Below are 57,671 nucleotides of genomic sequence, written 5' to 3' on the forward strand. Positions count from 1 at the left end.
AGTAAAGTGAGCATCAGCACAATCATTCCGGCTACAAAAACCATTTCCAAAGTCATGACTCCACCCCCCTCTCCGAAGTATAAAATGTTATGCATATTTTAGCATATAAATACGACAAGTTGCATTTTATTCAAAATGATCAGAATAAATTCCAATGTTTACTTCAGCCATGGATAGTTAATGTGTTATATATGTAAGTGATAATGGAATATCAAGCTTGATCTGTAATATTGACCACATAATCCATTTGTACTATAGTGTGTCGTATCGAATGAAAATCGAGTGATTTCCAAGGAGGAGTTATATTAGAAAAGGAGGCATTTAAATGATCATACAAGTGATTCAGCATGACCCGCTTTTACCGTTGGGTTATATAGAAGACTGGGCAAATGAAAATCATTATGAAGTCAACACTGCCAGAATTTATGAGGGTGACCCGCTGCCGGTGGATGAGCAATTTGATCTGCTTGTTGTACTGGGCGGCCGGCAGACGGCATATGAAACTGATAACTACCCTTTTGTGGTCGAAGAAGCAGAATGGTTAAGGAAGCTCGTGGAGGAGAAGAAGAGCATACTGGCAATTTGTCTGGGCTCGCAGATCCTGTCGATGGCACTCGGCGGAGAAGTCCGGAGAATGGCGCATATGGAAATCGGCTGGCATACCATATATGAGGTGGAAGAGGCCAGACAGCATCCATTGCTTCAGGGACTGCCGGGTGAAATACGTCTGTTCCAGCACCACCAGGATTTCTTTTCAATTCCGGAGCGGGCTGAAAAAGTGTATTACAATCAAAACTGCAACAACCAGGGTTATGTTGTGAACGACAATATCCTGGCGGTGCAGTTCCATCCGGAAATCACTCCGGTGGGCATTGAAGAGTTTTTGGCGAAAGACCAGATTTATGAACCTGAAGAAGAGGTGCTCGTCCAGACGGAGAAGCAGATCATCAATGATGAAAAATTTGCCGATGGACGCGAATACCTGTACAGACTGATGGATAACTACAAAGCTGTGATCAGGCAACCACATGAGGTTTAATATAAATGAAGAAAAGCTGAGCCCCTTTTGAGGCGCCCGGTTTTTTTTAATCCACCGATAATCAGGAAAGAAAATGTTCACAGAAACGAATGTTCATCTAAATGTTATAATATAAACTTTTTTATTGAAAAGCCCCTGATATAATTACGGTAAATGAAAATACGGGGAGTCATGTCATTATGAAGATATTATTAATGCCTCTGCTGCTTCTGGTCATGGTCACGGCCGGATGTTCAGATGATTCATCTGCTGAAAACAGTGCAGAGGATGTTAAAGCATATGTTTCAGAGCTGAGTGGTTCAAACGAGGCGGAAGCTGCTTCAATCGATCACGAAAAATTGTATGTGGAAGATGCGGGTGTTGAAACTTTTCATGAATTGCCGGAAGACGAGTTTTTTGTATCTTTCGCCCCCTACCTGACCACCACGCACCCATGTGAAGTGCATAGTCTGACCGGATGCCAGGGGGAGATGGTCGAGGAGGACATCGACGTTAAAATCGTTGACGGAGACGGGACAGTCCACCTGGATGAGACGATCACCACAATGGAAAACGGCTTTGTTGATCTTTGGCTGCCGAGGGATGAAAAGTATACCATGACGATTGATTATCAGGGCAAGTCTCTGGAGTCGGAATTCTCCACTTATGCGGGCGACAGCACTTGCCTGACTGAGTTGCAATTGAAATAATATTTCAAAAGACCGGATTTTAAACCGGTCTTTTTTTATTGTGAAAATCAGGATTTACTATAGTTTAAAATGATACTCATCTTCATTCATTGTTACCAAATACGTTGTTTTCTCCATGATATAAAATTACATCTATATGGTATAATTGCGGTAAAGGAAGAACGGCCTACATTTTAATAAAGGTGGGATTATTATCAACATTTTAAAGTGGGGAAACAATCACAGGGAACTCACCAATACGATCATCAGTGGTATTTTAATTGTCCTGGGTTTGATTTTCACGTGGAACAATATGGAGATCACCGCATCTTTAATATACATCGTGGCATTTCTGACCGGGGGTTACTACAGTGCGAAGTCCGGCCTGGTTGAACTTTTCCGTGATAAGCACCTGAATGTGGACGTTCTGATGATACTTGCTGCCGTCGGTGCTTCCCTGATCGGTTATTGGATGGAAGCTGCATTGCTGATCTTCATATTTTCCCTTGCCGGATCTATGGAGGTCATGGCACGTGAAAGGAGCCGCAATGCGATTTCCGAGCTGATGAACCTGACACCGGAAGAAGCCCGCAGGTATAAATCAAACGGTGAAATAGAAGTTATTCCGACCAGGAAACTGAAAATAGGGGATGTTCTGCAGGTGCCCCGCGGTGCGACGATACCTATAGACGGCACCCTGGCAACGGACTTCGGTGTGATCAACGAAGCGAGTGTGACCGGCGAGTCGGTCCCTGTCGAGAAAAATTCAGGTTCGGAAGTGATTGGCGGCACCATCAACGCCGGTGAACTGATCGACATCGAAGTGACAGTGGAGGATGAAGATACTTTATTTTCGAAGATCATTCGGCTTGTTGATGAAGCGCAGTCAAGGCCTTCGAAAACTGCAAGTTTCATAGAGGGGATAGAAGACACTTACGTAAAAGCCGTCTTGATCGGCGTCCCCCTCTTCATACTCGCCGTGTATTTCCTGCTTGGATGGTCGATGGAAGAATCATTCTACAGGGGGATGGTCCTGCTCACGGTCGCTTCACCATGTGCATTGGTCGCCAGTGCAACCCCCGCCACGCTTTCCGGCATCAGCAGGGCGGCAAAAAAGGGCATGGTCTTCAAAGGTGGTCAGGCGATAGATAATGTGAACCAGTTGAAAGCCATCATCTTCGACAAGACCGGAACGCTTACCGTAGGGAAGCCGGAAGTCGTGGATGCTGCGTATGCCAGTGAAGATGTGAAAGATGAAGTGGATGAAATGGTGAAAGCGGCCGAGTTCGGTTCCACCCACCCCATTGCGAGTGCGATTCTCAGGCACCTGCATGAAACGCCGAAAATAGAAGTGGGTAATATTGCCGATATAACGGGTAAAGGATTTGAAATCACCCATGAAGGTGACACATGGAAGATCGGTAAAAGAACTTACGCGACCGAAGGTGCGAGTCTCAACCAGGAAATTTCAAACAAGACAGAGCTACTTGAACAACAGGGCAACACGGTGATATTCGTCTCAAGGAATGACGAAGTCCTTGCTTACTACTCCCTGGAAGACCGGCTCAAGCCGGAAAGCCGGATGGCAATCGAGCGGCTGAACGGAATGGGGATACAGACCATCATGGTCAGCGGGGACAATCAGAGGACGGCCGAATATATTGCCGCCAAGGTGGGCATCAGGGAAGTTCATGCGAATCACATGCCTGACGAAAAAACGGAACGGCTGGAAGAGTTGCGTGAAAAATACGGCGCAATCGGTATGGTCGGGGACGGAATCAACGATGCCCCCGCCCTTGCACTTGCCGATGTCGGTTTTGCGATGGGAAGCGGTACGGATATAGCGATGGAAACCGCAGATGTCGTGCTGGTCCAGGATGATCTGAAGCAGATTCCATTTGCTCTCGGCTTGTCACGGAAGATGAAGAATATCATCATCTTCAACATCATCTTTGCCCTCACTGTCGTCGTCCTCCTGATTCTGGCGAACATCTTCCAGGTCATAAACCTGCCGATGGGTGTCCTCGGTCATGAGGGCTCCACGATACTTGTCATACTGAATGGACTGAGACTCCTGAATTATAAGGATCACCTCGGAAAGGAAAGTGTGGACGATCTCAGTGCCGCCGGACAATTAAAGACGGATTCATGACGGTCGGTACGGAGGAGAAGGTGAGCCGCGTGATGTGGATTCATCATTTAAGACTGAGCCCCGTGCTTGGTCTTTTTTTGTTGAAGTTCATCAAAAGCTGAATGTTTGGTAGGATTATATTAAGAATTCATTCAGAAAGAAGTCGATGGTATGTTTCAATTCAGAAAAATATTCGGCGAAAGAATCATAAAAACAGGAATTTCAACATTCATCACCGCGTTGCTCTGTATATGGCTGGGTCTGTCGCCGATATTTGCGGTGATCACTGCAATCGTCACCATTGAGCCTACAGCGAAAGCCTCTTTGAAAAAGGCGTACGTGCGTTTTCCGGCTTCAGTGATCGGTGCATTCATAGCAGTGGTGTCCCTGTACTTCTTCGGAGAGACTGCTCTGACATATTCACTGGCTGCCACGCTGACAATATTGATTACATACCGGCTCAAACTTCATGACGGCGTTTTGGTTGCAGCGATCACTGCTGTGGCAATGATACCTTCAGTCCAGGATGACTATCTCTATCATTTCCTCACAAGGCTGGCAACGACCACGATCGGCCTGACGACAAGTACGGTGATCAATTATCTGATCCTGCCGCCGAAGTATGTGGAGAGGATAAAAGAACTGGCCACGTTTTCAAAAAAGGAAATTCAGCAATTGTTCCAGAGACGTGTGAAAGAATTGATGGACGGGAAGCTGCAGTCCGCAAGGTCTGATAAAAGATATAAGGAGATTCAGAAGACGATGACGCAGGCCGAACAGCTGTTGGAATACCAGCAGGATGAATACAGCTATCATCGTTCCAAAGATGAAGGGTTAAGGCATCTGAATGAGATTCAAAAAGAGCTGCAGTTCATCAAAATTTATCTCACGTATGTCGGAAACCTCATATATATCCCCCGTGACTTGGAATTGGAATTCAATTCCAAGGAGCTGGGAATACTTGAGAAGGTTCTGCCTCTGATCAAAGAGGATATGTCAGGGCTCGATATCGAGCACCCTGTACTCGAAGAACTGAGCGAATGCATCCAGGAGCTGGATGAGGAGGAAGTGTACAAGTCCCATCTGCTCAATGAAATCATCATCCTTTTCAGGACCCTGATCAGTCACGACAGGACGACGGAAGTGACGAATGAAAAAGAAGATCGGGCATAGACTGTCCGGCTGTCATGGCCGGGCAGTTTTTTTATTGGAATCCGGGCATCTTGCTGGTTTCCCGCCTGGAATCTTCCCCGCTCCACCGATTTTTATTCTTAATTTTCACTGGTTGTGATAAATTTAAAATATAATAAGGAGTGATTTCAATGGTCATGGAATTTAGGGAGAAAGATCTGGATCTGCAGAATATCATATCGGACGAGGTCAACAAGTATTTGAAAAGGGATCTCGGCATGATGGCTGCAACGAAGCGGGCCCCGCAGCAGCTGATCGATAAATATGAAAAGATGGAAGTGCCGGAAAAGGGCCGGGACATATATGACATCATGAACGAGCTGGACAATGAAATCCTGGAATATATCCACCGCGGCAACCATCCACGCTCATTTTCATTCATCCCGGGCCCGGGTTCGAGGTTATCGTGGCTCGGTGACATCCTGACCACCGCAAATAACATCCATGCATCCAACTTCAAGAATGCGACACTGCCCATCAGCATCGAGCGGAATCTGGTCAATTATTTTGCCGGGAAGCTGGGCTTTGAAATAAAACCGGCAGGCGGGGTCTTCGTCTCCGGCGGATCAATGGCGAATCTCACGGCAGTCGTCACTGCGCGGGATGAAAAGATCGCTACTAAGGAAGTGTATCGAGCGGTCGTCTACATATCGGATCAGGTGCATCATTCATTAAGCAAGGCGTTCCATATGGCGGGCATCCCGAAGGAGAATGTGAGAAGGATATCGGTGGACGCGGAATTCAAGATGGATTTGAAAGCGTTGGCGGAGACCGTCAAAAAAGATACCGAAGCGGGCATGAAGCCGATTCTTGCGGTGGGTACGGCAGGGACGACGAACACCGGGGCGGTGGATGATATCAACGGCATGGCGGACATCTGTGAGGCGAACGATCTCTGGCTGCACATAGACGGGGCCTACGGGCTGTCCCATCTGCTTTCGACGAAGGGACGTGACCTCTTTCCCGGCATCGAGCGTGCCGACAGTGTCAGCTGGGATGCACATAAGTTGCTGTTCCAGACATACAGCTGTGCAATGGTCATCGTGAAGGAGAAGCAGCACCTGCTGAACAGTTTCAGTGAACAGGCGGAGTATCTGGATGACATTCAAAGTGACGATGATGTGATCGATCCCGAAATGATCGGTATGGAGCTCACCCGCCCTGCCCGGGCGGTGAAGCTCTGGATCACACTCCAGGTGCTGGGCGAAGAACAGTACAGGGCACGGATCGATTACGGTCAGCGTCTTGCCGAGTACACCGCTGAGATTGTGGAAGAGATGGAAAATTGGAAAATCATCTCCCGTCCGAGCCTTTCAATCCTCAGCTTCAAATATATCCATCCGAACTTGAGCGAAGCCGAAAACAATAAAGTGCTCTCCAATGCGGCACAGCGCATGGCGGCCTCCGGTTATGCCGTCACTTATACGACGGAGCTGAACCGCCAGAAAGTGATCCGTATGTGTACGATCAACCCGGAAACGACGAAGGAAGATATCATGGGGACTCTGAACCGTCTGGATGGATTTGTTAAGGATGAGATTGAAGGACTCTAGAAATCGGTGCCCCCTGTCACAATTGCCACAATTGGATGCATAAAATGACGTTTGTATGAATACTGTGCCAAAACGCTCTAAGGTTCTATATATTGTGTTATCTTCATAACCAAAGACTATATATAGTGCTTTAGGAGGATGGAAATGCAAACATTGGAAAAGAACTTGGACAGTCTCATCACATATGAACCCGAAGTTGTGAATGAAAATGCCAATAAGGACAGCCGCACATTCAATACTTTCAGGGACCTGACCGCGGGCATCGTGGCGAAAGCGTATGCCCTTAAAAAACTGCTGCCGAAACATATTGCCGATGCGCATCAAAGCGGTGACATCCATTTTCATGATCTGGATTACCACCCCTTCCAGGCGATGACGAACTGCTGTCTGATTGATATTGAAGGAATGCTTTCCGAAGGATTCCAGATGGGGAATGCGAAAGTCACATCACCTAAATCGGTCCAGACGGCAGCCGCCCAGATCGTCCAGATCATCGCTAACGTCTCAAGCAGCCAGTATGGCGGGGTCACTGTGGACCGTTTCGACGAGACGCTGGGTAAATATGCCCGCCTGAATGAGGAAAAGCACAGGAAAATCGCCGAAGAATTCGTGCGGCCTGAAAAGCTGGCGCAGTACGTGAGTGAGCGTGTGGAAAAAGATATCGGAGACGCTGTGCAGAGTTTCGAGTATGAAATCAACACGCTCTATACATCAAACGGTCAGACACCGTTCGTCACGATCGGTTTCGGCCTCGGGACGGACATCTACAGCAGGATGGTGCAAAAAGCAGTGCTCAATACCAGAATTGAAGGTCTTGGAACCGAGAAATTCACAGCCATATTCCCAAAACTTGTGTTTGCCTTGAAGAAAGGTGTGAACTTTTCCCCTGAAGACACCAACTACGACATCAAGCAGCTGGCTCTGGAGTGTTCATCAAAACGCATGTATCCGGATGTGCTGAATTACGATAAGATCGTCGAGCTTCTGGGGGACTTCAAAACACCGATGGGCTGCCGTTCCTTCCTGCCACAGTGGACGGATCCAACGACCGGGGAGAGTGTCAATGAAGGCCGTGCAAATCTCGGGGTCGTCACATTGAACCTGCCGAGAATTTCACTGGAATCGGCAGGCAGGAAAGAAGTATTCTGGAAGACCTTCCATCAGAAGATGAATCTCATGCACGATGCACTCGCCTTCAGACTGAAGCGGCTGGAAGATGTCGTGAGTGACAACGGGCCGATCCTCTATAAGAGTGGTGCCTTCGGAAAGAGGCTGGGAGCGGGCGCAAGTGTGATGTCTTTATTTAAAAACAGGCGCTGTACATTATCGATGGGCTATATCGGTCTGTACGAAACTGCAACTTCTTTTTACGGCCCTGACTGGGAGATGAATCCTGAAGCTAAGGCGTTCACTTTGGAAATACTGGAGGAGATGAAGAAATATCAGCTGGAGTGGACGGAGCGCCATGATGTATTCTTCAGCATTTACGCCACACCGAGTGAGTCCCTGACAGACCGCTTCTGCAGGCTGGATCTTGAAAGGTTCGGAGAGGTGAAGGATATCACTGATAAAGGATATTATATGAACTCATTCCATTATGATGTGAGGAAAGATGTCACCCCGTTTGAAAAGATTGATTTCGAACAGGATTATCCGCATCTGGCAGGCGGCGGGTTCATCCATTACTGCGAATACCCGAAGATGACACATAACCTGAAAGCGCTGGAAGCCGTATGGGACTATGCTTATGACAAAGTTGGTTACCTCGGCACCAACACACCGATCGACCGTTGTTACGACTGCGGATTCGAAGGAGATTTCGAAACGACTGAAATGGGTTTCAAGTGTCCGGAATGCGGTAATCAGGATCCGGAAACCGTGGATGTCGTCAAACGGACGTGCGGTTATCTGGGGAACCCTGTCGTCCGGCCGACGATCAAAGGGCGTCACAAAGAGATCAGTGCGAGGGTGAAGCATATGGGGCGTCCGGAATGAGTGCACTGAAAATTTATGAAGGCCGCCGTCATATCGCCAAAGTGGAACCCAGGACCTTTGTCGATGGCGAAGGTGTCAGATGCAGCATCTATTTATCCGGGTGCCCGTTCGATTGTCCAGGATGCTACAACCTTGCTGCCCAGAACTTCACTTATGGCGGCGTCTGTACCGATGAAGTGATTGAGGAGATCATCTTGAACTGTGAAGCGGAGTATGTGAGCGGGCTGAGCATACTCGGCGGGGAGCCGTTCTGCAATTTAAGGCTGGCGGAGGAGATTGTAGTGCGTTTCAGGGCGCGCTTCGGTAATGCAAAGACGGTATGGGTCTGGAGCGGATTTGTTTTTGAGTATTTGAAAAACGATGAGAGAAGAAGAAGGCTGCTGCGCGAAACAGATGTCCTGGTCGACGGACCGTTCATGCAGAAACTGTACCGTCCGAATCTCGCCTTCAGGGGCTCACTGAACCAGAGGATCATAGATGTCGGAAGGTCCCTGCAGGAGACAAGGACTGTTTATTTAAGTGATGAATGAAGAATCGCACCTGCGCCCTTCCGGGCGCAGGTGCGATGTATTAATCAGGGACTTGTCATCAACAGTATTCGATCATTGCCCGCTTCCTGTCTTCATGCTTATCGAGCATGATCTGTTCCGATCTTATCCCTGCATCGCACAGTAATTTGATGTTTTGTGAGAGGAATTCATCACTGCCGACGATATAGTAGAGTCCATCTTTATCTTCTGCAAGTGTTTTGACACGGTCATAGTATCCGGTACGGTTATCATAAAACTCGGAAAAGAAGCGCTTATTTTCATCCTGAACGAAAAAATCAGGGTATAAATAGTCTTTCGATGAATCGATGTTCACCGAGTGCACTTTGTCCACCTTCCCGGGATTGTTGAAAAAGTCCAGTACAAGCGGTCTGAAGGTTGCAAGGCCGACACCTGAAGACAGCAGGTAGACAGGCCTCCCTTCCCTTCTCAGCGGTACATTGGAATGGGTCTTGAACAGAGCCACGGAACCGCCGACAGGCAAATCGTCCAAACGCTGCTTGAATTCGGAACACTCTTTTCTGATTCGTGTGGTGATTCCTATCATATTTTCACCCGGCAGTGTACAAATAGACATATGACGGATGAGTGTCCTGTCCGGTCTTTCCCCTGCATTGAAACCTTCCAGAGCTAAATGGGTGTGTGCGCCCTCTTCCCAGGTGAAATCTTCGGGACACTCCAATACATAAGTTTTTGTTTCCGGTGTCTCTTCTATGACATCAGCAATTTTGGTCCAGTAGATTTTCATTTATATTATGCTCCCCATCAATAAGATAATCGTTATCATCTAATATACACTAAGTGATAATGATTCTCAATTAATCGGGTCTGTACAAACTATAAAAGCCCGTGGACCTCCAAGGCCCACGGGCTGAATTTCATGAGTCATCTTCTTGATAATATGGCAGGTATGGCGATTGCTGCGACGCCGATTGCACCTGTGCCGGCTGCGATTGCAGCTGCTTTTCCAAGTGATCCGGATTTTTTTTCGTCAATGGCGGACTCATCTTTGGACAATTCGTAGCCTTCGGCTTCATCGCTCATCGTCGAGATGGAATCCTCCACCTTGAATTTCTTCTTGAGGTCGTCCGCATTCTCTCCAAAGCCCTTTACAAATTGTGTAAGGACATTCGACCCTTCGATGAACTGCGGATCCATCAGTACTTTCAAAAGACCGAACCATCCACTGCCCCTGTTTTTGAATTCATATTCAGAAGCGATTTCAATACTGTTATTCAGCTTCAATATGACGGGCTCAAGCTCCGACATGTTAATCCTCCCGAGCAGCTGGGTCATCAGCAGTGCATTTTTGATGGATTTGCTTGCGCTGGAAGATTCCACAGCGGTCAAAATTCGGTACAGTATGCTGTCACTTTCAGAGAGCCCGCCCTTCACCATATTCAATACTTCATGGTCTTCAAGCTTGTTCAATATCTCAAATAGTTTTTCGAGAATCTCCCGGTTCTCAACCAGTAATGTTTCCAGTTCCTTCAAATCACGTTCATGCTGGACTTCCGGGTCGATTTTCATTTTATGGATGACTTTCGTTTGTTTTGCCATTATTTTTTCGACCTTCTTTCTTTGACAAGATCGCCAGGGAAGATGTAATCGGCACGTGCCCATTTTTGTTCGACCCCGACACCGATCTGAGGCTGTGGATTGCCGTATCTGTGGTTGATCTTCGGCAGAGGGCTCTCCCCTTTTTCAACCAGCACTTCAAGTTTCGCCGATACTTCCTTGTAGGCCGGTGTATCCGTGTCCTTGTCGGCGTATGAGCTTGTGAGGTAGTTGATGGCGCCTTCCCCGGAATCGTTCATCGGCAGGTAGACTTGTTTGCCGTAGACACGGTCCGTGACGACTGCTTTCATTTTGACGCTGCCGTACGGTGAAGTCAGGCGCACTGTAGAACCGTCTTCGATGCCGCGTTCGCCGGCCAGTTCGTGTGACACCTCAAGGAACACTTCAGGTGTCTTCCTTGTGATGGCTTCGGATTTATAAGTCATGTTCCCTTCGTGGAAATGCTCGAGCAGACGGCCGTTATTGATATGGATGTCGTATTCATCATCAAACTGGAGCGGCTCCGTCCATTCAACAGGATAGAAGCGTGCTTTGCCGTCAGGGAACGGGAACTCTTCAGTGAACAGTAATGGCGTGTCCGTACCATCGGCATTCACCGGCCATTGGAGGCTGTCGTAGCCTTCCAGGCGGTCATAGCTGACACCTGCAAATAACGGTGTGAGGGAAGCCGCTTCATCCATGATCTCGCTTGGATGTGAATAGTCCCATCCAGCACCCAATCGGTTGGCGATTTCCATGATGATCTGCCAGTCCGGCTTTGAACCTTCCAAAGGTTCAAAAACCTGGTAGAGGCGCTGGAATCTGCGTTCCGTATTGACGAAAGTCCCCTCTTTTTCAAAACTTGGGCTTGCCGGCAGTACGACATCCGCAAATTCGCATGTTTTTGAGAAGAAGATATCCTGCACCACGAAGAATTCAAGCTTTTCAAATGCAGCCTGGACGTAGTTGATGTTCGAGTCCACGATGCCCATGTCTTCGCCTTTCAAGTAGAGCATATCAAGATTGCCTTCATGAATGTAATCGACCATTTCATGGTTGTTGAGTCCCGGTTCCGCCGGCAGCTCTGTGCCCCAACCTTCTTCAAAGCGCGCCCTCACTGCGTCGTCAGTGACAAACTGGTAACCCGGGAAACGGTCGGGCATGCTGCCGAAGTCGCTTGCGCCCTGGACGTTGTTGTGACCGCGCAGAGGGTATGATCCAGCGCCCGGTTTCATGTAGTTGCCAGTCGCAAGAAGCAGGTTTGAAATCGCTGTACTTGTATCACTGCCGCCCTGCTTCTGGGTGACGCCCATTGCCCAAAGGATGCATGTCGTTTCCGCTTTATGGATGGATTCTGCAATTTCAATCAGACTTTCTTTGGACATGCCGGTCATTTCCACTGCATGATCCAATGTGTATTTTTCAAGTGTCTGATAATACTCATCGAAATCATTGACGTGCTCCGTGATGAACTTTTCATCATGCCAGCCCTGGTCGATGATGTATTTCGTGACGGCGGACAGCCAGATCAGATCCGTACTTGGATTCGGCTGTACGAAAAGGTCCGCCCTTGATGCCAGTTCGTTTCTCCTGAGGTCGCTGACGATGACCTTCTGTCCATGGAGCTTCTGGGAACGCTTGACACGCGTGGCAAGCACCGGGTGCGATTCAGCGGTGTTTGAACCGATGGAAATGACCAGTTCGGATTGCTCGATGTCCGTGATGCTTCCGGAGTCGCCGCCGTAACCGACCGTCCTCCACAGTCCCATTGTTGCCGGAGACTGGCAGTACCTTGAACAGTTGTCGACGTTGTTGGTGCCGACGACACCGCGTGCCAGCTTCTGCATCAGATAAGATTCTTCATTGGTGCACTTGGACGAAGATATGAATGCGAGCTTGTCCGGTCCTTTTTCCCTGATTTTATCTTTGAACCTGGATTCTATGAGGTCGAGGGCCTCTTCCCACGTCGATTCCACAAAGCTTTCACCTTTGCGGATGAGCGGCTTGGTCAGCCTTTCTTCACTGTTGACGAAATCCCAGCCGAATTTCCCTTTCACGCATGTGGAGATGCCGTTGGCGGGTGCTTCTTCGCGGGGTTCGATCTTCAATATTTCACGGCCCTTCGTCCAAACGTCGAATGAACAGCCGACACCGCAATAAGTACATACCGTCTTGGTCTTCTCGATTCTGTCCTCCCTCATGGAAGCTTCTACATCGGAGACGACCATCAGTGAGTTATAGCCGGTTTCAACTTCTTTTGTGACATTGACCGCAGGTCTGAATGAATCTTTCAGGAGGCCTGTCAGATAACCCGCTTCGCCTTCCATGCCGACCTCCATCATCGCATTACATGGGCACACTGTGGCACAATGTCCACAGTTCACACATGAGGAGTCGTCTATGGTCGTACCGTGGTCCCAGATGACTTTCGGACGTTCGAGCGTCCAGTCGATCAATAATGTTTCATTGACCTGCAGGTCCTGGCAGGCTTCCACACATCGGCCGCACAGGATGCACTGGTCCGGGTCGTAACGGTAAAAATCATTTCTCTGCACCTCGTGGCCCTTCGGGCTGTGCGGTGATTCCTGATGGTCGATACGCATCTCTTTAACTGTATTATGTATTTCACAGTCGCCGTTGTTGAAGTCGCACACCGTACAATACAATTCATGGTTGCCCATCACCCGGTCCATCGCTATCAGCTGGGCTTCATGCACTTCGCTGCCGTAAGTTTCTACAACATCGCCGTTTTTCAGTTCCGTTGAACATGAACGCACGAACTCACCGTTGACTTTCACAATACATGTATCGCATGTTTCAATCGGGCCGAGACTTGGATGATAACACAAGCTTGGGATGTCAATGTCTTTGGACTCAAGATATTTCAACAAACCGGCCTGTTTGGGCGCGGTGAAATCCATGCCGTTCAGCTTGATTTCCACTGTTTCAGTTCCCACTTCTGCCATTTCATTAACCCCTTTCATACAGTTTGATATGCATTTTCCCATCTACAGGGAAAATTAAACATATTTTGATTATTTAGATTAGTTTATCAAAAATAAAAACCATGCAAAAGAGGGGATTCCCTGCATGGTATTTGAAAATTTGAAAATTTATACTCAGCGGCTGTTGATCATATCACTGACTTTCTCGAACAGAATGTGGTTTTCCATATGGACATGGTCGAAAGTGCGCTTCTCCATGTCTTCAAGGCGTGAATAGACGAGTGTATATGTGCCGCACGCAGTAGCGGGCAGTCCGTAACCATCAGTGATTTCACGCATGCGCATCAGCAATGCACCCGTGCCCTCGTGATCATCGATCAGTTTTTGCACAGCACCCTTCACCTCCTCCATCTCCACATCCTGGTCCTCATTGGCATAACGGGTGATGAGGGGGAAGACGAAGTCATCTTCATCCGCAGTATGTTCGGTCATTTCACCTTTGAATTTTTCAAAGAGGTCCCGTAATTCGGTGAGATGAGGCTGGGCGGCGCCATGTCTTGCAGCGAGCCTTGCAACGAAAGGTGTCAGGTTCACAAGCTCTTCTTGCAGGTCCTGATGGTATTTATTCTGGATGTAGTCGATCATACCCGGTACCGACATGTAACGCATGTCTATACCGTCCCTGTGGTCGGATGCATCGATCTTATCCTGGACTGCAACATACACCTCCTCCGGGGCGACCCTGCAATTTCCAGCTGCTTCGCTCAACGGGATCCTCCCGCCGCAGCAATAATCGATCCCTGTCCTGCGGAATACATCCGCCGTCCTCGGGTATTCCTTTACAAGCGTGGCCACGTGTACTTCCTGAAATTTATAATCCAATATAATCACTCCAAATTCATATTTATTGCAGGAATCCGGCTTTTGATCGGTGGATTGCCTGCGCTTACCACTGATTATAAGCGTTTCTGCACAGCCTGCTATGATATGGATCACACTTTGGGTATAATACTGGGAAAGCATTGTTTAAAATCGAAGGGTTAAGAGAATGAGTAAGTTAAGATAATGGATGGAGGGGGATTTATTGTGATTGAATTCAAAAATGTCTCGAAAAAATATGGGGAAGACTTTGCAGTCGAGGACGTCAACTTCAAGGTCGAAGAGGGGGAGTTCTTTGTGATCATCGGACCGTCCGGGTGCGGGAAGACGACGACACTCAAGATGATCAACCGGCTGATTCCTTTGACTGAAGGCTACATATATTTCAAGGAACAGCCGATCAGTGAATTTCCATTGTACGAAATGAGATGGGACATCGGTTATGTACTGCAGCAGATCGCGTTATTTCCGCATATGACGATCAGGGAAAATATCGCCCAGGTGCCGGAAATGAAGGGGTGGAAGAATAAAGATATCGATGCGCGGGTGGATGAGCTGTTGGAAATGGTCGGACTGGAACCGGGGAAATTCCGCGACCGCCTGCCGGGTGAACTTTCCGGAGGTCAGAAACAGCGTGTCGGGGTCATACGTGCACTTGCTGCGGACCCTCCCGTCATACTGATGGATGAACCGTTCAGCGCGTTGGATCCGATCAGCCGGGAGAGCCTGCAGGATGATTTGATCGAACTGCAGAAGAAAATCAAAAAAACCGTCGTCTTCGTGACGCATGATATACAGGAAGCGCTGAAGATGGGTGACCGGATCTGCCTGCTCAACAAAGGGCGCGTGGAGCAGATCGGCACACCCGAAGCGTTTCTGACCCACCCTGAAAATGATTTCGTCAGCGATTTCATCGGTGATGTCGACGGTTATATGATGAAGCGTGCCACAGCGGCAGATGTCGTCAAAACGCTGCCGGCGATGGAAGAGGGTCAGACCGGCGAAGTGCCGGAAGTGCCCCATGAGGCCGATATCAATACACTTTTCAAATACTTCAGCACTCATGACAGAGTCACCATTGTGGGTGACGGCGCAAGGCGGTCACTCAGCCGGGAGGAATTGTTCAAGTATTTATCCGGAAGTGAAAGCGGTGATGTTCGATGAATCACCTGATTTCGACACTGGATTCCAGAAGGGGCGATCTGCTGACGGCGTTCATAGAACACATCCAGCTATCCTTCATTGCATTACTGATTGCAGCCCTCATAGGCATACCGCTCGGCATATTGCTGACCAAGACTAAAAGAATCTCCGAAGCGGTGATCAATGTAGCGGCAGTGATGCAGACGATCCCTTCCCTTGCATTGCTCGGTCTGATGATCCCTTTATTCGGCATCGGCACGCTGCCTGCAATCATCGCACTCGTCATCTATGCACTGCTCCCGATTTTAAGGAACACCTACACAGGCATTGATGAAGTGGATGATTCACTTGTTGAAGCGGCGAAAGGCATCGGCATGAAACCTGCGAGGCGCCTGTTCAAAGTGGAACTCCCGCTTGCGATGCCCGTCATCATGGCTGGCGTCCGGACGGCGATGGTGCTGATCATCGGGACGGCGACGCTTGCGGCACTGATCGGCGCCGGCGGCCTGGGCGATTTGATACTGCTCGGCATCGACAGGAACAACGCGTCGCTCATCATCATCGGAGCAGTGCCGGCCGCCCTGCTTGCGATATTCTTTGACATCGTCCTCCGCATCCTGCAGAGACTGTCGTATAAGAAGATGATCATCACGCTCGGGTCGATCCTCCTTGTGTTGCTGCTGATTGCACTGGCACCGCTCCTTACAGGCCGCGGGGACAGCATTACAGTCGCAGGCAAGCTCGGAGCGGAACCGGCGATCATCACGAATATGTATAAGATCCTGATCGAAGAAGAGACGGAGCACATCGTCGATGTGGAAGACGGCCTTGGCAGAACGACTTTCGTATTCAACGCGCTCCAGTCTGACGAAATCGACGGCTACCTGGAATTCACCGGCACGGTCCTTGGGGAAATCACCCAGGAAGAACTCGAGTCGCGTGAGGAGGAGGAAGTGTACGCGCAGGCAAAAACGAGCCTGGAGGAAGAGTATGATATGACGCTGCTTGAACCGATGGCTTTCAATAATACGTATACACTTGCAGTCAAAGAGGAATTTGCAGAAGAGCATGACCTCGAGACGATCAGTGACCTCGGTGCAATAGAGGATGAAATCAGTGCAGGCTTCACTTTGGAGTTCAATGACCGGGAAGAGGACGGCTACCCTGCCATCCAGCGGGTCTATGGCCTTGAATTCGATGATATCAGCACGATGGAACCCGCACTGAGGTATCAGGCCATAGAATCCGGCGACATCAATCTGCTGGACGCGTACTCGACGGATGCTGAACTTGAACAGTTTGGAATGGTGATACTCGAAGATGACGAAAACGTCTTCCCGCCGTATAACGGCGCGCCGATGTTCAAGATATCCTTCCTGGAAGAACATCCTGAAATCGCCGACGCTTTAAACAGACTTGGCGGGCAGATCACCGATGAAGAGATGCAGCAGATGAATTATCAGGTCAGTGTGGATGATGCAGACCCTTATGAAGTCGCGGAAACTTATCTGATGGAAGCGGGTCTCATAGGCGAATGAATTCGAGGCAGGGGAGGCTCCCCTGCCTCTTTATGCTGTGAAGCTTACTTGCGCAGCCACTTCATTTCCCGGGAAATCTTCTCATCATCACCCATGGCCCTTGTGTCCAATGCGTCAACAATGTTCTGATAGTCGGCATCCGTCCTGTTCTGGCTCATTTTATATGCGGCATGCACTGCTTCCACCTTCACTTTGAAACCGGCGATGCCTTTGAGCTTTTTTTTCGGGTTTTCAGATAAGTTTTGCCATGTGGCACCATCAGGATCGTGTCCCTCATACTGATCAAGCAGGCGGATCATGTCCTGTCGGAGTTCATCTTCCCCCAATAAAGTGCAATGCCCGTACAATTGGACAGACTGATAATTCCAGGTCGGGACATTTTCATCTTCGTACCATGTGGAGGATATGTAGGCATGCGGTCCCTGGAACATGATCAGGGTGTTTTCGTGATCGTCAAAAGATTTCCACTGGTCGTTGCCCTTGGATATATGCCCGGTGATCGTCCATTCCCCGGCCTCATCCTCCTGAAGCATCATCGGGGTATGTGTTGCCTGCGGTTTCCCATTATTTACAGTGATGATCGTGCCAAAACCATTTTTTTCGATGAAGCTTTTGATCTCATCCGGATCGTCTACTTTAAAATGTTTAGGAATATACATTTCATCTACTCCTCAATATATAATTGCATGATCAGATCGGTCTGCCGGTCATCCCCCATCCAAAAATCATGTGAAGAGACATGGCTGAATCCCAGGCGTTCATAGAAGCGGATGGCTTTGGTGTTCTTCTCCCATACACCCAGCCAGATAGAAGTCTTATCCATTGACCTTGCCACTTCCAGCGCATGCAGGTACAGTGCTTTTCCAAGGCCTTTGCCCTGAAATTCCCTGAGGAGATAGATGCGCTCCATTTCCAGGGCGTCTTCTCCCATATCCTCGGTCTGTGCCTCTGCGACGTTCAGTTTCAAATAGCCTGCCGGCTCAGAGGCGTAATATATAAAATAAAAAAATGAGCCCTCATCATTCAATTCAGCAATCATTTTGACATCTGTAAATGCTGTATCCAAATAAGCAGCCATATTTTCAGGCGTGTTTTGCGGACGGAATGTCTCGTCGAATGTCCGGTGGCTCATATGCTGCAGCACTTTCAGGTCGTCAATCGTCACTTCGGTGATTATTACGGTCATTTTGATGCACCTGTCGTCATTCCACAGCCTCTTTTGGCCGCGGGTTCTCTTTGGGGTGGATATAATGATAGTCTTCGATATTTTCAGCTTCTATCGTTCTCTCCGTCACCTCGAAAGGCTCGTAATAATTCATTTCGCTGATTTCTATGGCATCTTCATCAACAGCAGTGACATAGGCGACATGGCCGATCTCCCCTCTTGAAGTCTGCAGGATTGAACCCTCCTGCGGTGTCCGGTTCACTGTGTAGCCGTCGGCTGCCGCACGCTCGGCCCAATGTTCGGCGTCGCCCCATCTTCTTTCAATCATATTCAGGTCGTTTTTCACCAGCTCGAACACGTGGTGGGTGCACTCACCTTCGTCATATGTGTTGTTTGCCATCGGGTCCGGGAGGACAATATATTTTATATCTTCAATCAGTCCGTCTTCCGACTGTAAATCTGCATAATACAGGCCGCCACCGATCATCAGGATTACAATCAATGTGGTAATTAATCTCTTCATATTTCACCCGTTCATTCAATATTATAATGTTTATAACATATCCGGGAGATGATTGCCATTCTCCGGTCCGGCCGGAGTATAAAAATAAGCTGCAACCTGCGGACTGCAGCTTATTTTTCTTCCGTCTGTCCGAGTATGTTGGATCCTGAAATGAAGTACTTCTGGAACAAGAAGAAAAGTACGATGACAGGGAATAAAACCATCAGGGATCCGGCCATCAGATAATGCCACTGCGTCGAGCTCTGCTCTTTGAACACCTGCAGACCCAGCTGCAGCGTATAAAGCGACTCGTCGTTCAAGTATAAAAGCGGTCCAAGGAAGTCATTCCACACGCCGTTGAACGAGAATATAGCCACTGTGAACAATGCCGGCTTGACCATCGGCAATGCAATTTTGAAGAATATATAGAAGTGGTTTGCACCTTCCATCTTGGCGGCTTCAATCATGCTGTTCGGCACGCCCTTGAAAAACTGCCGCAGCAAAAAGATATTGAAAGCACTGCCGAGAAACGCGGGCAGAACCAAAGGATAGTAGGTGTTCACCAGACCGAGGTTGGCAAAAATCACGTACTGTGGAATCAATGTGATGAAGCCCGGAAGCATCATGGTGGAAAGGACCACTATGAATAGCACCTCACGGCCCTTGAACTGTATTTTGGCAAAGCCGTAAGCGATGAAGGCATTCACGAACACATTGCCGAGCACGACGAAAATGGTGATCATCGAAGTGTTCACAAAATAGGTGAAGAACGGCACGATTTCAAAGACTGCCGCATAGTTTGAAAACTGTATGTCTTCAGGGATGAAATTGAAGCCGCCCCGGTAAATTTCCTCCAAAGATTTCAAAGAGATTGAAACCATCCAGAAGAGCGGTGCAATCATGAAAATACTGCCGATGATCAGAAGGATAAGATTGAAGGATTTCCAAAATTTCATTTTCCTGGTGTTATACATGATCAGTCCCCCTCATAGTGGACCCACCTCTTGGACAACTTGAAGTTAACCAGAGTGAGAAGCAGGACAATGATGAACAGTATCCATGACATCGCCATGGCATAACCCATATCAAAGAGATTGAACGCCCTGATCCACATATATAAGTTAAAGAACAGCAATGAGTTTTCCGGTGCACCTGCATTATCCGCACTCATCACATAGGCTTCCTGGAAAATCTGGAAGGAGCCGATTGTGCTTGTAATGACATCAAAGAAAATGATCGGGGAAACCATTGGTAATGTAATTTTGAAAAACATCTGCACATTTGTGGCACCGTCTATCCTTGCCGCTTCATAAAAAGTTTTTGGTATGCCCTGCATGGCAGCAAGGTATAATAGCATGGCGCCGCCGGCACTCCACAGTTTCATGAAGATCAGCGAAGGCTTTGCCCAGTCGGGATCGAACAGCCAGTTCGGACCATTTATGCCGAATAAGGCGAGGAACTGGTTGATGAGCCCCGTCGAAGGATCCAGAAGCTGCATCCACAGAAGGTAAACCCCCACACCTGAAAGGATTGCCGGAAGATAGTAGATCGTCCTGAAAATCCTCATCCCCGGAATATCCTGGTTCATCATCGTCGAAATCAGGATGGCGAGGATGGTCGTCAGCGGCACCGAGAATATTACAAAGTAAAAAGTGTTGTACAGTGAGACCCAAAACAGATTATCATTTGTAAAGAGTTCCTGGTAGTTGTCGAAACCGACGAAATCCATCCGGGACACGACGTTGTAATTGGTAAAGCTGCCGTATAGCGAGAAAAGAAGCGGCCCCAGAGTGAGCGCCAGGAACCCGATTATCCAGGGTGAGATGAATATATACCCGAACAAATTCTCCTTCTTCTTATTCATGTGATCGCCTACCTGTTATCTTCAACCAGCTGCTCCAGCTCCGACTGGGCTTGTTCCAACCCGCTTTCCACATCAGTGTTGCCGCTCACTATGGATTCAAAGATTGGATTGACCGTTCCTGCGTAATCCGGCGCGATGACAGGCTGCGGCGTCAGCAGTGTCTCATCCATGTTCTCGATCATCTGAGTGTAGACTTCCTGTCCGGAGTCATCGAACTCCCCGCTCCCGGCAGCGCTGACACCCGCTTCTTCATGCGCGACCAGGTCGAAGTTCTGTTCAGCCCAGTACAACTGCGCCTCATGGCTGGTCAGGTATTCAATGAATTGATAAGATGCTTCAGGATTGCTGGCGCCCATAGGGACTTCCGCCACAAATCCCCCGCCCCATGAAGTGTTTCCATTTCCGGGCACACGCTCAGGCAGTGGTGCAACTCCAAAATTCAAGTCCTCTGCGAAGTCACGCAGCTGGACGTAATAGTTTGCATTCTGCACCATCATCGGCACATCTCCCGACATGAACGGATCCTGCTGTGCATTTTCAAATTGGGAGTTGACGCTTGTAATCCTGTTTTGGCCGTACTTATCCTGTGAGTCAAGGATCCAGTTGAAAGTTTCGTGTACAGGTTCCGTATCAATCAACACTTCACCGTCATCCTGCAAGTAGTTTTCACCCAATGCGTTCAGCACCCATATATCGGTCCCTGCACCGATCAGGGGATAAAAACCGATACGCTCGTATGTGCCTTCTTCTTCAATATCGAGTTGTGCGGCATACTCATCCAGTTCTTCCCACGTTTCAGGCGGCTGTTCGGGATCAAGTCCGACTTCTTCAAATAAATCTTTATTATAGAATAAAATCTGTGTATCAGTGTTGAAAGGCAAAGCGTAAATTTCGTCTTCATGAATCGCTGCATCCATCATCTGATCATAAAAGCGGCCGGAAACTTCGTCTTGGACAAATTCAGTGATGGGTTCGATCTGACCTTCCTCGGCACGCAGCTTGACCGTCATGATGTCATTAATGATGACATCAGGCGGGTCGCCTGCGGCGATTGCGGCCAGGTTTTTTGTCCATATGTCTCCCCACGGGGTGTAGGTGTGCCGGACTTCAATCTCATCCTGCGATGTATTGAAGTCTTCGATGATCTGATCAATGACCGGTCTGCGCTGTTCCGATCCCCAGAAAGTCCAAAAATCCAAAACGATTGTTTCCTCCTGCGCTGTTCCATCTTCAGGATCACCGGTACCGCCCGAGGATGTATCACCATCGCCCAAGCTGAATCCGCCGCAAGCTCCTAATATAATAGTGCTCAAAAATATTAGAAAGAAAACCTTCCTCATAATTTGTTCAGCCCCTTTTTTTACATGTGATTTAAATATAAAAAATGCACTTTAATTGTAGCACAGCTTCTATTGCTTCTCTATGATATAAATAGAAAATTCTCAACATTCTCTGAATTGGTAAATAAAAACCGGCCACTGCAGAGTGGCCGGTTAAAGCGGCATGTGATGCATCAAACTTTTAACTTTCCCCTGAACCCGCGGGAGGAATAATATGAGTCGGCGCCATTGTGATAGGTGAAGGTGGTTTCATAACGGTGATCACAGAATAAGGCACCGCCGAGACTTCTGATCTTATCAGGTGTGGCTATCCACGAAGAAGTCTTCAAGTCAAAAGATTCCAATGTCTGTAAATGTCTATAATCGCTTTCCGTCAGAATTTCAATGCCCATCTTTTCCGCAACAGCTGTTGCGGCACCTTTGGGTTTATGTTTCTTTCTGGCTTCAAGTGCCGGCTGATCGTAGCATATGCTCCGCCTGCCCTTAGGACTCTCCTTTGAGCAGTCCGTGAAGATGAAGGCCTCCCCTTCCCGTCCGGTCACATCTGGCTCTCCGCCGCTCTGCTCCATCTCATTCAAAGACCATAACTTCCCCGGTTTTCCGGTCAGTCGGGCCTTGACTTCCTGCCATCCGATGTCTTCGTGCCTGTGGTCATTTCCCGAAAATCGTTTCTCAAGCGTTTCAAGCAAATGCCTCTCGGTCTCAGCATCCAAAGCTTTCCCCGTCATGCGCCTGACCCTCCATTCATAAGATTATAATTACATTTTACACTAAAAGACCGGTACATAAAAATGTACCGGCCTCATGAATATTCTATATTCCCGGAGGATCTTCCTTAGCCCTCTCTTTGTATTCTTCAAGTTCTTCTTCGTACTCCTCAGCCGATCCTTTGACATAATCTTCATAACGTTGTCTATCCGGGCTGATCGTCAGTCCGAAGTACTTGCGTTCGGTGTTTGCATCTTTGAAGAAGGCGAGGACCATCAGTATGACCACGATGCTGAAAGGCAGGGCCGATATGATGGCGGCGGATTGGAGGGCATTCAGGCCCGTCGGACCGCCTGCCAGCAGCAGGACGTATGCAATGGAAGAGAGCGCGATGCCCCATACGATTTTTGTTTTCCCTGTCGGTGTCAGCGAGCCGAATGATGTCTGCATGCCAATGACGAACGTCGCCGAATCGGCCGATGTTATGAAGAAGGACGTCACGAGCAATACGGCTATGAAGGATAAAATCAATCCCATAGGAAGCTGGTCGAATACCGCAAACAACTGGGTTTCGGCAGGCAGTTCAAATATTTCAGGCATACCGCTTCCCACCGAGACTCCGGTCATGCCGAACGCACTGAACCATATGATGCCGATGAGGGTCGGGACGAATAATACGGCCATGACGAACTCACGGATCGTCCTGCCGCGTGATACACGTGCGATGAATATGCCGACGAACGGACTCCAGCTCATCCACCAGCCCCAGTAATAGATGGTCCATGTACTCATCCATTCACTCTTTTGCGGGTTCAAAGGTGCCACATCGAAACTTTGAGTGAGGAAAGTGCCGAGATACTGTCCGGTTCCTGCAGTCATCATATTCAATATGAGCATGGTCGGACCTACGATTAAAATGAAAATCATCAGCAGCCCGGCCAGCACCATATTCAAGTTGCTCAAGTACTGGATCCCTTTACTCAGGCCGGACCAGGCGCTGATCAGGAACAATACCGTAATCACAGCGATGATCAGACCCTGGACCACGAGGTTGACGGGGAGGCCGAATAAGTAGTTCAGGCCGCCGTTGATCTGCATTGCACCGATTCCAAGCGAGACGGCCACACCGATTACAGTGGCGAACACCGCAAGTACATCAACGATGATGCCGAGCGTGCCATCAACACGGTCTCCGAATAAGGGCCGCAGTACTTTTGAAAGCAGACCCACTTCGCCCTTCCTGAACTGGGAGTATGCAAGCGCCAATGCTACGACACCATACATGGCCCAGGCATGGAAACCATAATGCAGAAATGTCGAACGCATCGATTCGAGCATCGCTTCACGGGTCTCTGGTTCAGCGCTCGGAGGGGCGGCATAGTGGGCCATCGGTTCAGATGCCCCGTAGAACACGAGACCGATGCCCATCCCCGCACTGAACAACATGGCGAGCCATGATACCGTCCTGAATTCCGGCTTTTCATCCGGCTTGCCCAGCTTCAGTTTTCCAATCGGACTGAACAACAGGAACACACAGAAAAAAACGAGTAATGTCGTCAAAATCATGTAATACCAGCCGAAATATTCAGTGATCCAACCCGAGAATGCTCCTGCAACTTCACCGAACCTCACCGGAAAGATCGCCCCCATCAGAACGATGGCGGCTATGGCGATGACCCCATATATGAAGACTTTTGAAAATTTCTTGCCTGTGTCAGGATTTTCCATTGCGTTTCCCCCTCTGGAAATTGATATATCGCAAACAAATCACTTTAAAATTGCACAACGTTAATGATGTTAACAATATGCTCCCCGATTTTCAATAACAATTAAGTAATTATTCCCTGTTTGCCGGGATATATTCCATAAAGATGCGACTAAAAAGGACGGGTACCCGCAGTTCCGGGTACCTGTCCCTTTCAATGGGCATCATAAGCTGATGATTTCATATGTTTTATTATCTATCCTTTTGAGGGCGCCTTCGGCTTCCAGCCGCTTGAAGTTGCGGGTCAGCGTCTCAGGCTGCATGCTCAAGTAGGAGGCCAGATCTTTCTTCGGCATTTTCAGCTTCAGCTCCTCCCCTTCTGCATGCGTCCGAATATATTCTTCCAGCCTTTCAAGACTGCTGAGCAATGATATGTTCGTCGTCAGTGATTCCGACTCATCCAGTCTTTCGGCGAAGCTCTCTATGATTTTAATGGCGATGTTCGGATATTTCTGCATCAGCTCGTAGATGTCGTTCCGGCTGATTGTACAGACCTGCGCATCTTCCATGACCTCCGCGTAGGACTCGTGGATGTTTTCATCGTTGAACAGGGAGATTTCCCCGGTGAAATCAGCATGGCCCAGCACCCTTACAAGCTGTTCTTTGCCTTCCGGGTTCAACCTGTAGATCCTCACTCTGCCTCTGTGCAGCACAGAGAGGGACTCATTGGTATCTCCCGCCATATAAAGATAGTCACCTTTCTTCAGATGGCTGGTGTTTATTTTAGCGAATACCTCCACCAATTCATCGTCATCGAGATGAGCGAATATGGGCACTTTGCTTACACATAATTGATGACCCTTTAATTTCATTGATATCACCACCCGGTTTTTTTTTTATTGCGATGACTGCTGCCTTGAGTCAATTATATCCAACAGACACGCCGGTTAAAAGGGAATGAAGTCAAGGTCCCCATATGATGAACAGGAAAAGCACCCCGAAGGGTGCTCTCAAAGAAAGTGATGTGGTATGGATATCCTTTTATGCTGTCGCCTCTTTGGCCGTGACTTCTTCTTCGTTGTCCTTCCTGTTCATCGGCATCAGGCGCATTGCGTTCAGTATGACTGCAAGGACACTTGCCTGGTGGATCAGCATGCCGGAAGCGAGATGGATATAGCCGTAGACTACGCCAAGCAGCAGGAGCACTACTGTGAGCAGTGCAATCGCAGTATTCTGCAGCATGACGTTGAAAGTCAACCTCGACATGGTATAGCCGATTGCGAGCTTGCTGAGCTTCTGACTCATCAGTACGACGTCTGCAGTCTCCATTGCGATATCCGTTCCGCCGTGGCCGATTGCGACACCTACATCACTGAGGGCAAGAGCCGGAGCGTCATTGATGCCGTCGCCGACCATCATGACCTTACTGTTTTCCGCTTGTTCTTCTTCAATGTATGCCATTTTCTCATCCGGCAGCAATTCTGCGTGGAACTCATCCAGACCAAGTATATTGGCGACTTTCTCAGCTGCGTAACGGTTGTCCCCCGTCAGCATGACCAGCTTCTTCGCGCCCTTATCCCTTAATGTTTTCACTGCTTCAAGTGCATCTTCTTTTATCCTGTCCATTATGGAGATCAAGCCGATGACTTCATCATTTTTCGTGATGAAGATCGCTGTCTGCCCCTCCTTCTGCTCACTGATGTAATTTTCCAGGATGGTGTCGGAGATTTTGATGTTCTGCTCGTCGATCAATTTTTTGTTGCCGATATAGTACTTGTCTGTCCCGATTACACCACTCACCCCGCGGGCTTTAATCGCTTCTGGGTCTTCGACTTCGAGGCGGTCACCAAGTTTCCTGTCTTCCGCTTCCTTGATGATGGTGCGTCCAAGGTGATGCTCACTCACCTGTTCGAGCGATGCCGAGATTGCGAGGACTTCATCTTCGCTCATGTCATTATAGACTGCGACACTCGTCACACTTGGACGGCCTTCGGTCAATGTGCCTGTCTTATCAAAAATGACCGTATCGATCTTCGCGAACTGGTCGATCGTCTCGCCGCCCTTGACGAGGACACCTTTTTTCGCACTGTTTCCGATACCTGCGACGTATGCGACCGGCGCACCGATGATCAGGGCACCCGGACATGCGATGACCAGGAATGTGATTGCAAGATGTATGTTTTGTGTGATGATACCAACGAGTACAGCCAGGACTACGATGCCCGGGGTGTAGTATTGTGCGAAGCGGTTCAGGAACTTCTCTGTACCACTCTTGCGTTCGGAAGCTTCTTCCACCATTTCGATGATTTTTGAAAATGTCGTATCTTCCCCGACTTTCACCGCTTCGAGTTCAATATACCCGGTATCGATGACACTGCCGCTGAAGACTTCATCTTTCAATGTTTTGTTCTGCAGTACCGATTCACCTGAAATCGCGGATTCGTTGATCTGCGCCGTCCCTTTGATGATTGTACCGTCGACCGGGATTTTACCGCCCGGCTGAACGATGACCGTCTCGCCGACTGCCACTTCATCAATATCAACTTCTACTATCTCACCCTCCCGCATGACCCGTGCAGTGTTTGGTGCCATGTCAAGGAGTGACTGGATGGAACTGCGTGTTTTTGCAAGGGTGCGTTTTTCAAGGAATGCACCGAATAGGAATAAGAATGTGACAATCGCACCTTCTGTGAATTCCTGTATGAACAGTGCCCCTGCCACTGCGATAGTGATCAATAACTCTATGCTGAAGCTTTTTACCATCAGTGCGCTCCATGCACGATGGATGATCGGTCCAATACCAATCAGAGTCGCGAGTACGAATGTGATATCCCGGACGGCTGAGTAGCCTAAAAACATGAAGATCAGGCCGATGATGATCAGTGCGCCGGATGTGTACATTAATTTGTTCAAATGTTTGTTGAACCATAAAGCCATGTCTATTCCTCCTCATTAATATTTATACGGATGTTTTCATATTGAAAACGCGTCCTGAATGTATTTGTTTTCTTTATTAACTTAATTGTATGCCAGTTTCTCCGGTGAAGAATTGACCCAGGTCAAGTTTGGGTGTTTTCTTCTTAGGAAGTCGATTTCATGCGATTTAGCCTTTGCCACTGATGACTTTATCAGGGACCGGGGGATTAAAAATTGATTTATATCAAGAGGAGGGGAAACAACAAAAGGGCATAAAAAATACCCTTTCAAAATATGAAAGGGTGCTTCATTTACTCGGATGTCAGCGACTTTGCAGCTTCGAACAATACTTGAACGGATGACATCATGCTGTCTTCACGGACATCGAACTTCTCATTGTGATGCCCTGCAGCGAGGTCGGTGCCGAAGATGCAATATGTTGCGTACCCGCCACGTTTCTGTACAGCTTCCATGAAATAAGTGGCATCTTCCGATCCAGCAGCCGAATTATTCTCGAACTCACTGGTCAGACCGACATTCTCTGCTGACTGATGCATGATTTCGGCAAGTTCCGGAGAGCCTTTGGAACTGATGGCTTCACCGGCAAGAGTGATTTCATGCTCCACCTGATGCATGACTGCGGCACCTTCGATCACCTTTTCGGCATATTCCTTCATATACTCATTAAGCTCTGTCGTGGCGCCGCGGATTTCAACCTTCAATTCGGCACTGTCAGGAATGATGTTCCGACCGCTGCCTGCATGGATTTCCCCGACATTGATGCGTGTGGCACCTTCCGAGTGCCTTGGGATGGAATGCAGATTCAAAATGGTTGAAGCAGCAGCGAGCATCGCATTCTTTCCTTCTTCAGGGTGTCCCCCTGCATGAGAGGCGACACCTTTGAATGCTACATCGATTTTTGACGAAGCGAGAAAACCGTTGTTTGAAGCGATGAAGTGGTTGAACGGCACGTTCAGGCCGATATGTGAAGCGATGAAGTAATCCACATCATCCGCAACACCCGCTTCGACCATCGACCTTGCACCACGGACGCCTTCTTCGGCAGGCTGGAAAATGAGCTTAATCCTGCCCCGCAATGCATCAGCACTTTCACTGAGGAGGACGGCAAGCCCGAGTCCGATTGTCGTGTGGACATCATGACCGCATGCATGCATGTTGTGATTTACCGAACGGAAATGATTCTGGTTTGGAAAATGATTTTCATCTTCACTTTCATAAACAGGCAGTGCATCCATATCCACCCTGAATGCCACAGTCGGCCCCGGCGTTCCGGTATCCAATATGCCAACGACTCCTGTGTAGCCTTCTTCAAAGTATGGCAGATAATTTTCCACCGCCCCGTGGGCCTTCGCCCACTCGATGTGCCGGGCTGTCGTCTCCTCGTCCGGTTTGCCCATGCAGAAATCAGGGTGCATGACCTCCCTGCCAAGCTGAATTTCAAACCCAAGTTTCTCGAGCTGGTCCGCCACTATGGATGCTGTACGCATCTCCATGAATCCGAGTTCGGGATGTTTATGAAAATCCCTTCGCCAAGTGACCAGTTGATTTTGAAGATCTTTCATTATTTCACCTCATGATCATATTTGAATTTACAGTAAATTATATCACTTTTTCACTGTCCATATTTGAGATTGGGCATAATGGGCTGTAAAATTCCATATACATTATGATGGGAGGCCGCATATATGGATGAAAAGCAGAAAATGCTTGCCGGGGAATGGTACAGCGCAAATTACGACGGTACGCTGGTCGAGGAAAGGACCAGGGCCCAGGAATTGTGTCATGAGCTCAATCGGACTCAGCCGGGCGATGGGAAAAGAAGAAAGAAAATCATCGTGGAACTGCTGGGATATATTCCTGAAAACCTTAATATATCGAGCCCGTTCATGGTGGATTACGGCTATAATATAAAATTCGGTAAAAATGTTTTCATCAATGTGAACAATTATTTCATGGACGGGGGAGAAATCACTTTGGGTGACAATGTCTTTATTGGCCCGTCATGCGGCTTCTACACCGCAGAGCACCCGTTGGATGCAGTCGACCGTCGCAAAGGACTCGAAAAAACCTCCCCCATCACTGTAGGCGACGACGTATGGATCGGTGCGGACATCAGCGTTATGCCCGGCGTTACAATCGGGGACGGCAGCGTCATTGGCGCGGGCAGCATCGTTACGAAGGACATTCCGGAGAACAGCCTGGCAATGGGCGTACCGTGTCGTGTTGTGAGGGATATCGGCAAAAAAGTCCGGTACTTTTGAAGTACCGGACTTTTGAATGTGTGGTGAGCTGTTTTATGAATAATAGACTATGACGCTGGCAATCATGAATATCCAAAGCACTGCAGCCATGATGATGAAAATATAGTTCCACCTGCTTGTCTCCTGACCTTCCCTGCGGTCCTGCTGTATTCTTCTTGTGAAAGGGATGATGAAGAAAACCATGACCAGCGTCCCTAAAATCGCCCTGAGAATCATGTTATCACCTTCCTGACACTACATAATGCTTAGTATATTAGTTATACCCGTTGAAGGAAGTATTTAATTACAGACATGATTTAAAAGTTGATGAATGGTTTCAAAAGTGCTCATCGACAGGTGCGCCATGCGGTATTTTGAGGTAATGCACGACGTTATTAAGTGGTAACGCCGTGCATTATACACCCCGTCACTTCACCATACCGCTTAATTCGTCCATTATTTCATCGATATTTTTACCGATGCTTATCTCGACCGCAGCCAGGAAGCTGCCTTCTACAATCGGTGCATTGGCTATCCGGATGTCATGGTCTCCTTCATACATTTCCACGGCCATTTCGAGATTCATCAGACTGGAGCCGATGTCAAAGAAACAGATGGTATCACTTTCGACTTCAGACAACATATGGTCGATTTGCCCGATATTGGTGCCGATGCCATCCCCGACGCCGCCGGAAGCGTGTACGGTGACACCGGCTGCCATCTGTTCAATGAGCGATTTGGTGCCTGATGCGATATCTTTACTGTGGCTGATGATCAATATTTCCGTCATCGTTCTTCCTCCTCAAGGGACAATGCATTCAGTATATACACGGCACTTTGTGCCCCCGGATCGACTGTACCTCTGGACTTCTCCTTGAAATATGCAGCCCGCCCTTTTGTCGCCGTCATATCTTCCGTATCATCCGCCAATTTCTGCAGGTCTTCAAGCTTAAGGGCGCCGTCCTCCCCGAGCACTTCCCCGGCTTTCGAAATGACATCATACATCGTCTTTTCCCCGCCGGTGACTTTTCCTTTGGCACTCACAGTTTCAGCAAATATATCAAGTAATTTCTTCAGGTTATCGACGTCTATCTCACCCTTTGCAGCTTCGCTCATCTTAACGAAGCTGAAACCGTACAGAGGGCCGCTCGCACCGCCTATCGAACTCATCAGTGTTATGCCGGTCTGTTTGAGGATATCCTGTATACTGCCTTCCGTGACTTTCTCCTTAACCGCATTGAAGCCTCTTTTCATGTTCACCCCGTGATCTCCATCACCGATTTCCCGGTCCAGGGCGGTCAGCTCAGCTTCCTTATCTGTAAAGACTTCCTGCAGCTTGTGTAAGCGCTGCAGCAGCATCGTGTTATCCATAATGTTCCTCCTTAAAAGTAGGTTGATTCAACAGGAGCCTCCAACGCAGCGACAATCTGCTCATCATGATCAAGGATTGTGATTGAAAAGCCCTGCATATCCAGGGCAGTCATATAGTCTCCGACAAGCAGCTTCGTGACTTTCCTGCCCTTATTTTCCAGTGATGCCATGACATACTTGGTGACGACATAAAGTTCACTGAGAGGCGTTCCGCCCATGCCATTGATCATTACAATCAACTCGCTGCTGTCATTATATTTATAGAGTTCTTCCAGCAGCCTGTCAGCAATCTTGTCCACAGTTTCCATCTTCTCACGATATATGCCTTTTTCCCCGTGGATGCCGATGCCGATTTCCATTTCTTCTTCTTCCAGGCTGAAGCCATAGTCGCCTGTGGTAGGCACCATGCAGGGATGGACTGCCATGCCGATGGAATGTAAAGTCGTCATCATGCTTTCCGTCTTTTCTTTGACCTGCGCGAGCGAGCGGCCCTCATCCGACAGGTATCCTGCATATTTATGGACGAGGACGGTTCCTGCCACGCCGCGTCTCATTTCGGCGTCTTCTATGGCAATATCGTCACGGACGATTACAGCGTCCACCTTGTGCCCTTCCGCCTCAGCCATTTCTTTGGCCATTTCGAAATTCATGACGTCTCCCGAGTAGTTTTTGATGATCATGAGGACACCATCGCCATTATCGACATGTTTGATGGCTTCAAGGACTTTGTCTGGAGTGGGCGAGGTGAAGACCTCACCGCAGACTGCCGCATCGAGCATGCCCCCGGCGACATATCCGGCATGCGCAGGCTCGTGACCGCTGCCTCCACCGGAGATGAGGGCCACCCCCGACTCCTTCCTTTGCTTCCTTACCACGACGGTATCGGCAATGATATCAATGTCCGGATCGTTGATTTTCAGGCCTGCCAGCATATCGCTGACAAAATGTTCACGGTGATTGATCAGTTTCTTCATTTTTAAATCCCCCTTTACTTACATTATACTCTTTACACAAATTCATTTAAAATAAAAGGACGGATAATTAATATTGGACAAATCTGATTCAGAAATGGAAAATGACGAAGAGAAGGTAGGACGGAGTAAATGGAGTTTTGGATATGAGGATAGGCATCATCTCTGATTTGCATATTGACCGTTATAATAACAGCGTGGAGAATATACCGTTATATGAAGAAGCTCTGATAAAAGAGACGAAAAGCCGGAACGTCGATCTGTTATTGATCGCCGGGGATATTTCAAACCGCTATGACCTGACGATGGATTTCATACGCAGGGTCTCAAAAGAAAGCAATACGGAAATCAAATTTGTGCCTGGTAATCACGATTTGTGGCAGGCTGATATCACCGAGGGCACCGAGGCAGTTCTGGAGCGTTATACCAGGCAGCCGGAATGCCTGATAAAGCGTCCCCTGATCATCAATGATGAGTGGGCGGTGGCAGGTCATACCGGATGGTATGACTACACATACGCATCCGGTGAATTCACTTTTGAGCGGCTGGAGAGAAGGGCATATTACGGCGGTACATGGCAGGATAAGAATCATATCGCATGGCGTTATAATGATGCAGGAATGTCCCGTCAATTTTCACAGGCGGTCAGGGGGGACCTTGAAAGTCTCGGGGGCAGGAAGATCATACTCGTAACGCATGTCGTTACAAACAAGCGTTTCAGGGTGCCGATGCCGCACAGGCTGTTTGATTATTACAATGCCTTCATCGGCACAAGCGACTTCGATGCGATCTATAACGACTTTCCTGTGCATTACAGCATCATGGGGCACGTACACTTCCGCCATTCGCTGACGGAGGGCGGCATCACTTATATATGTCCGTGTCTTGGCTACAAAAGGGAATGGAGGACGGACGATATCGGCACTGAAATCGGAAATGCATATTACGTTATAGAAATATGAGGTATGAATGGGAAACAAAAGCCAGATTTAATGATTTACAAAGACAGAGTTTATTATTGAAAGGATTTCGTCATGGCTAAGCTATATTATCGTTTCGGTACGATGCAAAGCAATAAAAGTAATCAGATAATAACCACACATTATCAATACACCACACAGGGCAAACGGTGTCTGGCATATTCGACGCCTGTAGACACAAGGAGCGGTTTCAAGAAAATCAAATCACGCATCGGTCTCGAGTTGGAAGCCGAATATGTCACCGACAACATTTTCAAACAAGTGAAGTCAGCGCACGAGGAGGAAAAAGTATACGCTGTGCTGGTGGATGAAGCGCAGTTCCTTAAGAAGTCGGAAGTGCACCACTTAAGTGACATCGCCGATGAACTGGACATCCCTGTCATCGCATTCGGTCTTAAGACCGATTTCCGTAATCAGCTGTTCGAAGGCAGCAAAGTGCTCCTTGAACTGGCTGATGCGATAGATGAATTGAAGACTGTATGCCAATACTGCAATAAAAAAGCGACATTGAATATGCGGATGATGGGCGGCCGGCCAGTCAACGTCGGTCAGACCATTCAAATTGGTGATGAAGAATACGTCCCTGTCTGCAGGAAGTGCTATAAAGAACGACTGCCTCTGGTTTAGGGGTGGAGGGCCGATATGGGAATATTTCGGCCCTTTTATTATATAATCATGAAAAAGAAAGTTTAATCGAATTTTAATAATTCTCTAACCATGTTTCCAATCAAGGCGGATATGATGGGAGTAAGTGATCAATGAGCCGGGGGGATTTTATGCAAAAGATATTAGTCGTCGAGGATGACGAAAAAATTGCACGTGTGATACAGCTTGAACTCGAATTTGAATCCTATGATGTCATAAACGCATATACAGGCAAGGAAGCGATGAAACTGTTTGAAAAGGAGTCATTCGACCTGATTCTGCTGGATGTAATGATACCTGAACTGAACGGACTTGAAGTGCTCAGGCGGATACGCCAGAAGGATGAGCATATCCGCATAATAATGCTGACAGCTCGTGACGCGGTGATGGACAAGGTCAGTGGACTTGATTCGGGGGCCAATGATTATATGACAAAACCCTTTGAAATAGAAGAACTGCTCGCACGCATCCGCACCCAGCTCAAAGAGAGGGGGATGAATGGTCCTGCAGAATCGGAGGAAATCAATTTCAGGACCATCACAGTCCGCCCCTCCACAAGGGAAGTGTTCATAGAAGGGGAAGATATCCATCTGACCCAGAAAGAATATGATTTATTTTATTACCTCCTGTCGAATAAAAACCAGGTGCTGTCCCGGGAGCAGATCATCGAAGCGGTATGGGGATATGACTTTTTCGGGGATACGAACACCGTTGATGTATATGTGAGGTATCTGCGCAAGAAAATTGATCGGGAAGACCCGTCCGTGATCTCCAGTGTCAGGGGCATTGGATACATGGTAAAGGATTAACGGATGATGAAATTAGGTACTAAAATTCAACTTTATATCACTGTTATGACGGCAATTGTTGTCATACTGATCAATACATTCGTCTATTTCAGCTATAAAAACTTCTCCCTGGATGCCGAGATGAACCAATTGGAAGGGCGTGGCATCAATATCATGCAGGAGCTGCAGAATGCCGAGGAAAATGGCATCAACAGACGGGCGGTATTGCAATCACATCTTCTGTCCAATGGCTTCATCACGCTCGTCAGTGAAACAGGGGAACAGGAATTGAGGATCACCACCAGTGCAAGTTACTCCGAAAGCTTTGAACCCTACAACTCCGGGCAGTACACCGACGTTGTAACGTATCACGATACACACTTTGTGATGGTCTCCCTGCCGATCATATGGGAAAACGGGGAAGTCTATAATTTACAGATTTATGAAAATATCGAATTCATATATGATACCTTTAATATATTACAGTGGATCCTCATCATATCGACGGGTATCATCATCATCGTGATTTACCTGCTGAACCGGCTCATTACAAACACCATCATCCAGCCGATCAACAGGCTCATCGGCAAGATGAAAGAAACGGATGATACGAGTGGCTACACTATGCTGGAAGTGAGTGACGGTGACACTAAAGAATTGAAGGACTTGTCGGAATCATTCAATGAGATGATGATGGACCTCAAAAAGAATGATGAACACCAGCAGGCATTCATCATGAACGCCTCGCACGAACTGAAAACCCCGATCACAGTCATAGACTCTTACAGCCAGATGCTGAAACGCTTCGGCAAAACGAGGGAAGATATACTTGAGGAGAGCATTGATACGATATCGGATGAAGCGAAGCGCATGAAATATCTGACTGAACAATTGCTGAGTTTCAGCAAGGCTGCACAGGCAAGGGAGAATATCAGGCCGGAAAGACTGAATATCAAACGCATGGCCGAGGGACTGCAGGCCCGTCTCGAACCGGTGTATAAGAGGGAGATCCACGTCAATGCCGGGGACGCGGATATCTTCGTGGAGGCGGACCCGGACAGTCTGGACCAGCTGCTTAAAATATTTCTGGATAATGCATATAAGTACAGCTCCGGGGATATCACCATAGACATTGAAAAAAGCGGTGGTGAAGTGCTTGTAAGCATCATGGATAAAGGCATCGGCATTCCGGAAGAAGATCTGGATAAGATATTCGACCGCTTCTACCGTGTGGATAAAGCACGTGCAAGAAAAACCGGCGGTTCGGGTCTCGGACTTTCCATAGCAGATGAACTGGCCAAAGTGAACGGCATCACACTCGGTGTCGAAAGCCGTCTCGGTGCAGGGACGACATTCACATTAAGATTCAATGGAGGGGAGGAGCGGGAAGATGAAAGGCGGTAAACTGATGATGGCTGCCGGAGCGGTGATGCTGGGCGTTATGATCGGCATTTTGTACATGAACTATACTGCAGCTGAGCATATGAATGAAGACGAGGCACGGGCAATCATAACGGAGCGTTACCAGGGCGATATAAGGAATGTTTCTTTAGCCGGTGATGATGAACACTTTGTTGTAAGCGTGGATGATGATGAATATCTGTATGAAATTACGATCAACAGGGCTGAAGGCACTGTAGTGGATATAGAATCTGCGGAAAATCCGGAATATGAGCCGGACGATGCAGTCGGGGAAGAACAGGAATCTGAAGAGGGGTCCAGCGGAGCTGAGCCAGGCACTTCGGAAGATAATGCCGGCCTCATCCCCGTCAAAGAAGCCAGGGAGATCGCCATGGAGGAAGTCGGCGGGTTATTCCTCCACTCCACGTTGAACACGGATACGAATCCGAGTGAATATCTTATCGCAAATCTGGTCGACGATGACGACGAAGCGGCGATCGTCTCCATCAATGCTGTAAATGGCACCATCAATAAAGTGATTTTCCTGGAAATAGAGTTCGATGAGATAGGCGATTTGGAAACCTTCATGAGGCAGGTCGCACAGTCCAATGCACAAAACCAGAATTATTATATAGAATATGATGACTGGGACGATGACTGGGATGATGACTGATGGGAGAAGCAGCAGGGCGGAATCCGCCCTGCTTTTTTAAATTCGACTGTATCACACTGCTTTATTTTCCGGAAGGTGTCTGGTATATTTTAAAAGACGATTGGAAGTGGGGGGCGGCATATTGATCAAAATGAACAATGTCACCAGAACTTATCAGGGGCAGGATGGTGAATTCAATGCGGTGGATGATGTCTCACTCGAAATCGGTGAGAATGAAATCTTCGGGTTGATCGGAGAGAGCGGGGCAGGGAAATCGACCGTTTTAAGATTCATAAATGCACTTGAAACACCCACCTCGGGAGTGGTCGAAGTGGACGGTACAGACGTCTTCTCCTTATCCAAGAAAAAGCTGAGGGCGCATCAGAAGGGCATCGGCATGATATTCCAGCAGTTCAATCTGTTGAATAACAAGACTGTCAGGGAAAATGTACAGCTGCCGCTCGAGTTACATAAATACAAAGACCCCTTGAGCGTCCGTGAAGTGCTGGAGTTTGTCGGCCTCAGCGGAAAATCCGACAGGCATCCAAGCCAGCTCTCCGGCGGTGAGAAGCAGCGTGTCGGGATTGCCCGTGCACTCATCACACGTCCTAAAATACTGCTTTGTGATGAGCCTACATCCGCACTCGATGAAAGTACCACCGAAGAAATTGTGGGCGTTCTTAAAAGGGCGCATGAGAAGTTTGGCATGACAGTCCTTGTAGTGACGCATGAGCTGAATGTCATCAAGAGCATGTGTGAACGCTGTGCGGTACTGGAGAAAGGGCATCTGGTGGACATCATAGATGTCGTTCCCGGAGCAGGCAGGCCCGATTATGAGTCTTATCACCAGCGCGTTTTGGAGGTTCTGAAGAATGCCTGATAACTTCCCCGAGTACATCCAGCGCGTCATCGAATACTGGCCTGCACTCTTCGAGAGCCTGTGGGAAACAGGCATCATGATGGGATTTGCAATGGTCGCGGCCATTCTGCTCGGCCTGCCGCTCGGCACCCTGCTTTTTTTGACGGCCAAGGGGCAGCCGATGCAGAATATATTCATTTATCAGCTGTCCAATGCGTTCGTCAATATCGTCAGGTCATTTCCTTTCCTGCTGCTTGTCGTCGCAATGCAGCCGTTCATCAGGGAGGTATATGGGCGGGCGACGGGAGACCCTGTCGCTGCTTCTTTTCCCATGATGTTGATTGCAATTGCACTTTACGCACGATTCGTGCAGCAATCACTGCTTGATGTGCCTAAAGGTGTGACGGAGACGGCGCGGTCCATGGGCGCTTCGATTCCGCAGCTTGTATGGAAGTTTTTATTCGTGGAAGCGAGAAGCTCGCTGATCATCGGTTTCACCACTGCTTTTGTCAGTTTCATATCGTATTCAACCATCATGGGCGTGGTGGGCGGCGGCGGCATCGGGGACTTTGCGATCCGTTACGGTTACCAGAGATATGAAACGGATATCATGTATACCGCGATCATCGTGATCATCATCATCGTCCAGCTGATCCAGTGGTGGGGGCTCAGGCTGGCAAAAAAACTTGATAAAAGATGATTGGGAACAATCTATTGAAGGAGTGTAAGTCTATGTACAAGCGTAATTTATGGTTCATTTTACTGGGCATCATGATATTCGCCCTTGCTGCATGCGGAAATGACAATGGAGAAGAAGGTTCGGAAGAAGAGGCGGACGGGGGATCAACGACGGAGGACACTGAAATACAGGTCGCATCCCAGACGATCCCCATGACCGATGTCGTTGAAATAGCCGGGGAAGCGATTGAAGAACCGTATTCGGTTGAATTGATCGAGGTATCGGACAACATCCAATATAACGAAGCGCTGCTGAATGAAGAAGTGGATGCGAATTTTGCACAGCATGAGCCTTTCATGGAGATGTTCAATGAAGAGAGGGATGGCAACCTTACAGCGATCCAGCCGATATACAATGCCATCGTCGGTTATTATTCACCGGCATATGATTCAATTGAAGACATTGAGGACGGAGCGGAAGTGGCGATTCCGAGTGACGCGACGAATGAGGCCCGTGCATTGATGGTTTTGGAACAGCATGAACTCATCACCCTGTCTGAGGAGGTCTCATATGATGCGACTGTGGATGACATTGAAGAGAACCCGTATAATTTCACCTTCACTCATGTAGATCTTTTGAACCTTACGTCTTCATATGAGGACGGGGTGGAACTGGTATTCAACTACCCAACTTATATCGACAGTATAGGACTGACACCTGACGACGCCATCTTCCTGGAGGAAGATGAAGACAATACATTTGCGATTACACTGGTGGCCCGCGAAGACAACCGGGATTCCGAAGAGATACAGGCACTCCAGGATGCCTTCACTTCCGATGAAGTGTATGAATTCTTATCCGACCTTGAAGAAGATGGGCATCTGGAACCTGCTTTCGAACCGGGAGAATAATGAAAAATGCCAACGTTATTTTATAACGTTGGCATTTTTCATATCTTCAATTCATATTCCTGGGCGAGTTTCGCTTTGAAGAGCTTCGTGTAGATGTCAGTAATGACTGCTTCAAGGCGGGCGTTATGGATGCTGTCCATATCGTGCATGCGTATCACCGAGAGTTTGATATCATTTGATTCCAACAGTTGGGTGAACCCTTCGTCTTTCCTGAAATCGGTCTTCAATTGCTTGTATATGTTTTCCCTGCTGTTGCCGATGATGAAAAGGTCATCATCTTTGAAAAGCATATATATACCTTTCAGCTGGTGTCCAAACTGTATATCGTAAACCGAATTTAAATCATGCTTCAATTTTTTGAAGTCGATGGAGCGGTGATTATTCTTGTTGATGATCGTCAATTTGAAATTTTCCATATGACTTTTTTCCCATATATTGCCCAGGTCGCATGCATATTTTGAAATGATTGATTTCATCAATTTCTTGTCTTCCAAATATTCTTTAACCATTTTATCACCTCATTTACAACACTGTACTTCAAATCATGTCAAAAGTCATTCAATAAAACTTCCGGGAATGACCCATGAATCGGTACAGTTATGCGTAATACCCTTTGATTGCTTTAACCTCCAGGAATTCTTCAATGCCGAAATCCCCCCATTCCCGGCCGAGTCCGGATTGCTTATAGCCGCCGAATGGCAGGTCGGGGCGTCCGGGGGCATCATTGATGCCGACTGTCCCTGCTTCAATGGAGCGCGCAACTTTTTTGAGTGAATCTTTGTCATTTCCCATGACGTAGCCGGCAAGGCCATACTTTGTATCGTTGGCGATTTCGATGGCCTCATCCAGATCATTATACGTGATGACCGACATGACCGGCCCGAAGATCTCTTCCTGTGCAATGGTCATATCATTTCTGACTTCGGTGAATATGGTTGGTTTGACGAAAAAACCTTCACTTATACCGTCCGGTCTGCCAGGGCCCCCATGATACAGATGAGCGCCTTCTTTCGAACCCGTCTGGATATAATCCTGCACCTGGTTGAACTGTTTTTCGCTGATGATGGGCCACATCATCGTAGTCTCCTCGTTCGGGTCTCCGACCACCACCGCATCCATATACGTCTTCGCTTTCTCAAGGAATTCATCCTTGATCGCTTCGGGGATCAGTGTCCTCGTTCCTGCAGTGCAGACCTGTCCGGTATTGTTCACGACTTTCTGAACGGCAGACTTTGCCGCTTCGTCGACATCCACGTCATCCAATATGATATAAGGTGACTTGCCACCGAGTTCCAGGGCCACTCTCTTGAAGTCGCGGCTCGCTTTTTCCATGATTTTCGAACCGGTCGGGCCTGAACCGGTGAATGATATCATGCGGACTTTCGGGTGTTCCGATAATGGAGTGCCGACACCGTCGCCGACACCGTTCACAAGATTGAAGACACCCTTCGGAACACCTGCTGCATCGAAGATCTCTGCCAGAATGATTGCGGAAAACGGCGTCTCTTCGGAAGGCTTCAAAATGACAGGAGAGCCTGCTGCAAGTGCTGCCGACAATTTAAGCGAGGTCTGATTCGTCGGGAAGTTCCAAGGTGCAATGAGGCCGGCGACACCGATGGATTCCTTCACTACCAGTGCATCACCGCGCCTTTCTTCAAATTGGAAATCATCCAGGGCATCTCTGGCTGCTTTGAAATGGGTCAGGCCCATTTCGTAATGCACCTTCTCAGATTTGCTTTTTGGCGAACCGAGCTCATCGGTGATGGCTTTGATGATATCGGCCTTCCTTTTTTCATATTCTGTTACAATCCCGTCCAAAATATTCTGACGGTCACCCACAGGCATATTCCTGAATTCCCTATACACGGACTCCGCCGCTTCCACTGCTGCATCAACATCTTCCTTCGTACCTTTGGCGATCCGTCCAAAGACCTCCCCGGTCGAGGGATTGATCACATCGATGTAGCCACCGCCTGCACCGTCAATCCACTCTCCATTGATATAATGTTGGATTTCATTTCTCATCACCAAATCTCCTCTTTTTATGTAGTCATATATATTCTATCCTAACTTCATGATGAATAAACGGCTTATGTATACGCAACATCAAGCCGGGGGAAATAAAAACCATGACAGACGATTAAAGTCGCCCTGTCATGGTCTTGATTTTTATTTACGGAATGTTTCAAGGAAGCTCAGTGTGTTCAGGCCGAAGAATTTAAGTGCGCCCTTTGTTTCTTCAAAGCCGTCCCCTGACTTATAATGTTTGAAGATCGCCGTGCCAAGCACGATATTCATCATGATGATTCCGATTCTCACCAGTGTCTTGCTGAATAATGTAAAGAACAACAATGCGCCGCCGATAGCTTCAAAATAACCGACTGCCTTCATCTGCGTGCTGTCAACATTGAACTTATCCTCAAAATCATCTCCGAGTTCCCCGTCGTTTTGGATCTTTTGAAGACCGCCTTCAAACATGTTCTTTCCTACATAAAAATTGACTACATGACGAAGCATATTGAAACCTCCTATGGATTGGTTGATCATCAATACCCGTTCAGGCACTGATGAATTTATACTAACATTATATAGCCTATATTACCTGAGGTAAAACCTGGGCCAGCGTATATAAAGGAGACAGTGACGGGAAGTTGCTGTTTGCATGTGATATATTCATCGTCCATCCGATGAAGTCAGGGGATGAAAAAGACAAACTTCATGCGTTCCGCAGCCGAATAATCATGAGGGATAGTTTACAAGATAATATTAAATTTATGACAAAAGGGTGATATCACCTTAAAAGACGTGTAATTTCACCAGATTTTCAATTAATTTTACATTTTTTGGTTTGTGATTATTTGGACCAATTACTATAATGGTACATGTTGAATGCTTTTCATTGAGAGTAAATTCACATTCAAGTTTGAATTTTCACATTAATGAAAGCCTTTTTATATATTATAGTTTGGAGGAATTGACAATCGATCAGTTAATAGGTATAGGACTTTTATTATTGATATTGGTGTTTTTCAGTCTATTTACATACTATGCACCATACGGCAGCGAAGTGATGAGTGCCCTGGCCGCAGCAGCAATCGCGACGTTCTTGGTGGAAGCTTTGCAGGGATATGTGATAGGCGACATTTTCGCATTGGATTTCTTTAAGGAGGCAGGAACGGTAGCCGGGACGCTGGCGGGTGTCATCGTGGCCATGCTGGTCGGCCTGAAGATGGGCGTGAATCCCCAAAATGCAGCGATACTGGCTGTCGCTTTTGGAGAAATCAGTTTGATACCTGCGTTGTTCGCAGCATATCTGGTGGCATTCTTGGTGAAGTTTCTACAGGAGAAAGTATCTCTCGGAATGGATTTCATTTTGGTCATTTTGATAGCAGTGCCTTTGGCGAGGTGGCTTGGACTGCTGATCACACCTCTTGTTGACGGTTCACTGCTGAGGATTGGCGCAATCATCGAGCTTGCCATGGATGCAAGCCCGTTGGTCATGGGACTGATGCTCGGTGGAATAGTGACGGTTGTCGGTACATCACCGCTCAGTTCCATGGCATTGACAGCGATGCTCGGCCTGACGGGTGCGCCGATGGCGGTTGCTGCTCTATCAGCATTCGGATCAGCGTTCATGAACAGTACACTGCTGCACAAGCTTAAAATCGGAGAGTTGAAATCGGTCATCTCGATTGCGATCGAACCGTTGTCGAAAGCGGATCTGGTCACTGCAAACCCGATTCCGATCTATACGACGAACTTTGTCGGCGGTGCCCTGAGCGGAATCATCATTGCGTCTTCCGGCATGATCAATAATGCGCCCGGAACGGCAGCTCCTACACCTGGACTGCTCGTGATGTTCGGTTTCAACCCTGCAGGTCAAGTTCTGCTTTATGCGGCGATCTGTGCCGTCATATGTTTCCTTGTCGGCCTTGCCGGAAGCTATGCCTTCAGGAACTTCCCGATTAAAAACAGTGAAGTACTTCCTGCTGATCAGAGTTTCGCAAGTGCGAGATCAGCAAAAAAGTTTAAGGATTAAAATTGGAGAAGCGGACAGCCGGAGGGCAGTCCGCTTCTTCTACGTTTTTCCGGGAAATCAAATAATATTATAATTAAGTTGAAGCTGATATAATATTTTGTGAGGAGTGATATGAATGTCGATATATGATATCGAAGTTAGAAAGACAGATGGCAGCACTTATAAACTTGAAGAATATGAAGGGCATCCGATGCTGATCGTCAATACGGCAAGCAAGTGCGGTTTTGCCAATCAGTTCGACGGGTTGGAAAAGTTGTATCAGGATCATAAAGAGGAAGGGCTGATCGTCCTTGGCTTCCCGAGTAACGAGTTTGGGAATCAGGAACCGGGGAGTGCTGAGGATGCAGAGGAAAGCTGCAGATTGAACTATGGTGTGACCTTCCCCATGCACGAAAAAATCGAAGTGAACGGGGACAACCAGCACCCTCTGTATGAGCTTCTGAAATCTTCACAAAAAGGTTTGTTCACCGATAATATCAAGTGGAACTTCACCAAGTTCCTGGTGGATAAGGATGGCGAAGTTGTGGAACGATTCTCTCCAAAAACCAAGCCGGAAAATATAAAAAAGGACTTGGATAAAGTTTTGTAACGGCAGTCGTTACAGGGATGAAATTCACAGTACCGGGGGTCCAAAGTCCGATGAGTCCAAACGATAACGCTGTGGCAACGCATTCGGCATAAATTAGAAATCATAAAAACAGGACAATGTTTCACGGGAAACATTGTCCTGTTTTCAGCTATTCATAAATGTAACTGATGACTTCGATCGCCTGTTCCACAGTCTCAACCGTGACGTCGGCCTTGTTGGAGAGTTCTTTCAGAGCATGAATTGCGCTTTCAGGTCTGATGATGATCAACGGCTTGCCAAGATTGATTGCAGTTGTGGCATCCATTGTCGTATTCCACTGTTTGTATTTCTCACCGTATAGTGCAATTACAAAGTCCGCTTTGTTCATCAGTACAGTCGTCCTGAAATTATTTATACTCGAGGCGGCATCATCTTTGAAATAGTCGGTGGGTTGCCTGCCAAGTATATTTTCTCCGATATTGTCCGATAAGTCATGATTGGTCTGCGGACCGACAAAATGCAACTTGAGATCTTTTTCTTTTGATTTTTTTTTGACATCCTCACGCCAGTCATCATGAATCTGTCCTGCGAGATAAACTGTAAACTCCATCAATCATTTCCTCCTTAAAATCAACTTATATATACTCTACTATAATTGTGTTAACATATACATTGAAATGAATTGTTCTGATAAGGATGTGGCAAAATGAAAGTTGCATTGTTCGATTTTGACGGTACCCTGTACCCGGAGGAAACATTTGATATTCTGATTGAGAAGATTAAAGGACATCCTGAATACAAAAGCATTTATAAAAAATTCATCAGAAACTTTGCACCCATTTATATCGGTTACAAAATGAAGCTGGTCCCCAAAATCAGGATGCAGAATAAAGCGCTTGAAAAGTACATCCAGGCATTCAAAGGGAAAGATCAGCAGGAAATTGAAGCGTTTTTCCATGAGGTTGCAGATGGTATGGCAGAAGACCTGCGGCCCGACCTAGTAGGACGCCTGAGGAGTCTGAAAGAGGAAGATTATTATATCGTCCTGATTTCAGGGGCTTTCATGCCGCTCCTGGAAGGTGTATTCAAGTCGGGACATGTGGACTATATATTCGGGTCTGTCATCCATTATGACAATGGCATGCTGGATATTAAAAAGCGGTTCAACAGATTGCACTCGGACATGAAGGTTGAAATTCTCATGGACCATTTCAAATCATGCAAAGTGAAAGTGGATTGGAAAAACAGCGTAGCTTTCAGCGATAGTTATTCGGATTTGAAAATGTTAGAATTGGTTGGAAACCCGGTGGCAGTGGAACCGGATGAAAAGCTGCTTAAGATAGCGACGGAGAAAAATTGGCAAATATACAGTTAAGGAGTGCTGGTTTATGGATTTGACAGTAATTGAGGAACACGAATTATATCCGACTGAAAAGATCGGGCCTGCGTTGCAAGGTACTTTGATATATAAAGTTGGTGGACAGACTGAATTTGAAGGGGCATATATTACAACGAGCGAACGTCTCATAATGAGCGTGGATATGAATGGAGAGCCCTATAAGCGTGTATTCAGTTACCAGGATATAGTCAGGGTCTTTGCAGAACAAGACGCCTTATTCCTCGAGTTCCCGGAAGGCATGGGTAAGATTGCGATGATCGATATCACAAAAGGTGACAGGCAGGAATTCACTGATTTCGTAGGTGGAAAATTAAGCTGAAGCAGAGTCCGGCAGGACTCTTTTTTAATTAGTATGACACAATTTCTGAACTGTATGGCATACTCAGACGAAATACCTTTATTCATCCGGCTAAAAAGAGTATAATGTATTAATGATAATACATTAAAAATGAAGCCTTCTGTCCGAAACGGCCGGGGGTTCAAAGTATGCAAAAGGAGAGCGCGATAAGTTATGAGTCAGTCAAATGATAAAAAAGAAATAATTTTAATCGGAAGCGGTATCATGAGCGCAACGCTCGGTACCCTCATCAAGCAACTTAACCCTGATTGGAACATCAAAGTTTTTGAGAGGTTGGAAAGCCCGGGTCAGGAAAGCTCTGATGCGTGGAATAATGCAGGCACCGGCCACTCTGCGCTGTGTGAGTTGAACTACACTCCCGAGATGGCGGATGGTTCGCTTGATATCAGCAAAGCAGTGAAGATTAATGAACAATACCAGATTTCCAAACAGTTTTGGGCATTTCTTGTGGAACAGGGTATGCTTGAAACACCTGAGAAATTCATAAAGCTCGTCCCTCATTTGAGTTTCGTTGAAGGTGAAAAGAATGTCGAGTTCCTGAAAAAACGTATTGAAGCCCTGGCTGAAAACCCTTTGTTCGAAGGTATGGAGTTTGCAGATGATTATGAAACATTGAAAGAATGGATACCGTTGATGATGGAAGATCGTGAGCCCGGCCAGTCGATTGCTGCAACTAAGATAGACACTGGAACGGATGTGAACTTCGGTGCGCTTTCACGCAAATTGTTCTCCCTCATGGAAGAACAGGGTGTTGAAATGCACTATAAACATGCTGTTGAGAATTTTAAGAAGCTGGATAATGGAAAATGGCAGGTGGAGGTCGAGGACCTTGCCACCGGAAAGAAAGAATTCCACATCAGCGACTTCGTCTTCATAGGCGCAGGCGGTTACAGCCTGCCGCTGCTGCAGAAAACGGGCATAGAAGAATCAAAGAATATAGGAGGCTTCCCGGTGGGCGGGATGTTCCTTGTATGCAGCGACGAAGAAATCGTCGATAAGCATGATGCAAAAGTTTATGGAAAGGCGAAGATAGGTGCCCCTCCCATGTCCGTGCCGCATCTTGATACAAGATATATAGACGGTGAAAAGAGCCTGCTGTTCGGACCATTTGCAGGTTTTTCTCCAAAGTTTCTTAAAACAGGATCGAATATGGACCTGATCAGTTCAGTAAAGCCTTATAATGTGCTGACGATGCTTTCTGCAGGTGCAAAAGAGCTTGGTCTGACAAAATATCTCATTCAACAAGTGCTGCTCTCCAATGAGGATCGCATGGAAGAATTAAGGGAATTCATCCCGAGTGCCAAATTGGAGGATTGGACGCTTACGGTGGCTGGTCAGCGTGTGCAGGTGATAAAGGATACCGATGAGAAGGGGAAGGGGACACTTCAGTTCGGTACCGAAGTGATAACGTCATCAGATGGCACTGTTGCCGCGCTTCTCGGCGCTTCCCCAGGCGCATCGGTATCGGTGGAAGTAATGCTGGATATACTCAAGCGGTGCTTTCCTGAGGACTATGGCAGCTGGGAAGATAAAATCAAAGAAATGGTGCCTTCATACGGTATAAAACTTTCGGAACACCCTGAAAAATTCGAGGAAATACACGATCATACATCAAAACTGTTAAAACTGTATTCAGATGAAGATAGTGTATTATTAAGTTAAAAAGAAGCGATTCAATCGAATCGCTTCTTTTTTATATATTTAACCGATTTTACTTTCCTGTAGTGCATTGTCCAGGTCGTCCCTGATATCTTCAAATGCTTCGATGCCGACGGAGAGCCGAATCAGGTGCTGGTCGATCCCTCTTGCTTCACGTGCATCTTCAGGCATGTCCGCATGTGTCTGCGTAAAAGGGAAAGTAATGAAGGTCTCAGTGCCTCCGAGACTTTCTGCAAAGGTGCACAGTTTGACATTTTCAAGAAGCCGGGCGACCTCATGATTCTTTTTCAACCTCAGGCTGAGCATTCCTGTACAGCCGGAATATAAAACTTCTTCCACAGCACCATGATCTTCAAAATGCTCCGCAAGTGCTCTTGCGTTCTCCTGGGCACGTTCCATCCTCAAGTGGAGTGTCTTCAACCCCCGGATCAGCAGGTAGCTGTCGATGGGAGATAATGTTGCTCCGATCATGTTATGATAGGCTGCGAGTTTCTCACCCAGAGCTTCATCCTTGACCGTTACTACGCCGCCCAATACATCGTTATGCCCGCCGATATACTTGGTTGCAGAATGCAAAACTATATCAGCGCCCTGCTCAAGCGGACGGGAGAGATATGGCGTGAGGAAAGTATTATCTATGATGGTAAGTATATCGTTTCTTTGAGCGATATCAATCAAGTCCTCCAAAGGGGCTTTAATCATTGAAGGGTTGGTGATGGGTTCTATAAAGAATGCTTTTGTATGATCGCTCACAGCCTGCTGCACTTCTTCAGGGCGGGTGAAATCCACATATTTGAATGTAATATCATACTGTTCTGTATAGAAATCAAATAATCTGAAGGTGCCACCATATAAATCAAAACTGACAAGAATTTCATCCCCGGGCCTGAACAAGTTGCACACCAGCTGTACCGCGGCCATGCCGCTGGAAGTGCCAAGTGCACAGCTGCCGCCTTCCAAGTCAGCGAAAGCTTCTTCAAACTGGGTTCTTGTCGGATTTTTGGTCCGGGTATAATCAAATCCTGTCGATTCACCGAGTCCGGGGTGCTGATATGCTGTCGCAAGATATATAGGATTTGTAGTCGCCCCGGTGTGATCGTTTACTAATGATAACTGTGAAAGTCTAGTATCCATTAAATACCTCCAAATTCTTAGGATTTGATTATTAGAATCAATATTATAAACAATTCATGACAAAGTCAATATAAGGAATGAGGAGAATCCCCCCTATAAAATAAAATTACAGTATAATTAACGTTATATAATGGATCTTAAATGAAATAGAAACCAGTATTAAAATATCGACTTTTTAATGATTTATAACGCTAAAAAGACTATACATACAATATTTAAAGGCATTTATAATGACGGTCGCACCATCGTTATAACACCGTTAGCTCATATTGATTTAAGAAAAACACTGGTTATTGATCAGTATTGCCGTTATAATAAGTATTAACGTTTAATGCGGAGGTAATTAATATGAAAGAACTGAACCAATCGGTGTTTTATACGACTGCCCAGGTGACGGAACTTGTGGAGCTGTCCGATCAAAACGTAAGGAAATATGTGAGGCTGTTGGAAGACAGGGAGTATGAAGTCGCGAAAGACGAACATAACAGAAGGTTATTCTCAGCGAACGATATACTTGTATTGAGAGCACTCATTAAAAAAGCCAAGAAACCTGGTCATACACTTGAATCTGCAGCGGATGAAATCATTGATGAGGTCGGTGAGATCATCTCCGGTGATGCTCACTACGTGACGCCTAACAACGACAACGATGAAGTGAGGGAGATGTTCTCACATGTCATTACGAGACTCGATGCAATCCAGGAAGAGAATCGGGATCTGAAGTACAATATCCGAAATCTCGTTGAAAGGCTGGAGCGTTATGATGCTGATAATGCCCAACGTTACATAGGATATGTCAATGCACTCGAAAATAATGATGCGGATCAAAGACAGGGGAGTATTGAAGGGGAAGGAACGGAAGCAACCCTGAGCCATGATCAAAAAGATTGGGATAACGCTGAAAAAGATGATACTGAAGATGGATTCCACCATGAAAATAACGTTGCACCAGGCGATGCAGAGCCTGGTGCTGAAGAGAAAGATGAACAGGGGGAAAAGGCGCCTTCAGTGAGCGAATCACCTGGGCAGGGCAACATAGATATGAATGCTTATGGTGAGGCATCCGGATCCGGGAAGGGGGCGGATGAACGAGCCACTTCAGAGGAGCAAGGAAAGTCCGATGTCGGGTCCCGGGAAAAAGGCGGCTTCCTTGACGGGCTGTTCAGGATGTTCAGGAAATAATACAATTGAAAATGTGCAGAACGAAACACCCCGGAAACATCATCGTTTCCGGGGTGTTTCGTTTTATCTAATGCACATTACCGCATGTCACTGCAAGCAGTGCTTTAATGGTATGCATCCTGTTTTCTGCCTGATCAAAAACTTTTGAAGCAGGACCTCTGAAAACATCATCAGTCACTTCCATGCCGTTCACGCCAAACTTTTCATATGCAAGTTTACCGGCGTCCGTCGCTGTGTCGTGAATGGCCGGCAGGCAGTGTAAAAATATCGTTTCGGTGCTGCCGCTCATATCCATGAGTTCCTGGTTCACCTGATAGTCGGACAATAGTTGGAATCTCTCCTCAAGCGCATCTTCTTCACCCATCGAGACCCATACATCGGTGTAGACGACATCGCTTCCATACATGCCATCTTCCCTGTCGGAAGTGACCAGCAGTTTGCTGCCGGAATTTTTCGCAATATCGTGTGCCAACTTTTGTACTGAAAGTGCAGGCTGCAGCGATTCGGGTGCAAGTATATGTACATTGGCCCCTAAAATAGCACCTGTCACAAGCAATGAATGTGCGACATTGTTTCTTCCGTCACCGACAAAAGTGATCGTCTTGCCTTTATAAGTGCCCAGATGTTCTTTTATGGTCAGGAAATCCGCAAGCATCTGTGTCGGATGCCAGTCATCCGTCAAAGCATTCCAAATCGGTACATCGGCATGCGCCCCGAGAGTCTCTACAGTCGCTTGTTCACTGCCCCTGTAAGCGATGCCGTCAAACATGCTGCCCAAGACTTTGGCAGTGTCTTCCACAGATTCCTTCGACCCAAGCTGGATGTCGTTCTTATTCAGGTACTCGACATTTGCGCCGAGTTTCGTCGCAGCGACGGTGAATGCCGAGCGTGTACGTGTCGACTGCTTTTCAAAGATTAATGCAATATGCTTCCCGCTCATGAACCGATGAGGTATGCCGTGCTGCTCCTTGGTTTTCAAATCGTCCGCAAGGTTGATCAGCACTTCAAGATCATCTTTTGAAAAGTCAATTTCCTTTAAGAAATTCTTACCGTAAAACTTGTTTAATTTGATTTGCTTTGCCGCCCCATGTAACCATCTCCTATTAAGTTAATAATTCATATTATACATAAAATACACGATATTGCAAATAAATATTTAATAAATTGCATATTAATTAATGCAGAGAGGATTTTTGGAATAGTCATATTTCAAGAAGGAGGGTTCCTGTATAAAAAATGCAGAGCCGAAGTGCGGCCCTGCATTCCTTTTCAATCCGGCATGTCGAGATCATGGAGGTCATGGTACCTTTTGCGTGACTCCTTCATCATCTCTTCCATCGTTTCAATATCCTCATCACTGATCGCCGTAGATAACTTGTCGAGCTGGAAAGTGAATTCATCTATATGCTTCTGGAGATAATCTTTATTCATCATGAACAACTCCGGCCATAACTTCTCGTTGATGTTCGTTATTCTCGTCAGGTCCCGGTAACTGTCGCCAGTATATTTTTTCGTATTGCGGTCGACGTCATCACTGTTTATGAGGGAAATTGCTATGACATGTGCAAGCTGGCTTGTAAACCCGATGACATCATCATGGAATTCAGGTGATATTTCCGAGATGTTGCGAAATCCGATCTTTCTTACAAAATCTTTAAGGCACTCGATATTATCCTTTTTGTTCCTCTCCGTTGGTGTGATAAGATAATTTGCACCTTTGAAAACTTCGCTGCTCGCATATTTCAGCCCGCGGTTTTCACGCCCGGCCATCGGATGGCCAAAAATGAAGTCGACTTCTGGAGGCAGTTTATCTTCTATTTCAGCTATGATCTGCCTCTTGATACCGGTCACATCCGTAATGATCGTATTCTCTTTGAAGAGGGCATAGTACTGGTCTATGATATCCACGATGACTCTTGGATAGACTGCGAAAATGATGAAGTCGGCTTCCGGGATGATATCCTTCGGGTCGGTATAACCTTTTTTGATCAGCTGCTGGTTTTCCGCCAGATGCAATGCTTCTTCATCCACATCGATGGCATAGACGTTATGATCGCCTCCGCACTGCTGGATGGCCTGCGCAAAAGAGCCCCCGATGTTTCCAAGGCCGATGATGACTATGTTCATAGAATACCTCCAATATGATTATATTTGTGAGTATATAGCTAAATGATTGATACGACAAGATTTTTAAAAGTCTGAACATTTTAATATTTAAGGTTGACAAATAAATGACCACGACATATAATGACAATCAACACATTACAAATTGGAGCGATTATTATGTTGGACTCAAGCATTCAACAATCAAATATTAATCAGTATTACTTTAGCTATTTTTGATGCCGTTTGTACACATCATTGCGTACAAACGTAAAACTAATCAAAGTTTGTATCAGTGATGGCTAAAGCATTTTGTGATGTCCAGCCATTTATATATAAGTGGCTGGAGGCACGGACTTCAATATTGATTCATCAACTGCCACTTATCTATATTATAGGTGGCAGTTTTATTTTTAAATTCATTGGGAGGTTTTTTTGTATGATTATTCATGTGACACATGATGCAAAAGAAAGTGAGATTCAAACATTGGTTTCAAATATTGAGAATGCGGGGTTCCGCGCTCACCGTTCCGACGGTGAAAGAAGGACGATCATCGGATTGATTGGTGATACATCGCGTGTGGACGAAAATGACTTCAAAAAGTACAGTATCGTGAAGTCCGTCTTCAGGATCCAGTCGCCGTACAAGAAAGCGAACCGACGGTTCCATGAGGATGACAGCGTCATCGACATAGATGGCGTCAAAGTGGGCGGCAGCCACTTCATGGTATGTGCAGGACCATGTTCTGTCGAAAATGAAGATGACACCGTTGAGCTTGCCAAAGCTTTGAAGGATGCCGGAGCGAACACTTTAAGAGGCGGTGCGTTCAAACCGCGTACATCCCCTTACAGTTTCCAGGGTCTCGGCATCGAAGGCCTGCGCATCCTGAATACTGCGAAGGAAGAGACAGGTCTGCCGATCGTTTCTGAACTCATGGGCACCGAGCATATTGATGAGTTTGTGGAGATGGTGGACGTCATCCAGGTTGGTGCACGTAACATGTCGAACTTCGACCTGCTTAAGGCACTCGGACAGACAGATAAGCCAGTACTCTTAAAGCGCGGCATGTCGGCAACGATTCAGGAATGGCTGATGTCTGCAGAGTACATCATGGCGGGTGGAAATGACAATGTGATTTTCTGTGAGCGCGGCATCCGTACATTTGAAACGGCGACACGCAACACCCTTGACCTTCAGGCTGTACCGGTGATTCAAAAAGAATCCCACCTGCCGATCGTCATCGATCCGTCCCACGCTGCAGGAACAAGATATGTCATCCCTTCCATGGCCAAGGCGGCTACAGTTTCTGGTGCGAACGGATTGCAGATTGAAGTGCACCAGGACCCCGAAAATGCATGGAGTGACGGCCAACAATGCCTGACACCTGCAGAATTCAAAGATCTGATGCAGCACATCAACATCCTGGCCGAAATGGAAGGCAAGACGATCACAAATGAAACAATCGTTCAAAAATAATTAATAAGGAGGAGTCCCCATGAGCAGGCATGAAGAATTACGAAGAGAAATTGATGAAATTGACCGGGAGTTGATGCGCTTGTTTGAAAAGAGGATGCAGGTGTCGGAAGAAATCGCTCAATATAAATATTCCCGTGACATCGCTGTATTCGATTCATCACGTGAGAAAGAAGTGATCGCCAAAAATGTATCTTTGATTGAAAAGCAGGATTTAAAACTTTATGGTGAATTATTCATCAAAAATCTCATGGGACTCTCCAGGAAGCATCAAAATGACAGTATCAATCATATGAAAGTTTCCCAAAAATAATAAAAAGAAGAGTACAGGCCCAGCCTGTACTCTTCTTATTTTTCGAGATCCTTCAAATCATAGTAAGTGTTCTGGTAAGTCTCATTCAGCCAGTTATTGAATAAAAGGTGCCCATGGGACTTCCAGTTGAAATGAGGCGGATTATGCGAATCATCCTGCGGGAAGTAGTTATGCGGCATGCCCACATCCACTCCCTTTTCAATATCCCTTTCATATTCGGTCTGAAGAGTATCTCTTTCATATTCGAGATGACCGAAAATATACAGTTCCCTGCTGTCAGCTGTACTTAAAATGTCGGGCCCGAATTCCGGATGGACGGAAAGCACCTTCAGGCCGGGGTGCCGGTCAAGTGTTGAGAAATCCATTCGTGTATGCCTGGACTGCGGAACATCGAACTGATCATCAAACCCTCTCACCAGAGGATGTTCAGGGAGTATGTTTTTATACTTGAATATGCCGAACAGTTTGCCCGGCAGAATGACCTTGTCAAACCCGTAGTAACGGTTGAGTGCGAATTGTGCACCCCAGCAAATGAAGAACCTGGAAAATACATGGGTTTCCGACCACTTCAATATTTCTTCAAGTTCTTCTATATAATCCACCTGGTCGAAATCGAGCTTCTCCACCGGTGCACCTGTGACGATCATCCCGTCGAAACGTTCATCCCTGATTTCATCCAATGTACGGTAGAATTTCTGGAGGTGACTGGTCGGGGTGTTCCTGCTCTTATGGGTCTCCGTATATAAAAACTCTATATCCACCTGTAATGGTGTATTCCCGAGCAGCCGGAGCAGATGAAGCTCCGTCTCTTCCTTTTTCGGCATCAAATTCAATATCACGATGCGCAGTGGACGTATGTCCTGGGTCATCGCCCTGGATGCATCGATCGTATAGACATTTTCAGCTTCCAGTCTCGTTCTTACGGGTAATCCTTCAATTATTTTTATTGGCATTAAATCGCATCCAAACCTTTATTGATATCATCTATTATATCATCAATATGCTCCAATCCTACAGAGAGGCGCACCGTCTCCGGCTTTACACCGCCTTCGGCCTGCTGCGCTTCGGTCAGTTGTGAATGTGTCGTGGAAGCGGGGTGGACGACGAGTGATTTGGCATCGCCGACATTTGCAAGCAGTGAGAACAGTTCAAGTGCCTCGATGAACTTCTTGCCGGCTTCGTATCCGCCTTTCACACCGAAAGTGAAGATTGAACCTGCACCTTTCGGCAGATATTTTTCCTGAAGCGATTTATACGGGCTGTCAGGAAGACTTGCAAAATCGACCCACTCCACTTTTTCGTGCTGTGATAGATGTTCCGCCACTTTCCTCGCGTTCTCGACATGTCTTTCCATCCTTAAAGACAGAGTCTCGATGCCCTGTGTCAAAAGAAATGAGTTGAAAGGTGAAATCGCAGCACCGGTGTCCCGCAGCAACGTCGTCCTGACCTTATATGCAAAAGCCTGATTGCCGAAAGTATCTGCGAAGACAAGTCCGTGATATGAATTGTCAGGCTCACTCATACCCGGATACTTTCCGCTTTTCCAGTCGAAGTTGCCGCCGTCCACGATGATGCCGCCGATGGAGGTCCCGTGCCCCCCCAGGAATTTCGTTGCTGAGTGCACGACGATATTGGCACCGTGCTCGATTGGACGGCACAGGTAAGGTGTGGCGAAAGTGTTGTCCACTATGAGGACGATGCCGTTTTCCCGGGCTATTTTCGAAAGTGCTTCAAGATCCTCGATGTTGCCTTCAGGGTTACCGATCGTCTCCACAAAAATTGCTTTCGTATCATCTTTTATTTCACGTGAAACGTCGTCCACATTTTTTGTATTGACGAGTGTCACATCGATGCCGAACTTCTTCAGCGTATGTGTGAACAGTGTATGTGTACCACCGTAAAGGCTGGTTGTTGAAACGATATGGTCGCCTGCGTCGGCAACACCTTGGATGGCATAAGTGATGGCGGCCATTCCTGAAGCGACTGCGAGTCCGGCTGTGCCGCCTTCCAGTTCTGCCACCCTCGTTTCCAGCGCAGCGGTGGTGGGGTTGGTGATGCGGGTATATATGTTGCCGGCTTCCGCCAGTCCGAAAAGATTGGCACCATGTTCAGTATTATCGAAGACATAGGAAGTCGTCTGGTAAATCGGCAACGCGCGTGAATTCGTTTCGGAATCGACCACCTGGCCGGAATGCAGCTGTTTTGTTTCAAACTTGAAATCTTTTGACATGATAATTTTCCTCCCTGAAAAAAATAAAGAGCCTGCCGAATTCAGCAGACTCTGATCTGCTCATCTCCCGGGGGTGGCCCCGGCTGGAATTGGCACCTTACTTAAAAGGTTGCCGGACTTCGTCGGGCCAGTTCCCTCCGTCGCTCTTGATAAGCCATATTCAATATTGCGTCTAATATTACAATCTAAAGCAAGGTCTGTCAAACATTTTATAAAATTATAAATTGCGTGACAAATGATATTTTGAAATTCCAGCAACGTATGGCGTTACAACTTCCATACCTTTACTTCCATATATATCTCAGGAGTTTCTGAAGGGGTCTGAAATTTGGATAACGCAGCGGTATATCAAACAGCGTCGTCTGGTGCAGGATGCTTTTTTGATGGGTAAAAGTATCGAAGGAATAACGCCCGTGATATTTCCCCATGCCGCTGTATCCACGCCCCCCGAAGGGGAGATGAGGTGTCGCGAGGTGGAACATCGTATCGTTGACCGCACCGCCTCCAAAAGGGATGTTTTTAATCACGTGGCGCGCTGCTTTCCCATTATTTGTGAATACATAGAGTGCCAGCGGGTCCGGCATATCCCGGACATCAATCATGGCTTTCTCCAGGTCGTCGAAGCCGAGCACCGGCAGCACGGGTCCGAAAATCTCCTCCTGCATCGAAGGATGGCTGAAATCGGCATCCTGAATGATCGTCGGCTCTATCATGCGTATCTCTTTGTGGGAGCGCCCGCCATAGGCGATGTCGCCTGTGATATAGCTGTGGACACGTTTGAAGTGTTTGTCATTGATGATCTGCATGTACTCTTCGGCTTCAAATTCCTTATTGTAAAACTTGTGGGTGTAGTGCTTCAAATATCCCACGAGTTCATCTTTGATGATGTTGTCTGCATATACAAAATCCGTGGCGACACATGTCTGGCCGGCATTCATGAACTTGCCCCACACAATCCTTTTCGCTGTCAGTTTCAGATCCGCATCTTTTAAAACGATGCTTGGGGACTTCCCTCCCAGTTCAAGTGTTACGGGGGTGAGGTGCTTTGAAGCAGCCTCCATGACGATTTTACCGACTTGGGAACTGCCGGTATAGAAGATGTAATCGAAAGGCAGCTCAAGAAGCTGCTGATTCGTTTCGATGCCGCCCTCAATCGTAGTGACATACTTTTCTGGAAATGCATGGCCGATGAGGTTGGAGATCACCGCGGAAACATTGGGTGTATGCTCAGAAGGTTTCAATATGGCAGTATTGCCTGCACTGAGCGCACCGACGAGAGGTGCCATCGCCAGGTTGAAGGGGTAATTCCATGGTGAGATGATCAGGGTCACCCCGAAGGGTTCCTTATAGATCTTGGAACTGGAACCGAAATGGGTGGCCGGTGTCTTAACCTTCACCGGTGCTGCCCATTCTTTCAAGTTTTTTATATGAAAGTTGATCTCGCTGTAAACGATGCCGACTTCAGTCAGGAATGCATCACTTTCATTCTTGTTATAATCCTCCCTCATGGCGGTCATGATGTCATCTTCATATAGTTTAATGGCATCTTTCAGCTGTTTTAAGGCCATTATACGGACATCCGATGGCAGGGTGCTGTGAGTCTGGAAAAATTGCTTTTGTTTATGGAAAACAGAATCATACATAAAAATCACTCCTCTGGATTATTGTACCCGAATTAAAAGGAAGTAATTAAAGGAGAAATAGATTGCTTTATAAATAAAACTGCTTATACTTAAGTTACTTCAATGATAAGGGTGATGATTATGGTCCACGAGCTGAATATATTCGGCGGCAGTCTGACAAATTACCAGCTTAGCGAAGCCTTGGATATTCCTATTGAACGAGTGCAGGACATTTTGAGCGGCGATGTTTCATTGGGAGACTTATGCCCTGAAACTTTGAAGAAAGTGCACCAATTGGAAGAGGCATTGTTCAGCAGCTAAAACAGTAAATAGATGTGTTCATCATATTCTTGCAGAATGGAAATAATGTGGTATAATTAGTTATTGCTACTTATTCGATACTGTTAAAGAAGGTGACTTTATGAGCACAGAATTAAACCTTTCACTCCTCGTGGAAAAACTGACGGCATACCAAATTAGTCGAGCTGTAAGTATCGATATGGATCTGGCGCAGAAAATTGTGGATGAAGAAGTTAGAATTGAAGAGTTACCCTCTGACGTTTACGATAAATTGGAAGAATTGAATAGCAAGTTAATGAACTGAGACTTTTGAAGTCTCTTTTTTTACATCTTTTGACGTATGGGAATATATCCTGTATAAATGGTATGATTAATACAGTAAATA

At 47.1% G+C, this 57,671-nt stretch carries 58 protein-coding genes and 1 riboswitch (1 of these 59 only partly in view); of the genes, 28 read left to right on the forward strand and 30 right to left on the reverse strand.

All coding sequences use genetic code 11. From position 1 onward, the window contains the following. Positions 1-56: the 5' portion of an SLC13 family permease gene (locus tag BUA12_RS05245; protein WP_072709135.1), read on the reverse strand. It extends 1,726 nt beyond the left edge of the window; 56 of the gene's 1,782 nt are visible here — the first part of the coding sequence; the start codon lies at positions 54-56; its stop codon lies beyond the left edge, outside the window. Between the two features lie 269 nt (positions 57-325). Between BUA12_RS05245 and BUA12_RS05250 the strand changes: the two genes are divergently transcribed. From BUA12_RS05250 to nrdG, 7 genes are all read left to right on the forward strand, one after another. Beyond that, complete coding sequence (locus BUA12_RS05250) at positions 326-1,039, forward strand: type 1 glutamine amidotransferase (protein WP_072709137.1); 714 nt, start codon at positions 326-328, stop codon at positions 1,037-1,039. A 179-nt stretch (positions 1,040-1,218) separates the two neighbouring features. Continuing rightward, entirely contained in the window at positions 1,219-1,728 is a 510-nt protein-coding gene (locus BUA12_RS05255; protein ID WP_072709139.1) for a CueP family metal-binding protein, read from the forward strand. 292 nt (positions 1,729-2,020) lie between these two features. Beyond that, the gene (locus tag BUA12_RS05260) at positions 2,021-3,859 is read left to right on the forward strand and encodes a heavy metal translocating P-type ATPase (protein ID WP_072709141.1); all 1,839 of its coding nucleotides are present in this window, start codon (positions 2,021-2,023) and stop codon (positions 3,857-3,859) included. Between the two features lie 150 nt (positions 3,860-4,009). Further along, a complete protein-coding gene (locus BUA12_RS05265) occupies positions 4,010-5,011 on the forward strand; it encodes an FUSC family protein (RefSeq protein WP_072709143.1) in 1,002 nt (333 codons plus the stop codon). Positions 5,012-5,160: 149 nt separating this feature from the next. Next, the gene (locus tag BUA12_RS05270; protein WP_143146094.1) at positions 5,161-6,582 is read left to right on the forward strand and encodes a pyridoxal phosphate-dependent decarboxylase family protein; all 1,422 of its coding nucleotides are present in this window, start codon (positions 5,161-5,163) and stop codon (positions 6,580-6,582) included. A 144-nt stretch (positions 6,583-6,726) separates the two neighbouring features. Beyond that, positions 6,727-8,577 carry an anaerobic ribonucleoside-triphosphate reductase gene (nrdD, locus tag BUA12_RS05275; RefSeq protein ID WP_072709145.1) on the forward strand — a complete coding sequence of 617 codons (1,851 nt, stop codon included), beginning with the start codon at positions 6,727-6,729 and terminating at the stop codon, positions 8,575-8,577. Further along, complete coding sequence (gene nrdG / locus BUA12_RS05280) at positions 8,574-9,107, forward strand: anaerobic ribonucleoside-triphosphate reductase activating protein (RefSeq protein WP_072709147.1); 534 nt, start codon at positions 8,574-8,576, stop codon at positions 9,105-9,107. The genes nrdD and nrdG overlap by 4 nt, the downstream gene beginning before the upstream one ends. A 58-nt stretch (positions 9,108-9,165) precedes the next feature. Here the strand turns inward: nrdG and BUA12_RS05285 are convergent, their stop codons facing one another. From BUA12_RS05285 to ric, 4 genes are all read right to left on the reverse strand, one after another. Beyond that, positions 9,166-9,873: a ferredoxin reductase domain-containing protein gene (locus tag BUA12_RS05285; protein WP_072709149.1), complete on the reverse strand. Its 708-nt coding sequence runs from the start codon at positions 9,871-9,873 to the stop codon at positions 9,166-9,168. Between the two features lie 137 nt (positions 9,874-10,010). Further along, the gene (locus BUA12_RS05290; RefSeq protein WP_072709151.1) at positions 10,011-10,685 is read right to left on the reverse strand and encodes a helical membrane plugin domain-containing protein; all 675 of its coding nucleotides are present in this window, start codon (positions 10,683-10,685) and stop codon (positions 10,011-10,013) included. Then, on the reverse strand, positions 10,685-13,648 hold the full coding sequence (gene fdhF, locus BUA12_RS05295; protein ID WP_072709153.1) for a formate dehydrogenase subunit alpha: 2,964 nt from the start codon (positions 13,646-13,648) through the stop codon (positions 10,685-10,687). Before fdhF ends, BUA12_RS05290 begins: the two co-directional genes overlap by 1 nt. Positions 13,649-13,801: 153 nt before the next feature. Further along, positions 13,802-14,509: an iron-sulfur cluster repair di-iron protein gene (ric, locus tag BUA12_RS05300; RefSeq protein WP_178138228.1), complete on the reverse strand. Its 708-nt coding sequence runs from the start codon at positions 14,507-14,509 to the stop codon at positions 13,802-13,804. A gap of 204 nt (positions 14,510-14,713) precedes the next feature. Between ric and BUA12_RS05305 the strand changes: the two genes are divergently transcribed. Together BUA12_RS05305 and BUA12_RS05310 are read left to right on the forward strand one after the other, a co-directional pair. Further along, positions 14,714-15,670, forward strand: coding sequence for an ABC transporter ATP-binding protein (locus BUA12_RS05305; RefSeq protein WP_072709155.1), 957 nt, complete (start codon positions 14,714-14,716; stop codon positions 15,668-15,670). Beyond that, complete coding sequence (locus tag BUA12_RS05310; protein WP_072709157.1) at positions 15,667-17,187, forward strand: ABC transporter permease/substrate-binding protein; 1,521 nt, start codon at positions 15,667-15,669, stop codon at positions 17,185-17,187. The genes BUA12_RS05305 and BUA12_RS05310 overlap by 4 nt, the downstream gene beginning before the upstream one ends. A gap of 44 nt (positions 17,188-17,231) precedes the next feature. On the opposite strand, the gene BUA12_RS05315 is transcribed toward BUA12_RS05310, so the two are convergent. The 11 genes from BUA12_RS05315 to BUA12_RS05365 form a co-directional block, all read right to left on the reverse strand. Further along, positions 17,232-17,846, reverse strand: coding sequence for an FMN-binding negative transcriptional regulator (locus BUA12_RS05315; RefSeq protein ID WP_072709159.1), 615 nt, complete (start codon positions 17,844-17,846; stop codon positions 17,232-17,234). Between the two features lie 5 nt (positions 17,847-17,851). Further along, positions 17,852-18,373 carry a GNAT family N-acetyltransferase gene (locus tag BUA12_RS05320; protein ID WP_072709161.1) on the reverse strand — a complete coding sequence of 174 codons (522 nt, stop codon included), beginning with the start codon at positions 18,371-18,373 and terminating at the stop codon, positions 17,852-17,854. Positions 18,374-18,389: 16 nt separating this feature from the next. Then, entirely contained in the window at positions 18,390-18,875 is a 486-nt protein-coding gene (locus BUA12_RS05325; RefSeq protein ID WP_072709163.1) for a CHAP domain-containing protein, read from the reverse strand. 110 nt (positions 18,876-18,985) lie between these two features. Further along, positions 18,986-19,828, reverse strand: coding sequence for a carbohydrate ABC transporter permease (locus BUA12_RS05330; protein WP_072709165.1), 843 nt, complete (start codon positions 19,826-19,828; stop codon positions 18,986-18,988). Between the two features lie 2 nt (positions 19,829-19,830). Next, positions 19,831-20,718 carry a carbohydrate ABC transporter permease gene (locus BUA12_RS05335; protein WP_072709166.1) on the reverse strand — a complete coding sequence of 296 codons (888 nt, stop codon included), beginning with the start codon at positions 20,716-20,718 and terminating at the stop codon, positions 19,831-19,833. A gap of 8 nt (positions 20,719-20,726) precedes the next feature. Then, the gene (locus tag BUA12_RS05340; RefSeq protein ID WP_178138229.1) at positions 20,727-21,992 is read right to left on the reverse strand and encodes an ABC transporter substrate-binding protein; all 1,266 of its coding nucleotides are present in this window, start codon (positions 21,990-21,992) and stop codon (positions 20,727-20,729) included. Between the two features lie 239 nt (positions 21,993-22,231). Continuing rightward, the gene (locus tag BUA12_RS05345; RefSeq protein ID WP_072709170.1) at positions 22,232-22,786 is read right to left on the reverse strand and encodes a DUF4256 domain-containing protein; all 555 of its coding nucleotides are present in this window, start codon (positions 22,784-22,786) and stop codon (positions 22,232-22,234) included. Positions 22,787-22,871: 85 nt separating this feature from the next. After that, positions 22,872-24,494, reverse strand: a complete 1,623-nt coding sequence (locus tag BUA12_RS05350; protein ID WP_072709172.1) for a BCCT family transporter — start codon at positions 24,492-24,494, stop codon at positions 22,872-22,874. A gap of 201 nt (positions 24,495-24,695) precedes the next feature. After that, complete coding sequence (locus BUA12_RS05355) at positions 24,696-25,343, reverse strand: Crp/Fnr family transcriptional regulator (RefSeq protein WP_072709174.1); 648 nt, start codon at positions 25,341-25,343, stop codon at positions 24,696-24,698. Positions 25,344-25,512: 169 nt separating this feature from the next. Continuing rightward, entirely contained in the window at positions 25,513-27,408 is a 1,896-nt protein-coding gene (locus BUA12_RS05360; protein ID WP_072709176.1) for a heavy metal translocating P-type ATPase, read from the reverse strand. Positions 27,409-27,698: 290 nt separating this feature from the next. After that, positions 27,699-28,970 (reverse strand): amidohydrolase, encoded by a 1,272-nt coding sequence (locus BUA12_RS05365; protein ID WP_072709178.1) that lies wholly within the window; start codon positions 28,968-28,970, stop codon positions 27,699-27,701. A gap of 123 nt (positions 28,971-29,093) precedes the next feature. Here BUA12_RS05365 and BUA12_RS05370 point away from each other — a divergent pair, with 123 nt between their 5' ends. After that, on the forward strand, positions 29,094-29,669 hold the full coding sequence (locus BUA12_RS05370; protein WP_072709180.1) for a sugar O-acetyltransferase: 576 nt from the start codon (positions 29,094-29,096) through the stop codon (positions 29,667-29,669). 33 nt (positions 29,670-29,702) lie between these two features. Here BUA12_RS05370 and BUA12_RS05375 read toward each other — a convergent pair whose 3' ends face one another. The 4 genes from BUA12_RS05375 to dhaK all read right to left on the reverse strand — a co-directional run bounded on the left by BUA12_RS05375 (position 29,703) and on the right by dhaK (position 31,993). Then, complete coding sequence (locus tag BUA12_RS05375) at positions 29,703-29,885, reverse strand: hypothetical protein (protein ID WP_072709182.1); 183 nt, start codon at positions 29,883-29,885, stop codon at positions 29,703-29,705. Between the two features lie 190 nt (positions 29,886-30,075). After that, entirely contained in the window at positions 30,076-30,438 is a 363-nt protein-coding gene (dhaM, locus tag BUA12_RS05380; RefSeq protein WP_072709184.1) for a dihydroxyacetone kinase phosphoryl donor subunit DhaM, read from the reverse strand. Then, positions 30,435-31,019 (reverse strand): dihydroxyacetone kinase subunit DhaL, encoded by a 585-nt coding sequence (gene dhaL, locus BUA12_RS05385; RefSeq protein ID WP_072709186.1) that lies wholly within the window; start codon positions 31,017-31,019, stop codon positions 30,435-30,437. Before dhaL ends, dhaM begins: the two co-directional genes overlap by 4 nt. An 11-nt stretch (positions 31,020-31,030) precedes the next feature. Then, positions 31,031-31,993 carry a dihydroxyacetone kinase subunit DhaK gene (dhaK, locus tag BUA12_RS05390; RefSeq protein ID WP_072709188.1) on the reverse strand — a complete coding sequence of 321 codons (963 nt, stop codon included), beginning with the start codon at positions 31,991-31,993 and terminating at the stop codon, positions 31,031-31,033. 143 nt (positions 31,994-32,136) lie between these two features. Between dhaK and BUA12_RS05395 the strand changes: the two genes are divergently transcribed. From BUA12_RS05395 to BUA12_RS05430, 8 genes are all read left to right on the forward strand, one after another. Next, a complete protein-coding gene (locus tag BUA12_RS05395; RefSeq protein ID WP_072709190.1) occupies positions 32,137-32,952 on the forward strand; it encodes a metallophosphoesterase in 816 nt (271 codons plus the stop codon). A 72-nt stretch (positions 32,953-33,024) separates the two neighbouring features. Next, positions 33,025-33,597: a thymidine kinase gene (locus BUA12_RS05400; protein WP_072709192.1), complete on the forward strand. Its 573-nt coding sequence runs from the start codon at positions 33,025-33,027 to the stop codon at positions 33,595-33,597. Between the two features lie 149 nt (positions 33,598-33,746). Continuing rightward, positions 33,747-34,424, forward strand: a complete 678-nt coding sequence (locus tag BUA12_RS05405) for a response regulator transcription factor (protein WP_072709194.1) — start codon at positions 33,747-33,749, stop codon at positions 34,422-34,424. 6 nt (positions 34,425-34,430) lie between these two features. Beyond that, positions 34,431-35,807: a sensor histidine kinase gene (locus BUA12_RS05410; protein ID WP_072709196.1), complete on the forward strand. Its 1,377-nt coding sequence runs from the start codon at positions 34,431-34,433 to the stop codon at positions 35,805-35,807. After that, positions 35,794-36,477, forward strand: coding sequence for a PepSY domain-containing protein (locus BUA12_RS05415; protein ID WP_072709198.1), 684 nt, complete (start codon positions 35,794-35,796; stop codon positions 36,475-36,477). Before BUA12_RS05410 ends, BUA12_RS05415 begins: the two co-directional genes overlap by 14 nt. 130 nt (positions 36,478-36,607) lie before the next feature. Further along, positions 36,608-37,336 (forward strand): methionine ABC transporter ATP-binding protein, encoded by a 729-nt coding sequence (locus tag BUA12_RS05420; protein ID WP_072709501.1) that lies wholly within the window; start codon positions 36,608-36,610, stop codon positions 37,334-37,336. Further along, positions 37,329-38,015 carry a methionine ABC transporter permease gene (locus tag BUA12_RS05425; protein WP_072709200.1) on the forward strand — a complete coding sequence of 229 codons (687 nt, stop codon included), beginning with the start codon at positions 37,329-37,331 and terminating at the stop codon, positions 38,013-38,015. Before BUA12_RS05420 ends, BUA12_RS05425 begins: the two co-directional genes overlap by 8 nt. Positions 38,016-38,047: 32 nt before the next feature. Further along, positions 38,048-38,905, forward strand: coding sequence for a MetQ/NlpA family ABC transporter substrate-binding protein (locus tag BUA12_RS05430; protein WP_072709202.1), 858 nt, complete (start codon positions 38,048-38,050; stop codon positions 38,903-38,905). 38 nt (positions 38,906-38,943) lie between these two features. Here the strand turns inward: BUA12_RS05430 and BUA12_RS05435 are convergent, their stop codons facing one another. The 3 genes from BUA12_RS05435 to BUA12_RS05445 form a co-directional block, all read right to left on the reverse strand. Then, on the reverse strand, positions 38,944-39,414 hold the full coding sequence (locus tag BUA12_RS05435) for a hypothetical protein (RefSeq protein ID WP_072709204.1): 471 nt from the start codon (positions 39,412-39,414) through the stop codon (positions 38,944-38,946). Between the two features lie 88 nt (positions 39,415-39,502). After that, positions 39,503-40,930 carry an aldehyde dehydrogenase family protein gene (locus BUA12_RS05440; protein WP_072709206.1) on the reverse strand — a complete coding sequence of 476 codons (1,428 nt, stop codon included), beginning with the start codon at positions 40,928-40,930 and terminating at the stop codon, positions 39,503-39,505. Between the two features lie 144 nt (positions 40,931-41,074). Continuing rightward, positions 41,075-41,422, reverse strand: coding sequence for a hypothetical protein (locus tag BUA12_RS05445; protein ID WP_072709208.1), 348 nt, complete (start codon positions 41,420-41,422; stop codon positions 41,075-41,077). A gap of 463 nt (positions 41,423-41,885) precedes the next feature. Between BUA12_RS05445 and BUA12_RS05450 the strand changes: the two genes are divergently transcribed. Further along, complete coding sequence (locus BUA12_RS05450; RefSeq protein ID WP_072709503.1) at positions 41,886-42,944, forward strand: PTS sugar transporter subunit IIC; 1,059 nt, start codon at positions 41,886-41,888, stop codon at positions 42,942-42,944. A 115-nt stretch (positions 42,945-43,059) separates the two neighbouring features. Continuing rightward, positions 43,060-43,533, forward strand: a complete 474-nt coding sequence (locus BUA12_RS05455) for a glutathione peroxidase (protein WP_072709210.1) — start codon at positions 43,060-43,062, stop codon at positions 43,531-43,533. Between the two features lie 148 nt (positions 43,534-43,681). Here BUA12_RS05455 and BUA12_RS05460 read toward each other — a convergent pair whose 3' ends face one another. After that, positions 43,682-44,122 carry a YtoQ family protein gene (locus BUA12_RS05460; RefSeq protein ID WP_072709212.1) on the reverse strand — a complete coding sequence of 147 codons (441 nt, stop codon included), beginning with the start codon at positions 44,120-44,122 and terminating at the stop codon, positions 43,682-43,684. 96 nt (positions 44,123-44,218) lie between these two features. Here BUA12_RS05460 and BUA12_RS05465 point away from each other — a divergent pair, with 96 nt between their 5' ends. From BUA12_RS05465 to mqo, 3 genes are all read left to right on the forward strand, one after another. Then, on the forward strand, positions 44,219-44,887 hold the full coding sequence (locus tag BUA12_RS05465) for an HAD family hydrolase (RefSeq protein ID WP_072709215.1): 669 nt from the start codon (positions 44,219-44,221) through the stop codon (positions 44,885-44,887). A 13-nt stretch (positions 44,888-44,900) separates the two neighbouring features. Next, the gene (locus BUA12_RS05470; protein WP_072709217.1) at positions 44,901-45,230 is read left to right on the forward strand and encodes a hypothetical protein; all 330 of its coding nucleotides are present in this window, start codon (positions 44,901-44,903) and stop codon (positions 45,228-45,230) included. 192 nt (positions 45,231-45,422) lie between these two features. Further along, positions 45,423-46,931, forward strand: coding sequence for a malate dehydrogenase (quinone) (gene mqo / locus BUA12_RS05475; RefSeq protein WP_072709219.1), 1,509 nt, complete (start codon positions 45,423-45,425; stop codon positions 46,929-46,931). A gap of 39 nt (positions 46,932-46,970) precedes the next feature. Here the strand turns inward: mqo and BUA12_RS05480 are convergent, their stop codons facing one another. Further along, positions 46,971-48,062: an aminotransferase class I/II-fold pyridoxal phosphate-dependent enzyme gene (locus BUA12_RS05480; RefSeq protein WP_072709221.1), complete on the reverse strand. Its 1,092-nt coding sequence runs from the start codon at positions 48,060-48,062 to the stop codon at positions 46,971-46,973. Positions 48,063-48,410: 348 nt separating this feature from the next. Between BUA12_RS05480 and BUA12_RS05485 the strand changes: the two genes are divergently transcribed. Continuing rightward, complete coding sequence (locus BUA12_RS05485; RefSeq protein ID WP_072709223.1) at positions 48,411-49,244, forward strand: ICP22 family protein; 834 nt, start codon at positions 48,411-48,413, stop codon at positions 49,242-49,244. Positions 49,245-49,311: 67 nt separating this feature from the next. On the opposite strand, the gene argF is transcribed toward BUA12_RS05485, so the two are convergent. Beyond that, entirely contained in the window at positions 49,312-50,316 is a 1,005-nt protein-coding gene (argF, locus tag BUA12_RS05490) for an ornithine carbamoyltransferase (RefSeq protein ID WP_072709225.1), read from the reverse strand. 197 nt (positions 50,317-50,513) lie between these two features. Then, a complete protein-coding gene (locus BUA12_RS05495; protein ID WP_072709227.1) occupies positions 50,514-51,371 on the reverse strand; it encodes a prephenate dehydrogenase in 858 nt (285 codons plus the stop codon). Positions 51,372-51,786: 415 nt separating this feature from the next. Here BUA12_RS05495 and aroF point away from each other — a divergent pair, with 415 nt between their 5' ends. Continuing rightward, a complete protein-coding gene (gene aroF, locus BUA12_RS05500; RefSeq protein ID WP_072709229.1) occupies positions 51,787-52,824 on the forward strand; it encodes a 3-deoxy-7-phosphoheptulonate synthase in 1,038 nt (345 codons plus the stop codon). A 19-nt stretch (positions 52,825-52,843) separates the two neighbouring features. Beyond that, positions 52,844-53,134, forward strand: a complete 291-nt coding sequence (locus tag BUA12_RS05505) for a chorismate mutase (RefSeq protein WP_072709231.1) — start codon at positions 52,844-52,846, stop codon at positions 53,132-53,134. 35 nt (positions 53,135-53,169) lie between these two features. On the opposite strand, the gene BUA12_RS05510 is transcribed toward BUA12_RS05505, so the two are convergent. The 3 genes from BUA12_RS05510 to BUA12_RS05520 all read right to left on the reverse strand — a co-directional run bounded on the left by BUA12_RS05510 (position 53,170) and on the right by BUA12_RS05520 (position 57,007). Next, a complete protein-coding gene (locus BUA12_RS05510; RefSeq protein WP_072709233.1) occupies positions 53,170-54,087 on the reverse strand; it encodes a homoserine O-succinyltransferase in 918 nt (305 codons plus the stop codon). Next, entirely contained in the window at positions 54,087-55,364 is a 1,278-nt protein-coding gene (locus tag BUA12_RS05515; protein ID WP_072709235.1) for an O-acetylhomoserine aminocarboxypropyltransferase/cysteine synthase family protein, read from the reverse strand. Before BUA12_RS05515 ends, BUA12_RS05510 begins: the two co-directional genes overlap by 1 nt. A gap of 57 nt (positions 55,365-55,421) precedes the next feature. Continuing rightward, a riboswitch (SAM riboswitch) is annotated at positions 55,422-55,520 on the reverse strand. Between the two features lie 128 nt (positions 55,521-55,648). Then, positions 55,649-57,007 (reverse strand): aldehyde dehydrogenase, encoded by a 1,359-nt coding sequence (locus tag BUA12_RS05520; RefSeq protein WP_072709237.1) that lies wholly within the window; start codon positions 57,005-57,007, stop codon positions 55,649-55,651. Between the two features lie 120 nt (positions 57,008-57,127). Between BUA12_RS05520 and BUA12_RS05525 the strand changes: the two genes are divergently transcribed. After that, the gene (locus tag BUA12_RS05525) at positions 57,128-57,307 is read left to right on the forward strand and encodes a hypothetical protein (RefSeq protein ID WP_072709239.1); all 180 of its coding nucleotides are present in this window, start codon (positions 57,128-57,130) and stop codon (positions 57,305-57,307) included. Between the two features lie 100 nt (positions 57,308-57,407). Further along, positions 57,408-57,590 carry a hypothetical protein gene (locus tag BUA12_RS05530; RefSeq protein ID WP_072709241.1) on the forward strand — a complete coding sequence of 61 codons (183 nt, stop codon included), beginning with the start codon at positions 57,408-57,410 and terminating at the stop codon, positions 57,588-57,590. Positions 57,591-57,671 lie beyond the last annotated feature (81 nt).

The sequence above is a fragment of the Lacicoccus alkaliphilus DSM 16010 genome, assembly GCF_900142805.1.
Lineage (GTDB): Bacteria > Bacillota > Bacilli > Staphylococcales > Salinicoccaceae > Lacicoccus > Lacicoccus alkaliphilus.

What these genes read in the sequence shown, in the direction of transcription:
- BUA12_RS05250 (WP_072709137.1), top strand. Translation starts at nt 326, where the DNA reads ATGATCATACAAGTGATTCAGCATGACCCGCTTTTACCGTTGGGTTAT.
- BUA12_RS05255 (WP_072709139.1), top strand. Translation starts at nt 1,219, where the DNA reads ATGAAGATATTATTAATGCCTCTGCTGCTTCTGGTCATGGTCACGGCC.
- BUA12_RS05260 (WP_072709141.1), top strand. Translation starts at nt 2,021, where the DNA reads ATGGAGATCACCGCATCTTTAATATACATCGTGGCATTTCTGACCGGG.
- BUA12_RS05265 (WP_072709143.1), top strand. Translation starts at nt 4,010, where the DNA reads ATGTTTCAATTCAGAAAAATATTCGGCGAAAGAATCATAAAAACAGGA.
- BUA12_RS05270 (WP_143146094.1), top strand. Translation starts at nt 5,161, where the DNA reads ATGGTCATGGAATTTAGGGAGAAAGATCTGGATCTGCAGAATATCATA.
- nrdD (WP_072709145.1), top strand. Translation starts at nt 6,727, where the DNA reads ATGCAAACATTGGAAAAGAACTTGGACAGTCTCATCACATATGAACCC.
- nrdG (WP_072709147.1), top strand. Translation starts at nt 8,574, where the DNA reads ATGAGTGCACTGAAAATTTATGAAGGCCGCCGTCATATCGCCAAAGTG.
- BUA12_RS05285 (WP_072709149.1), bottom strand. Translation starts at nt 9,873, where the DNA reads ATGAAAATCTACTGGACCAAAATTGCTGATGTCATAGAAGAGACACCG.
- BUA12_RS05290 (WP_072709151.1), bottom strand. Translation starts at nt 10,685, where the DNA reads ATGGCAAAACAAACGAAAGTCATCCATAAAATGAAAATCGACCCGGAA.
- fdhF (WP_072709153.1), bottom strand. Translation starts at nt 13,648, where the DNA reads ATGGCAGAAGTGGGAACTGAAACAGTGGAAATCAAGCTGAACGGCATG.
- BUA12_RS05310 (WP_072709157.1), top strand. Translation starts at nt 15,667, where the DNA reads ATGAATCACCTGATTTCGACACTGGATTCCAGAAGGGGCGATCTGCTG.
- BUA12_RS05315 (WP_072709159.1), bottom strand. Translation starts at nt 17,846, where the DNA reads ATGTATATTCCTAAACATTTTAAAGTAGACGATCCGGATGAGATCAAA.
- BUA12_RS05320 (WP_072709161.1), bottom strand. Translation starts at nt 18,373, where the DNA reads ATGACCGTAATAATCACCGAAGTGACGATTGACGACCTGAAAGTGCTG.
- BUA12_RS05325 (WP_072709163.1), bottom strand. Translation starts at nt 18,875, where the DNA reads ATGAAGAGATTAATTACCACATTGATTGTAATCCTGATGATCGGTGGC.
- BUA12_RS05330 (WP_072709165.1), bottom strand. Translation starts at nt 19,828, where the DNA reads ATGTATAACACCAGGAAAATGAAATTTTGGAAATCCTTCAATCTTATC.
- BUA12_RS05335 (WP_072709166.1), bottom strand. Translation starts at nt 20,718, where the DNA reads ATGAATAAGAAGAAGGAGAATTTGTTCGGGTATATATTCATCTCACCC.
- BUA12_RS05345 (WP_072709170.1), bottom strand. Translation starts at nt 22,786, where the DNA reads ATGACGGGGAAAGCTTTGGATGCTGAGACCGAGAGGCATTTGCTTGAA.
- BUA12_RS05350 (WP_072709172.1), bottom strand. Translation starts at nt 24,494, where the DNA reads ATGGAAAATCCTGACACAGGCAAGAAATTTTCAAAAGTCTTCATATAT.
- BUA12_RS05355 (WP_072709174.1), bottom strand. Translation starts at nt 25,343, where the DNA reads ATGAAATTAAAGGGTCATCAATTATGTGTAAGCAAAGTGCCCATATTC.
- BUA12_RS05360 (WP_072709176.1), bottom strand. Translation starts at nt 27,408, where the DNA reads ATGGCTTTATGGTTCAACAAACATTTGAACAAATTAATGTACACATCC.
- BUA12_RS05365 (WP_072709178.1), bottom strand. Translation starts at nt 28,970, where the DNA reads ATGAAAGATCTTCAAAATCAACTGGTCACTTGGCGAAGGGATTTTCAT.
- BUA12_RS05370 (WP_072709180.1), top strand. Translation starts at nt 29,094, where the DNA reads ATGGATGAAAAGCAGAAAATGCTTGCCGGGGAATGGTACAGCGCAAAT.
- BUA12_RS05375 (WP_072709182.1), bottom strand. Translation starts at nt 29,885, where the DNA reads ATGATTCTCAGGGCGATTTTAGGGACGCTGGTCATGGTTTTCTTCATC.
- dhaM (WP_072709184.1), bottom strand. Translation starts at nt 30,438, where the DNA reads ATGACGGAAATATTGATCATCAGCCACAGTAAAGATATCGCATCAGGC.
- dhaL (WP_072709186.1), bottom strand. Translation starts at nt 31,019, where the DNA reads ATGGATAACACGATGCTGCTGCAGCGCTTACACAAGCTGCAGGAAGTC.
- dhaK (WP_072709188.1), bottom strand. Translation starts at nt 31,993, where the DNA reads ATGAAGAAACTGATCAATCACCGTGAACATTTTGTCAGCGATATGCTG.
- BUA12_RS05395 (WP_072709190.1), top strand. Translation starts at nt 32,137, where the DNA reads ATGAGGATAGGCATCATCTCTGATTTGCATATTGACCGTTATAATAAC.
- BUA12_RS05400 (WP_072709192.1), top strand. Translation starts at nt 33,025, where the DNA reads ATGGCTAAGCTATATTATCGTTTCGGTACGATGCAAAGCAATAAAAGT.
- BUA12_RS05405 (WP_072709194.1), top strand. Translation starts at nt 33,747, where the DNA reads ATGCAAAAGATATTAGTCGTCGAGGATGACGAAAAAATTGCACGTGTG.
- BUA12_RS05410 (WP_072709196.1), top strand. Translation starts at nt 34,431, where the DNA reads ATGAAATTAGGTACTAAAATTCAACTTTATATCACTGTTATGACGGCA.
- BUA12_RS05415 (WP_072709198.1), top strand. Translation starts at nt 35,794, where the DNA reads ATGAAAGGCGGTAAACTGATGATGGCTGCCGGAGCGGTGATGCTGGGC.
- BUA12_RS05420 (WP_072709501.1), top strand. Translation starts at nt 36,608, where the DNA reads ATGAACAATGTCACCAGAACTTATCAGGGGCAGGATGGTGAATTCAAT.
- BUA12_RS05425 (WP_072709200.1), top strand. Translation starts at nt 37,329, where the DNA reads ATGCCTGATAACTTCCCCGAGTACATCCAGCGCGTCATCGAATACTGG.
- BUA12_RS05430 (WP_072709202.1), top strand. Translation starts at nt 38,048, where the DNA reads ATGTACAAGCGTAATTTATGGTTCATTTTACTGGGCATCATGATATTC.
- BUA12_RS05435 (WP_072709204.1), bottom strand. Translation starts at nt 39,414, where the DNA reads ATGGTTAAAGAATATTTGGAAGACAAGAAATTGATGAAATCAATCATT.
- BUA12_RS05440 (WP_072709206.1), bottom strand. Translation starts at nt 40,930, where the DNA reads ATGAGAAATGAAATCCAACATTATATCAATGGAGAGTGGATTGACGGT.
- BUA12_RS05445 (WP_072709208.1), bottom strand. Translation starts at nt 41,422, where the DNA reads ATGCTTCGTCATGTAGTCAATTTTTATGTAGGAAAGAACATGTTTGAA.
- BUA12_RS05455 (WP_072709210.1), top strand. Translation starts at nt 43,060, where the DNA reads ATGTCGATATATGATATCGAAGTTAGAAAGACAGATGGCAGCACTTAT.
- BUA12_RS05460 (WP_072709212.1), bottom strand. Translation starts at nt 44,122, where the DNA reads ATGGAGTTTACAGTTTATCTCGCAGGACAGATTCATGATGACTGGCGT.
- BUA12_RS05465 (WP_072709215.1), top strand. Translation starts at nt 44,219, where the DNA reads ATGAAAGTTGCATTGTTCGATTTTGACGGTACCCTGTACCCGGAGGAA.
- BUA12_RS05470 (WP_072709217.1), top strand. Translation starts at nt 44,901, where the DNA reads ATGGATTTGACAGTAATTGAGGAACACGAATTATATCCGACTGAAAAG.
- mqo (WP_072709219.1), top strand. Translation starts at nt 45,423, where the DNA reads ATGAGTCAGTCAAATGATAAAAAAGAAATAATTTTAATCGGAAGCGGT.
- BUA12_RS05480 (WP_072709221.1), bottom strand. Translation starts at nt 48,062, where the DNA reads ATGGATACTAGACTTTCACAGTTATCATTAGTAAACGATCACACCGGG.
- BUA12_RS05485 (WP_072709223.1), top strand. Translation starts at nt 48,411, where the DNA reads ATGAAAGAACTGAACCAATCGGTGTTTTATACGACTGCCCAGGTGACG.
- BUA12_RS05495 (WP_072709227.1), bottom strand. Translation starts at nt 51,371, where the DNA reads ATGAACATAGTCATCATCGGCCTTGGAAACATCGGGGGCTCTTTTGCG.
- aroF (WP_072709229.1), top strand. Translation starts at nt 51,787, where the DNA reads ATGATTATTCATGTGACACATGATGCAAAAGAAAGTGAGATTCAAACA.
- BUA12_RS05505 (WP_072709231.1), top strand. Translation starts at nt 52,844, where the DNA reads ATGAGCAGGCATGAAGAATTACGAAGAGAAATTGATGAAATTGACCGG.
- BUA12_RS05510 (WP_072709233.1), bottom strand. Translation starts at nt 54,087, where the DNA reads ATGCCAATAAAAATAATTGAAGGATTACCCGTAAGAACGAGACTGGAA.
- BUA12_RS05515 (WP_072709235.1), bottom strand. Translation starts at nt 55,364, where the DNA reads ATGTCAAAAGATTTCAAGTTTGAAACAAAACAGCTGCATTCCGGCCAG.
- BUA12_RS05520 (WP_072709237.1), bottom strand. Translation starts at nt 57,007, where the DNA reads ATGTATGATTCTGTTTTCCATAAACAAAAGCAATTTTTCCAGACTCAC.
- BUA12_RS05525 (WP_072709239.1), top strand. Translation starts at nt 57,128, where the DNA reads ATGGTCCACGAGCTGAATATATTCGGCGGCAGTCTGACAAATTACCAG.
- BUA12_RS05530 (WP_072709241.1), top strand. Translation starts at nt 57,408, where the DNA reads ATGAGCACAGAATTAAACCTTTCACTCCTCGTGGAAAAACTGACGGCA.